The sequence below is a fragment of the Streptomyces mexicanus genome (assembly GCF_902506575.1).
Classification (GTDB): Bacteria; Actinomycetota; Actinomycetes; order Streptomycetales; family Streptomycetaceae; genus Streptomyces; species Streptomyces mexicanus.
The window spans coordinates 1,911,574-1,952,613 of the sequence record NZ_LR732544.1 but is presented as its reverse complement, the minus strand read 5'-3'; the positions used below and the strand labels follow the sequence as shown (position 1 = coordinate 1,952,613).

The window sequence follows — 41,040 nt, the reverse complement described above, 5'->3', positions numbered from 1 at the left end:
TTCCGGAAGATCGGGGGTGGGCCGGGGCTCAGCGGGTGAGCGGGCCGATGCGGTGGAGGACCTCGGGGTCGTGCGGGCCGTCCGGGAACTGCTCGGTCCCGAACAGGACCTCGCGCTCGACCGGGGCGCCGTGGCGGGCGGCGAAGGAGGCGAACAGCCGCTCGGAGGCGGTGTTGCCCGGGGTGACGGTGGTCTCCAGGGTGGTCAGCCCGCGCTCGGCGGCGACCCGGGCGGCCAGGGCGTCCAGCATGCGGGCGGCCAGACCACGGCCGCGGTGGGCGGCGTCGACCGCGACCTGCCAGACGAGGAGGGTGTGCGGGCGGTCGGGCCGCACGTAGCCGGTGACGAACCCGACGACCTCGCCGTCGGCGTCCCGGGCGACGGCGGAGGTCGCGGCGAAGTCGCGGCACCACAGCAGATAGCTGTACGAGGAGTTCACGTCCAGCGTTCCTGAGTCCTTCGCCAGCCGCCACAACGCGGCACCGTCGGCGGTGGTGGGGCGATCGATGGACACGGCATCCGGGATTTCCGAAAGGTCGGTTCGCAGGTCTGCTTGTGCGGCAGTCATGCGAATTGAACTTACCGAGCCGAATTCAAAAATGCATCGCCCTGAGGTCTTACATGGACCGGCATCATGTGTTATCGCGCGGGCGCGCGGTCGCGCGACGGGGTGGCGCGATGTGGGGGTTTGCCCGTTCATTACTGGACAAAAAGGTCGGCTTTGTGGAGTGCGTCACAGTGATGTAAGCCACTCGACTCGACCAGAATTACGTCTCCGGGCGTTCGCGAAATCTTTGCGTTTAGGGTCGGGAGAAGCGGGCAGAAGAAGACGGGAAGCTATCCGAATTGAATTCCCGGAATTGCCATGTTTTCACGTCCCGGCAACTCCGTCGACCTTCTCCGGGAGAATGTCGGCGGTTCCCTTGTGCCGGGCACGCCCCCCGCTCGCATGCACTCCGTACTCGCACCCCCCGCACCCTCCCCTCCGCCCCGCCCGCGGGCCGCCGGCCGTCCGTCCGCCGGCGGACCGCGGGCCGTCTGTCCGTCGGCGGACCGCGGGCCGTCTGTCCGTCGGCCGTCCGTCCGTCCGTCGGTCGGCCCCCTCCCGGCAGCGACAGGCCCCCGGGTGCCCATGGCTGCCCGGGGGCCGTTGACCTCACCTGCGCGAGCGGGCCGTTCGGCCCGCGGGCTACTGCCAGACCTCGGCGACGGCCCGGCGCGCGGCCTCCACGTCCGGCTTCGCGCCGCACTCGGCCAGGGCGGCGCCCAGCGCCACCAGGCTCGCCTCGACCGCCTCCCGGGTCGCGTCCGGACCGTAGTGGTTGACCCGGATCATCTCCTCGGCCAGCGCGCCGCCGCCCGCGGCCAGCGGAAGCGCGCCGTCGCCGGCCAGCGCACGGGCCACCAGGTCCGAGGCGGCGATGCCCTCGGGCGCGCGCAGCGTGGTCGCGACCGGGGCGGCCTCGGACGCCTGGCGCACGTACGGCTCCAGGCCACCGCCCAGCGCCCGCGCACCCGCCCGGGTCGCCGCCGCGGCGGCCCGGTGGCGGGCCATCACCGCGTCCAGGCCGTCCGCCTCGATCCGCTCCACGCACGCCTCCAGGGCGAGCATCTCCAGCTGGGCCGGCGCGTGCAGCAGCGCCCGGCGGCCGCCGTCGATCCAGCGCTCCTTCCAGTCCAGCAGGGACAGGTAGGAGCGGCGCGGCGCGTGCGGGTTGGCCGCCATCCGCTCCCAGGCGCGCTCGCTCACGGACACCGCCGACACCCCGGCCGGCCCGCCCATCGCCTTCTGCGCGCCGATCACGCACAGGTCCACGCCCCAGGCGTCCGGCAGCACCGGCTCCGCGCCGATCGCGGCCACCGAGTCCAGGTAGAACAGGGCGCCCTGCTCGCGCACCACCTCGCCGATCTCGGCGACCGGGTTGGTGTTGCCGGTCGCCGCCTCGGCGTGCACCAGCGAGACGAAGTCGATCTCCGGGTGCTCGGCGAAGGCCGCGCGGACCTGGTCGGCGGTGACCGCCGTGTGGTACGGCACCGACAGGTCGTACACCGTCGCGCCGCAGTCCCGCAGCCAGTTGCCGAACGTCTGCCCGTACGGGCCGGTGATCACGTTCAGCGCGGTCGTGCCCGGACCGGCCGCCGCGCGGATCGCGCCCTCCAGCGGCAGCAGCGCCTCACCCTGCATGATCACGACGTCCTGCTCGGTGGCGAGCAGCCGCGCCACCCGGTCCTCGATCGAGGCGAAGCGGGCGGCGCTCAGCGGGGCGAGGTCCAGGAACGGGTGCGTCACGGCGGTGCTCTCTTCTCGGTTCGGGCCGGCTCGGTTCGGATCGGCGCGAGGTCGACGGCATCGAGCGTAACCGGCGCCCCTGACGCCCCGTGCACCGGAGCCGGGCAGGCTCTGGCCGCACCGCGCCAGGGCTGTTTAGGGTGCGGTACATGAGCGATCACGCGGTGCTGCACGTGAAGGGGCGGGTGCTCACCGGCCCGAAGGACGACGCGGGCAGGGACGAGCTGTGGGTGGTCGGCGGCCGGATCACCTACGATCGCCCGGCCGCCGCCAGGGACGTGCGGACCGTCGAGGGCTGGGCGCTGCCCGGCCTGGTCGACGCGCACTGCCACGTCGGCCTGGACGCGCACGGCCCGGTCCCCGACGACGTCTCCGAGAAGCAGGCGCTGACCGAGCGCGAGGCCGGCGCCCTGCTGCTCCGCGACGCGGGCTCGCCCTCCGACACCCGCTGGATCGACGACCGCGACGACCTGCCCAAGATCATCCGGGCCGGCCGGCACATCGCCCGCCCCCGCCGCTACATCCGCAACTACGCCCACGAGATCGAGCCCGAGGACCTGGTCGCCCACGTCGCCCGGGAGGCGCGGCGCGGCGACGGCTGGGTCAAGCTGGTCGGCGACTGGATCGACCGGGATCTGGGCGACCTGTCGGCCTGCTGGCCGCGCGAGGCCGCCGAGGCGGCGATCGCCGAGGCCCACCGCCTCGGCGCCCGCGTCACCGCGCACTGTTTCGCCGAGGACTCCCTGCGCGACCTGGTCGAGGCGGGCATCGACTGCATCGAGCACGCCACCGGCCTGACCGAGGACCTGATCCCGCTGTTCGCCGAGCGCGGCGTCGCGATCGTCCCCACCCTCGTCAACATCGCCACCTTCCCCGACCTTGCGGCCGGCGGCGAGGCGAAGTACCCGCGCTGGTCGGCGCACATGCGCCGGCTGCACGAGCGCCGCTACGACACCGTCCGCGCCGCGCACGACGCCGGCATCCCGGTGTACGTCGGCACCGACGCCGGCGGCGGGCTCGCCCACGGCCTGGTCGCGGGCGAGGTCGCGGAGCTGGTCACGGCGGGCATCCCCCCGGTCGAGGCGCTCTCGGCCACCACCTGGGCGGCCCGCGCCTGGCTCGGCCGCCCCGGCCTGGACGAGGGCGCCCCGGCGGACCTCGTCGTCTACGAGGCGGACCCGCGCACGGACGTACGGGTCCTGGCGGGGCCGCGACGGGTGGTGCTGAACGGCCGGATCGTCGCGTAGCGGGCTCCGGTGGCCGCGCGCCCGGTCGCGTGCGCCGGTGCGGCCACCCGCGTGGGCTCCCTGCGGTGGCCCCTGCGGTCACCCGTCAGGGGCAACAGGAGGGACGGCTGGGAACACCCGTGCCGAAAGAATCGAAAACCAGCCCGGAAACCCCACGAAAGGGTGAAGTGACGCTGGATCGCTGACCGTTCACTCTCCGTGCGTAATCCTTGCGGGGTCCCGAGCACTCACCCCTGGGGGGTCCCACACCGTGAACGGTCATCATTTCCGCCTGCCCGCGCGCCGTTGCGCCACCGCCGCCGCGGCCACCGTCCTGGCCGCCGGCCCGGTGACGCTGGCCGGCGCGGGCTCCGCCCACGCGACCGCCGACCACGGCCGCGCGAGCGCCTCCGTCCTGCGCACCGGCCTCGACGTGTCCCTGCTCAACAAGACGGTGGACGTGCCGCTCGCCGTCTCCCTCAACGAGGTCCAAGCGCCGCGCAGCGCCGAACGGACGGCACTGACCGCCCGTCTCGACGGCGTCGACGGCGGCAAGCCGTTCAGCGTGCTGCGCGCGGACGTGGCCAAGTCGGTCGCGACGACGTCGGCGACCAAGGCCGAGGGCGGCGTCGACCTCGCCCACGCCCGCATCCACGTCCCCGGCCTGCCCCTGCTGTCCCTCATCGAGGTCGACCAGGTCACCTCCCGGGCGACCTGCGAGGCGGGCAGGACCCCGGTCGCGACGAGCAACGTCCTGGGCGCCGTGACCGTCCTCGGCAAGAAGGTGACACTCACCTCCGGCGGTACGACCGACGTCACCGTCCCCGGCGTCGGCGAGGTCCGCCTGGACCTCTCCCACCGCGAGACCACCTCCCGCACGGCCGCGGCGACGGCCCTGCGGCTGAAGGTCTCCGTCAACCCGCTGAAGCTGAACGTCGCCGAGGTCGAGGGCACCCTCACCCTCGCCGAGGCCACCTGCGAGTCCCCGACACCCCCGGCCGAGGCCGAACAACCCGCGGCCACCCCCACGCCCACTCCGGCCGCCGACGTCGAACCCCAGGGCGCCCGGGCCGACAAGCCCGACCTGGCGGAAACGGGCGGCAGCTCCACGACCCCGTACCTGGCGGCCGGTTCGGCCGTCCTGCTGGCGGCGGGCGGCGGCGCCTTCGCACTGGCCCGCAGGCGCAAGGGCTGACCGGCCCGAGGGGGGAGGGCGCCGCACGGCAGTGACGACGCGCGGCGCCCGCGCGGGCGCAGGCGCGACCAGCTATTGCCGAGTGGCTGAGATCCCCCGCGCACCGGACAAGTTCCGAGGGCTGGGATCGCAGCGCAACCAAGGGCGGTGCAGGCATGGTTGACGTCGCGTCAGGTTGTCTCTCGTGCCGAGACCAACGCCACCCTCAGCGCCTCCAGGAACCCGTCCACCGTCCTTTGGTCCCGCACCGCGATCCGCAGCCAGTTCGCGTCCAGGCCGGGGAACGTGTCCCCGCGCCGGACCGCGTAGCCCAGGTCGCGCAGGCGGTGGCGTACCGCCGCCCCGTCCGGGACGCGGGCCAGGACGAACGGGCCCTCGGGCGGTCCGGCCACCTGGATCCCGTGACCGGCCAGGCCCGCCGCCAGGTGGGCCCGGTCCGCCGTGATGCGTGCGGCCGCCTGCTCCGCCTCGGCCAGCGCGTGCGGGCTCACGCACGCTCGGGCCGCCGCCAGCGCCGGTGTGGACACCGGCCACAGCGGCTGGGCCCGCTCCAGGGCGGTGATGGTCTCCGGGGCGGACAGGACGTAGCCGATGCGCAGGCCGGCCAGGCCCCACGTCTTGGTCAGGCTGCGCAGCACCACCAGGCCGGGGAGGTCCGTCCGGCCGGCCAGGGCCTCCCGTTCGCCCGGGACCGCGTCCATGAAGGCCTCGTCGACCACCAGCGTCCGCCCCGGCCGGGCCAGGCGCGCGAGCGTCGCCGCCGGGTGCAGCACCGACGTCGGGTTCGTCGGATTGCCGATCACCACCAGGTCCGCGTCCTCGGGAACGGCCGCCGGGTCGAGGCGGAAGCCGTCCTCCGCGCGAAGCAGCACCCGGTCGACGGTGTGGCCCGCGTCCCGCAGTGCCGCCTCCGGCTCGGTGAACTGCGGGTGGACCACCACCGGCCGGCGTACCTTCAACGCCCGGGCGAGCAGCACGAACGCCTCCGCCGCGCCCGCCGTCAGCAGCACCCGCTCCACCGGCAGCCCGTGCCGCGCCGCCACCGCCGCCCGCGCGGCCCGCCCGTCCGGGTAGGCCGCGAGGGACGACAGGGAGGCCGCGATCTCCTCGCGCAGCCAGTCCGGAGGCGTGTGGGCGCGGACGTTGACGGCGAGGTCGACCAGCGCCGCCCCGTCGTCGCGCACCTCCGCGTCCCCGTGGTGACGCAGGTCAGGCCCGGTGTCCTCAGTGCGCATGGCTGTGCGAGTGCTCCCCGTGATGGTGGTGGCCGTGGCCGTGCCCGTGGTGGCCGTCGTCGTCCGGGTGGAAGTGCGGCTGCTGCGGCAGCCCCACCTTCTCCTCGAAGCCCGGCAGCGCGATCCGGTACACGCACGAGTCGCAGTTCATCCGCAGGTCGCCCTTCACCGCCTCCTCGTACCGCTCCAGCACCAGGTCCAGCAGCTCCGGCTCCGGGCCGATGACGTCCGCCGACCGCACCTCCAGGCCGGGGTGCGCGGCGGCCCACTCCTGGGTCTGCCGCCGCACCCGGTCCGGCAGGATGCCGGTGAAGAGGAAGTAGGGGAGCACGACGATCCGGCGGGCGCCCAGCCGCGCGCACCGCTCCAGGCCGCTGGGCACGTCCGGCGCCGCCAGCGACACGAACGCCGTCTCCACGCCCGCGTACCCGCGCCCCTCCCACAGCAGCCGGGCCGCCTTGAACACCTCCGCGTTGGCGTCGGGGTCGGTCGAGCCACGGCCGACCAGGAGCACGGTCACGTCGGAGCGGTCCTCGGCCGTACCCTCCAGCGCCTCCTCCAGCCTCCGCTCCAGCACCCGCAGCAGCGCGGGGTGGGGGCCCAGCGGACGGCCGTAGGTGTACGAGATCCCCGGGTGCCGCTCCTTCTCCCGGGCCAGCGCCGCCGGGATGTCGCCCTTGGCGTGCCCGGCGGACACCAGCATCAGCGGTACGGCCGCGAACCGGCGCACGCCCCGCTCCACCAGTTCGGTGACGGCCTCGCCCAGCGGCGGCGGGGACAGCTCGATGAAGCCGCCCGCGACGGCCAGATCCGGCCGGCGCTGCCCGAGCCGCCGCACGAAGTCGCGGAACGCCTCGGCTCCGGCGTCGTCCCGGGTGCCGTGGCCGGCGATGAGCAGGGCGGGCGGCGTCGGGGTGGTCACAGGGTCTCCTCGGAGGAATCGGACGGATCGAGCGAAGCGGGGTGGTACAGCAGGGCGTTCAGCGCGGCCGCGGCGACCGCCGAACCGCCCTTCTCGGACACGTTGCTCACGGCGGGCAGCCCGCTCGCGCGCAGCGCGGCCTTGGACTCGGCCGCCCCGACGAAACCGACGGGCAGACCGATGACGAGCGCGGGGGAGGCGTCCAGCGTCAGCAGTTCCTCCAGGGCGGTCGGCGCGCAGCCGATCACCCACAGCGCGCCGGGGCCGACCTGTTCGTAGGCGAGGCGGATCGCGTGCGCCGAGCGGGTCAGGCCCGGGCCGGACCGGGCGTCCTTCAGGCGGCACACCGTCTCGCGGCGCGTGATGCCGGCCGCGACCATCTCCACGTCCACGACGACCGGCGCCCCGGCGTGCAGCGCCGCGTGCGCCTCGACCAGGTCGTCCTCGTCCGTCACGAGGTCCTCGGCGTAGGCGAGGTCGGCGGAGGAGTGGATGACCCGCTCCACCACGGCCCGGGTCAGCGGCGGCAGATGCGAGGTGTCCAGGCGGGCGCGCAGCCGCCGGAAGGACTCCTGCTCGATGGGGTGGACGACGCGGTTCACTCGGCCTCCTTCGGACGTGTGTCCTGCCAGCGGTAGCCGCGCGGGGTGACCATGCGGCCGGCGATCTCACGGGTCGCGGTGTTGCCCACGGTCACGACCGTCATCATGTCGACCGTCGCCGGGTCGAGGTCCGCCAGCGTCGTGACGCGGCTCGACTCGTCGGGACGGGAGGCGTTGCGCACGACACCGACCGGCGTCGTCGGCGCGCGGTGCCCGGCGAGGATCGCCAGCGCCTTGGGCAGCTGCCAGTCGCGGCCCCGGGAGCGCGGGTTGTAGAAGGTGACGACGAGGTCCGCCTCGGCCGCCGCCCGCACCCGGCGTTCGATGACCTCCCAGGGGGTGTGCAGGTCGGACAGGCTGATCGACACGTGGTCGTGGCCCAGCGGCGCGCCGAGGATCGCCCCGGCCGCGAGGGCCGCCGTGATGCCGGGCACCCCGACCACGTCGATGTCGTCGGAGGCTTCGGCGAGCGCGGGGGAGGCCATGGCGTACACGCCCGCGTCGCCGCTGCCGATCAGGGCGACGGCGTGACCGCGCCGGGCCTCCGCGACCGCCGTGCGGGCCCGTTCCTCCTCCGCGCCGGGCCCCGACTCCAGCACCCGGGTGCCCGGCCGCAGCAGGTCGCGGATCTGGTCGACGTACTGGTCCAGGCCCACCAGGACGGAGGCCCGGCGCAGTTCGGCCTTCGCGCGCGGGGTCAGCAGGTCGCGGGCGCCGGGGCCCAGGCCGACCACCGCGAGCCGTCCGCGCGCGGGCCGCCGTACGACCGCGCAGGTGGCCATCGCCGGGCGGCCGTCCGCCCACCGCGACTTCCGCTTGGGCACGAGGAGTTCACCGCCGCCGGCCAGCGCGGCCGCCTCCGCGACCGACGGGGTGCCGACGGCGGCCAGCGGCGCACCGGAGGGGTTGGGCACCGCCACCGCGGCCAACTCCTGCGCGGGGTACGTCATCAGCGGCACGCCCAGGTGCTCGGCCGCCGCGACGACGCCGGGCTCGTCGGCCTTGGCGTCCACGGTGGCCAGCGCGGCCACCGACCGCGCGGACAGCCCCGCCTCCCGCAGCGCGTCCTCGACCAGGCCCAGCACCTCTTCCGCGGGCGCGCCCCGGGAGGCACCGACGCCGACGACCAGGGTCGGCGGACGCAGGACCACCTCGCGCTCGCCGGGCGCGACCGCCCGGTCCGTCACCCGGACGGTGTACGCCGCCGTCGTCCCGGGCGCCGCGACCGGCAGCGGCGGCAGCGGCCAGGCCACCTCGGCCGCGAGCGCCACCGGCTCCCCGTCCAGCAGGGCCCGCGACACCCCGGCCACGTCGCCCTCCACCGGCAGGTCGAGCGTGTCCAGGCCGGCCATGCCCACGGCGTCCGTCGCCGTCGTCACCACCGGCTCGGCGCCCAGCAGGTCGCCGACCTCGCGGGCGAGCGCGTTGGCGCCGCCGCCGTGCCCGCCGACCAGCGCCACCGCGTACCGGCCGGCCTCGTCCACGCACACCACCCCCGGGTCGGAGGTCTTGTCGCCCAGCAGCGGCGCGAGGAGCCGTACGGTCGCCCCCGTCGCCAGGAAGCACACCAGCTGTGCGCACTCGGCGAACGCGGCGCGCACCGCCTCGCCGACGGGCCCGTCGTACCCCCGGGTGCGGTCCGGCCACGCGGCCGCCACCCGGTCCCGCGCAGCCGCGCCCGCCGCGGTGGCGGAAATCAGGCCGATCACTGAACTACTCCTTCGCTGGACGCCGTGGGACGCTCGCCCCACAGCAGGAACACGGGATTGGTCGCCGCGAGCCGGGTCACGTCCCCCGGCAGCGGCGCAAGCCGGGAGGACTGCAGCAGCACCCCGTCGCAGGTGAGGCCGGCGCCGGTGAGCGCGGCCCGGGCCGCCGGCACCCGGTCGAGGGCGGCCAGGGCGACCACGACGGCGCGCCGGGCGCGCCGCGCGCACGCGGCGACCACGGCGGGCAGCTCCCGCCCCCCGCCGCCGACGAACACCGCGTCCGGGTCGTCGCGGAGACCGGACAGCGCCTCGGGGGCCGTGCCGTGCACCACGGCCACGTCCACGCCGTGCGCGGCCGCGTTGGCGCGCACGCGTTCGGCGCCGTCCGCGGTCTTCTCCACGGCCACCACGGCCGCACCCAGCCGGGCGCACTCCACAGCCACCGACCCCGACCCGGCGCCCACGTCCCAGACCAGGTCGCCCGGGCGCGGCCCCAGCCGGGCCAGGGCCAGTGCCCGCACCTCGAACTTGGTGATCATCGAGTCGCGGTGTGCGAAGGCGTCCTCCGGCAGCGCCCAGCCCGCGGGCCGCGGCGCGGCACCGGCCACCGTTCGCACGCCCCCCAGGGCCCGCGCCTCGTCCAGGCACAGCACCACGTTCACCGCCGTGCCCCAGTCGCGGGCGGCGGCCTCGGCGGGCGTGACCCGTTCGACGCGCTCGCGCCCCGGCTCGCCCAGCGCGCAGGCGACGACCAGCACCCGCTCGCCGCCGGCCGGCTCGGCCAGCGCGGCACCCAGCTCGGCCGGCCCGGCCCCCGGCCCGGTCAGCACGGCGACCTTCGGCCGGGCCCGGCACACGTTGACCGCCCACCGCAGCTCGCGCCCGTGTGCGCTGACCACGACCGCGTCGTCCCAGGGCAGCCCGATCCGGGCGAACGCGGCGGCCACGGAGGACACCCCCGGCCGCACGTCCAGCCGCTCGGGCCCGAACCGCTCGGCCAGCGCCCGCACGATCCCGAAGAACCCCGGATCCCCGGAGGCCAGCACCACCACGCGCCGCCCCCCGCCGAGGTACTCCTCGACGACGTCCAGGGCGGGCGCCAGCGGACCGAGCACCACCCGCTCGGCCCGCTCGGGCAGCGCGGCGGCCTGAAGGTGGCGCCGCCCGCCGACGACGAGGTCCGCGCCGCGCAGCACCTCGGCGTCGTAGGCCGCGCCCGTGCCCGCGCCGACGACCGTGATCTTCGCGGTCATGTGCGCGCGCCCCGGGAGCGCAGGGCCCTGCGGGCCTCGGGGTCGGCCTTGCGGTAGCCGTGGAAGTGGCCCGGGTGGTACAGGTGCGAGCGCGTGCCGTGCGCGTCGAGCGCCGGACCGACCAGGAAGAGGGTGTGCTTCCAGAGCTTGTGCTCCTTGACGGTCTCCTCCAGCGTGCCGATCGTGCACTTCACGATCAGCTCCTCCGGCCAGGTCGCCTGGTAGGCCACCACGACGGGCGTGGTGGTGGGGTAGCCGCCCTCCAGCAGCTCGCGCACCAGCTGGCCGCTGCGGGCCGCCGACAGGAAGATCGCCATGGTGGTGCCGTGCCGGGCGAACTCGCGGACCTCCTCGCCGGGCGGCATCGGCGTCTTGCCGCCGCCCAGCCGGGTCAGCACCACCGACTGCGCCACCTCGGGAATGGTCAGCTCGCGCTGCGCGAGCGCGGCCACCGCGGAGAACGACGACACCCCGGGCACGACCTCCGTGGCGATCCCGATGCGCGCGCACCGGTCCAGCTGCTCCTGCGTGCCGCCCCACAGTGCCGGGTCGCCGGAGTGGATGCGGGCCACCTTCAGGCCCTCGGCGTGGGCGCGCTCGTAGACGGCGACGACGTCCTCCAGGGACATGGTCGCCGAGTCCAGGACCTCCGCGTCCGCACGCGCGTGCGCGAGCACCTCCGCCTGGACCAGGCTGGCCGCCCAGATCACCACGTCGGCCTCGGCGATCGCGCGCGCGGCGCGGAACGTCAGCAGGTCGGCGGCGCCGGGGCCGGCACCGACGAAGGTCACCTTGCCGGTGGGGGCAACGGCCATGGGGTCGGATCCTCTCATCGGAATGTCAGGAAATGTCACGGTGTGCGGTGGGTGAGCGGGGGCCGGATGTGCGCGAGGAGGCGTTCATCGGATAGCAAGAGCACATGGCTGTCTTCGTCGCGCTCGGCGCGTTCCTGATGACGCTGGCCGGCGGCTGGACGGCACAGCGCGTGACCGACCGCCGCCATCTGGTCCTCGGACTGGCCGGCGGCCTGATGCTGGGCGTGGTCGGCCTGGACCTGCTGCCCGAGGCGCTGCACGCCGCCGGCCGGGAGGTCTTCGGCGTCCCCGCCGCCCTGCTGCTGTTCGTGGCCGGCTTCCTCCTGGCCCACCTGGTGGAACGCCTGCTCGCGGCCCGGCAGGCCGCGCACGGCGGCGACGAGCACGCCCACCACCGCGCCCCCGAGGTCGGCCTGACGGCGGCGGCCGCGATGGTCGGGCACAGCGCCATGGACGGCGTGGCGATGGGCGCCGCCTTCCAGGTGGGCGGCGGCATGGGCGCCGCCGTCGCGCTCGCGGTCATCGCCCACGACTTCGCGGACGGCTTCAACACCTTCACCCTCACCCGGCTGTACGGCAACGCGCGGCGCAAGGCCCTCGCGATGCTCGTCGCGGACGCCCTGGCCCCGGTGGTGGGCGCGGCCTCGACGTCGTTCGTGTCGATCCCGGAGTGGTTCCTCGGCGGCTATCTCGGCCTCTTCGGCGGCGCGCTGCTCTACCTGGCCGCGGCCGAGATCCTGCCCGAGGCCCACCACGAGCACCCCGCCCGCTCCACCGTGCTGTGCACGGTCGCCGGCGCCGCGTTCGTCTGGGTGGTGGTGGGCCTGGCGGCCTGAGCGCACCGGCCGGCCGGCGCGCGGGGCCCGCCGGCCCGCACACCGCTGACCGCGCGGGGCGCGGCTCACAGCTTCCCGCCCCGCCCGCCCTCGCGCCGGGCGGGCGCGATGAGCGTCGACAGATACGGCAGGGGAGCACCGTCCAGCTCCGCGGCCGGCCGGATCGACTCCTCCGGCAGCCCCAGCGCCGACCCCCACACGGCGTCGCCGAGCCGCCCGCTGTCCCGCAGCGCCTCGGCGACCTCGCGCGCCTGCCGCCCGAACTTGTAGGCGACGACCGTCCCCGGCCCGTTCAGCGCCTCCTTCAGCACGGCCGCACCGGCGGTCACCGGCACCAGCGTCAACGGCTCGGTGCCCTCGGTCAGCACCGCGCCCGAACGGGACGCCAGGTCCTGCATCGCGGTGATGCCGGGCACCGTCTCCACGACCGTGCCGGGCACCAGATCGGCGATCGTCTGCGCGAGGTAGGTGAACGTCGAGTACACGTTGGGGTCGCCGATCGTCGCGAACGCGACCGTGCCGTGCTCCCGCAGCAGCGCCGCGACCCGCTCGCCGGCCGCGTCCCAGGCCGCTTCCCGGCGCGAGCGGTCCGTGCGCTCGTTCAGCGCGAAGACGACCCGGACGACCTTCTGCGCCTCCACGTAGTGCAGCACCGTCGCCTCGGCCCGCCCCCGCTCCCCGGTGTCCATCACGGGCACCACGACGACAGCGGCGGCGCGCAGCGCGTTCACGCCCTTGACCGTCACCAGTTCCGGATCGCCCGGACCGACTCCGACCCCGATCAGCCTGCTGCTCATGACGTCCGGCACCTCTCCACGAACCGACGGGCGACACCGGGCTCGTACGCCCAGTGGGTGTGCAGATAACTCGCGTGCACACCGCCCTGTACAAACCCTTCGCCCCGCCCCGCGGGGGCGCGCAGCCCCCAGGCGGGAGCCGCCCCGGCGCCGGGCTCGACGACCGTGCGGTGGAACTCGTGCCCCCGCATCCGCGTCCCGGCGCCCGCGAGCACGCTGTCGGTGACGGCCACGGCGTCCCGGTAGCCGAGCGTGAGCCGTCCGGTCATCCGCGCGGTGGCGTCCAGCACCCCGCACATCGGCTCGCCGTCCAGCTCCCGGCACAGGTACAGCAGCCCGGCGCACTCGGCGGCGATCGGCGCACCGGAAAGAGCGAGGTCCGCGACCGCCTTGCGCACCGGCTCGTTCGCGGACAGCTCGGCGGCGTACACCTCCGGGAACCCGCCCCCGATGACCAGGCCACGGGTCCCCTCGGGCAACCCCTCGTCGTGGACCGGGTCGAAGGGGACGACGTCGGCACCGGCGGCGCACAGGAGTTCGGCGTGCTCGGCATAGGAGAAGGTGAACGCGGCCCCACCGGCGACGGCGACCACCGGACGCTCGGTCACCGGGGTCACGGGCGCCTCCCACGGCTCGTCCGTCAGCGCCCCGGCACCCCGGGCCAACGCCAGCAGCGCCGGCAGATCGCAGCCGTCGGCGACCTGCGCGCCCATCGCGGCCACGGCCTCGACCGCGGCGGAGTGCCGCTCCGCGACCGGCACCAGCCCCAGATGCCGCGCCGGGGTGTCCACCTGCGCGGTCCGCCGCAGCACGCCCAGCACCGGAACCCCCACGGACTGGAGCGCCTCGCGCAACAACTCCTCGTGCCGGTCCGAGGCGACCTTGTTCAGGATCACGCCCCCGATCCGCACCTCGGGGTCCCAGGTGACGAACCCGTGCACCAGCGCGGCCACCGACCGCGACTGCGAGGAGGCGTCGACCACCAGCACCACCGGCGCCCGCAGCAGCTTCGCCACGTGCGCGGTGGACGCCAGCTCGCCCTGGCCCGCCGCCCCGTCGTACAGGCCCATCACGCCCTCGACGACGGCGATGTCGCACCCGCGCGCCCCGTGCAGGAACAGCGGCGCGATCAGCTCCGGCCCGCACAGGTAGGCGTCCAGGTTGCGTCCCACGCGCCCGGTGGCGAGCGCGTGGTAGCCGGGGTCGATGTAGTCCGGGCCCACCTTGTGCGGGGACACGGCGAGCCCCCGCGCGGCGAACGCGGCCATCAGCCCCGTGGCGACGGTGGTCTTGCCGCTGCCGGACGACGGCGCGGCGACGACCAGCCGGGGAACGGAGGTCACCACTCGATGCCCTTCTGGCCCTTCTGCCCCACGTCCATGGGGTGCTTGACCTTGGACATGTCGGTGACGAGATCGGCGCAGTCCACCAGCTTCTGCGGCGCGTTACGCCCGGTGATCACCACGTGCTGGGTGCCCGGCCGGTCCCGCAGCACCTCGACGACCTCGTCGGTGTCCACCCACCCCCAGTGCATCGGGTAGGCGAACTCGTCCAGCACGTACAGCCGGTACGTCTCGGCCGCCAGGTCCCGCTTGACCTGCTCCCAGCCCTCGCGGGCCTTGGCCTCGTTGTCCATCTGGGCGTCGCGCTGCACCCAGGACCAGCCCTCGCCCATCTTGTGCCAGACGACGCTCCCGCCCTCGCCGGAGTCGCCGAGCACCCGCAGCGCCCGCTCCTCGCCGACCCGCCACTTGGCCGACTTGACGAACTGGAACACCCCGATCGGCCAGCCCTGGTTCCAGGCGCGCAGCGCCAGCCCGAAGGCGGCCGTCGACTTGCCCTTGCCGACACCCGTGTGCACGATCACCAGCGGCCGGTTGCGACGCTGACGGGTCGTCAGCCCGTCGTCCGGAACGACGCTCGGCTGTCCCTGCGGCATTACGCGGCCCTCCTGTCGCCCTGCACGTCCCTGACCAGCCCGGCGAGGGAGTCCGCCCGCAGCTCGTCGAGCGTGACGGCCGTACCGCCGAGCTCACCGGCCAGCTGCCCGGCCAGCCCCAGCCGCACCGGCCCCGCCTCGCAGTCCACGACCACCGAGGCGACACCGTCGGCCGCCAGCAGCCGCGCGGCCCGCCCGGCGAGCGCCACCGGCTCCGGGCCGCCCGTCGCCCGCCCGTCGGTCACCACCACGACCAGCGCCCGCCGCGCCGGATCCCGCAACCGCTCCACCCGCAGCACCTCGTGCGCCTTGAGCAGCCCGGCCGCCAGCGGCGTACGGCCGCCGGTCGGCAGCGACTCCAGGCGCGCGGCGGCGGCGTCCACGGAGGAGGTCGGCGGCAGCGCCACCTCGGCACCGGAGCCCCGGAAGGTCACCAGCCCCACCTTGTCCCGCCGCTGGTAGGCGTCCAGCAGCAGCGACAGCACGGCGCCCTTCACCGCGCTCATCCGCTGCCGCGCGGCCATCGACCCGGAGGCGTCCACCACGAACAGCACGAGATTGGATTCGTGGCCCTCTCGCACCGCCTGCCGCAGATCGTCCCGGCGGACCACCAGGCCCGGCCCGGACCGGCCCCGGGCCCGCTGGTGCGGGGCGGCGGCCTGCACGGTCGCCGCCAGATGCAGCTTGGTCAGCGCGCCCCGCGGCCGACGCGCCCCGGTGGTGCGCCCGTGCTCGGTGCGCGCCCGGGACCGCCGCCCGGCGGCGCCCTCGCCGATCCCGGGCACGCTCAGCACCTTGGCGCGAAACGGTTCGGCGGCGCGAACGGCGGACTGCTCCCGCGCGCCGGACGCCTGCGGCTCGCCGCCCTCACCGGCCTGCGGCTGCGCGGCGGTGCCGCCGTCGCCCTGCGGACCGTCCTCGGGCGCCGGCTGCCCACCGCCGCCACCGGGGCCATCGGGGCCGTCGGGGTCGGGATCATCGTCCGGGGACTCGCCGGAGAACTCCTCCAGCGTGCGGTCGAGCTTGTCCTCGTCGAGCCCGGGCGCGTCGAACGGATTGCGCCGCCGCCGGTGGGGAAGGGCCAGCAGCGCCGCCTGCCGCACGTCCTCGGCGAGCACGTCGGTCCGCCCGGCCCACGCGGCCAGCGCGGTCGCCGTGCGCGCCATCACGATGTCGGCGCGCATGCCGTCCACCTCGAAGGCGGCGCAGGTCGCGGCGATCTGCCGCAGCGCGGCGTCACCGAGCCGCACCTGCGGCAGCAGCTCGCGCGCCGCCACGATCCGCTGCCGCAGGGCGGCCTCCTCGCCGGCCCAGCGGGCGGCGAAGCCGGCCGGATCGTCGTCGTAGGCCAGGCGCCGCCGCACGACCTCCACCCGCTGGTCGGGCTCGCGCGAGGCGGCCACTTCGACGGTCAGCCCGAAACGGTCCAGGAGCTGCGGGCGCAGCTCGCCCTCCTCCGGATTCATGGTCCCCACCAACAGGAACCGTGCGGCATGCCGTACGGAGACACCCTCGCGCTCGACGTAGGAGGCGCCCATCGCGGCGGCGTCCAGCAGCAGGTCGACCAGGTGGTCGTGGAGGAGGTTGACCTCGTCCACGTAGAGGATGCCCCGGTGTGCGTCGGCGAGCAGGCCCGGCTCGAACGCCTTCACGCCCTCCGCCAGCGCCCGCTCGATGTCGAGCGCGCCGACCAGCCGGTCCTCGGAGGCGCCGACGGGCAGCTCGACCATGCGGGCGGGGCGCCGCGCGCCCGGCCCCGGCTCGTGCGGGCCGTCGGGGCAGGACGCGTCCGGCGCGGCCGGGTCGCAGGAGAACCGGCACCCGGGGACGACGTCCACTTCCGGCAGCAGCGCCGACAGGGCGCGCACGGCCGTGGACTTGGCCGTGCCCTTCTCGCCGCGCACCAGCACTCCGCCGACCGCCGGGGAGACGGCGTTCAGCAGCAGCGCGAGGCGCAGGTCGTCCTGCCCGACGACGGCCGTGAACGGAAAGGGGGTACTCACTTCTCGTCGCCCTCCAAGTCGCCTTCCAGCTCCAGATACGCGGCGCGCAGCCGCTCCAGGGTGTCCGCGTCCGGCTCCGCCCACAGCCCGCGGTCCGCGGCCTCCAGCAGCCGCTCGGTGATGCCCCGCAGCGCCCACGGGTTGGACTTCTTCATGAAGTCCCGGTTCTCGGCGTCGAAGACGTACTCGGCCGACAGCTTCTCGTACATCCAGTCGTCCACGACCCCTGCCGTGGCGTCGTACCCGAACAGGTAGTCCACGGTCGCCGCCATCTCGAAGGCGCCCTTGTAGCCGTGCCGCCGCATGGCCGCCATCCAGCGCGGGTTGACCACGCGGGCGCGGAAGACGCGGTGCGTCTCCTCGCCCAGCGTGCGGGTCCTCACCTGGTCCGGTACGGCGCTGTCGCCCACGTACGCCTCGGGGCTCGCCCCCGTCAGGTGCCGCACCATGGCGACCATGCCGCCGTGGTACTGGAAGTAGTCGTCGGCGTCCACCAGGTCGTGCTCACGGGTGTCGACGTTCTTCGCCGCCACCGCGATCCGCCGGAACGCCGTCTCCATGTCGCCGCGCGCCGCCCGCCCGTCGAGGCCGCGCCCGTAGGCGTAGCCACCCCAGACCGCGTACACCTCGGCGAGGTCGGCGTCGGAGCGCCAGTTGCGGGCGTCGATCAGCGGCAGCAGGCCCGCGCCGTACGCGCCCGGCTTGGAGCCGAAGATGCGCGCGGTGGCCCGGCGGCGGTCACCGTGCTCGGCGGTGTCCTCGTCCGCGTGCGCCTTCACGAAGTTCTGCTCGGCGGGCTCGTCCAGCTCCGCCACCGCCCGCACCGCGTCGTCGATCAGCCCGACCACGTGCGGGAACGCGTCCCGGAAGAAGCCGGAGATGCGCACCGTGACGTCGATGCGCGGCCGGCCCAGCTCCTTCAGCGGGACCACCTCGAAGCCGGTCACCCGGCGCGAGGCGTCGTCCCACACCGGGCGGCAGCCCAGCAGCGCCAGGATCTCGGCGATGTCGTCGCCCTGGGTGCGCATCGCGGAGGTGCCCCAGACCGTGAGGCCCACGGACCTCGGGTACGCGCCCGTGTCCTGCAGATAGCGCTGGACGAGGGAGTCCGCGAGCGACTGCCCGACCTCCCAGCTCAGCCGGGACGGAATGGCCTTGGGGTCGACGGAGTAGAAGTTCCGCCCGGTCGGCAGCACGTTGACCAGGCCCCGCGTCGGCGAACCGGACGGGCCGGCCGGGACGTAGCCGCCGTCCAGGGCGCGCAGGATGTGCCCGATCTCGTCCGTGGTGCGGGCGAGGCGCGGTACGACCTCGTCGCAGGCGAACTCCAACACGTCCACCGCGGACGGCAGTTCGTGGCCGAGCACCCGGGTCAGGACGCCCCGCACGGCCGTACGGTCCCAGCCGCGCTCCTCCATGCCCTGCGCGATCCGGCGGCACAGCTGCTCCAGCAGGTCTATCGCGTCGGAGGCGGTGCGGGCCGGCCCGTCCACCAGGTCCGTCAGCTCCACCGGCACCTTCACCGCGGCGCCCGGCTCGGCCAGCAGTTCCTTCTCCACCAGTCCGAAGTGGGCCGCCAGCGCCGCCCTGAGCCCGGGCAGCGCGTCCGCCTGCCCGCCCCACACCTGGGACGCCCGCAGGACCGCCAGCACCAGGTTCACCCGCGGCTCGCCGACCGGTCCGCCGCCCAGGATGTGCAGTCCGTCGCGGATCTGCACGTCCTTGATCTCGCACAGGTAGCCGTCGATGTGCATGACGAACTCGTCGAACGCGTCGTCGTCCGGCTGCTCGTCCACGTGCAGGTCGTGGTGGAGTTCGGCGGCCTTGACCAGGGTCCAGATCTGGGCGCGCACGGCCGGCGCCTTCGCCGGGTCCAGGTCGGAGACGAGGGCGTACTCGTCCAGCAGCTGCTCCAGCTTGGCCAGGTCGCCGTAGGTGTCGGCGCGGGCCATCGGCGGCACCAGGTGGTCGACGACCGTGGCGTGGCCGCGCCGCTTGGCCTGGGTGCCCTCACCGGGGTCGTTGACGATGAAGGGGTAGACGAGCGGCAGGTCGCCGAGGACGGCGTCCGGCGCGCAGCCGCGCGACAGTCCCAGCCCCTTGCCGGGGAGCCACTCCATGGTGCCGTGCTTGCCCATGTGGACGATCGCGTCCGCGCCGAAGCTGTTCTCCAGCCAGCGGTAGGCCGCCAGATAGTGGTGGGAGGGCGGCATGTCCGGGTCGTGGTAGATCGCGATCGGGTTCTCGCCGAAGCCGCGCGGCGGCTGGATCATCACCACGACGTTGCCGAACCGCAGCGACGCCAGCACGATGTCGTCGCCGTCGACGTACAGCGAGCCCGGCGGCTCGCCCCACGCCTCGGTCATCGCGTCCTTCAGCGCGGGGTCGAGCGTGTCGAACCAGGCCCGGTAGTCGGCCAGCGGCACCCGCGCGGGCGCGGCGGCCAGCTGTTCCTCCGTCAGCCACTCCACGTCGTGGCCGCCGGCCTCGATCAGGCGGTGGATCAGCTCGTCTCCGCCGGAGGGGTACTCGGTGAGGGAGTACCCGGCGTCCCGGAGCGCGTCGAGCACCCGCACCGCCGAGGCGGGCGTGTCCAGGCCGACCGCGTTGCCGACCCGGGAGTGCTTGGTCGGGTAGGCGGTGAAGACCAGCGCGATCTTCTTCTCGGCGTTCGGCTTGTGTTTGAGCCGGGCGTGCCGGACGGCGATCCCGGCGACCCGGGCGGCCCGCTCCGGGTCGGCGACGTACACGGGGACGTCGTCCGGTCCCTGCTCCTTGAAGGAGAACGGGACGGTGATCAGCCGCCCGTCGAACTCGGGGATCGCCACCTGCATCGCCGCGTCCATGGGGGAAAGGGCCGCGTCCGACTCCTCCCACGCCGTGCGCGAGGAGGTCAGGCAGAGCCCTTGCAGCACGGGGATGTCCAGGTCGGCGAGCGCGCCGATGTCCCAGGACTCCTCGTCGCCGCCCGCGGACGCCTGCGAGGCGTGCGTGCCGCCGGCCGCGAGCACGGTGGCGACCAGCGCGTCGGCCCGCCCGAGGATCTCGTACAGCCCGTCGTCCGCGCCGCGCAGCGAACCGCAGTACACCGGCAGCGCGTTGGCGCCCTGCGCCTCGATCGCCGCGCACAGGGTGTCCACGAAGGCGGTGTTGCCGCTCAGTTCGTGGGCGCGGTAGAAGAGCACGCCGACGGTGGGGCGGCCGTCGCGGATCTCGTGGGCGCCGTGCACGCCGTACTCCGGCATCGTGCGCGGCTCCGCGAAGCCCTCGCCGGTCAGCAGCACGGTGTCCGACAGGAACCGGGCGAGTTCGGCGAGGTTCTCCGGGCCGCCCTCCACCAGGTACTTCAGCGCCTCGGCCACGACACCGGCGGGCACGCTCGACTCGGCCATCAGCTCCGCGTCCGGCACGGCCTCGCCGCCCAGCAGCACGGTCGGGATCCCGGACGCCTTCAGCGCGGCCAGCCCGTCCTCCCAGGCGCGTTTGCCGCCCAGCAGCCGGACGACCGCGATGTCCGCGCCGTCCAGCAGGGCGGGCAGCTCCTGGCCGACGTCCACGCGCGTGGGGTTGCCGATGCGGTAGCCGGCGCCGGAGGCCCGGGCCGCCAGCAGATCCGTGTCGGCGGTCGACAACAACAACACTGTGCTCATGCGGGCGCTCCCGGGGGGATGAAAGGCAGTCCTTGCGGCGCGCCCGACTCGATGAGCCGCCAGAGCGCGTCGGTGTCCGCGTGCTGTTCGATCAGGTCGCCGAGCCGGTCGAGCTGCTCCTCGCGCAGCGCGGCGAAGGAGGTGTCGGGCGCGGGCACGAAACGGCGGCCCGCGGCGGCCGCCACCTCGCGCAGGAAGGCCCGCCGGAAACCGTCCGACTCCAGCGAGCCGTGCCAGTGGGTGCCCCAGGTCGCGCCCACGCGGCAGCCGTCCAGGAAGGGCTCGTCACCGCCTCGGACGTCGGCGATCCCGTGGTGGATCTCGTAGCCCTCGACCCGCTCGCCGTAGGCCTCGCCGACGGGCCGGGTGAGGGTCTTCTCGCGCGCGAACCGCACCCGCACGGGCAGGACGCCCAGTCCCTCGACGTGCCCGGCGCGGCTTTCCACCTCGTCCTCGATGTGCTCGCCGAGCAGCTGGAAACCGCCGCAGATGCCGAGGACCGGACGCCGCTGGGCGGCTCTTCGCACGAGCGCGTCCGCCAGGCCGCGCTCGCGCAGCCACCGCAGGGCGCGGACCGTGCCCCGGGTGCCGGGGACGACGACGAGGTCGGCGTCCGCCAGTTCCTCCGGGCGGTCCACGAACCGCACCACGACACCCGGTTCGGCCGCCAGCGCGTCCACGTCGGTGAAGTTGGACATCAGCGGGATCGCGCACACGGCGACCCGCAGCACGTCCTCGCCGACCGGGGGAGCGACGGTCGACTCGCGCACGGCGCCCCGCAGCGACACCCTCAGCCCGTCCTCCTCGTCGATGCCGAGGCCGTGCCGGAACGGCAGCACGCCGTAGCTGGGCCGGCCGGTGAGGTCGCGCAGCATGTCCAGGCCGGGCTCCAGCAGCGACACGTCCCCGCGGAACTTGTTGACGAGGAACCCCGCCACCAGCTCCTGGTCCTCACGCGAGAGCAGCGCGACGGTGCCGAAGAAGGACGCGAAGACGCCGCCGCGGTCGATGTCGCCGACGACGAGCACGGGCAGCTTCGCGGCGCGGGCGATGCCCATGTTCACGATGTCGGTGCGGCGCAGGTTGATCTCCGCCGGGCTGCCCGCCCCCTCGCAGATCACCGCGTCGTACGTGCTCCGCAGCTCGGCCAGGCAGTCCAGGACGGTGCCCAGGAGCCGCTGCTGCCGGCCGCCGTGGTAGCCGCGGGCGCTCAGCTCGCCCACCGGCTTGCCCAGCAGCACCACCTGGCTGCTCTGCTCGCCGCCGGGCTTGAGCAGCACCGGGTTCATCAGCGCGGTCGGCTCGATCCGGCACGCCTGGGCCTGCATGGCCTGGGCGCGTCCGATCTCGGCGCCCTCGCGGGTGACGAAGGAGTTCAGGGACATGTTCTGCGCCTTGAACGGCGCCACTTTGACGCCCTGGCGCACCAGCCACCGGCAGATGCCGGCCGTCACGACGCTCTTCCCGGCGTCGGAGGTGGTGCCGGCGACGAGCAGGCCCGCGCTCATGACGTACGTCCCTTCGTCCGGCGGATGCTGAGGAGGGCGCGGCGGCCGCCGAGAGCCGCGCGGCGGGTGCCGGCGGCCGTACGCCGACTGCCCGGGGCCGGGCGGGAGTTGCCCGGGGTGGTGCGGGTGTCGCGCGGGGTCGGGCGGAGGTCGCGCAGGAGCCCCGCGGTGGCGCAGGTGGCGAGCGCGAGCCAACTCACGCGCCGGGAGAGCCGTACGGCCCGTTCGATGTCCGATACCCGTACGGCGCGCCCGGCGGGGTTGAGCACCGGCCGGTGTTCCACGCGCCCCCCGTACGACAACGTGCCGCCCAGCCGCACCCCGAGCGCCCCCGCGAACGAGGCTTCGACCGGACCGGCGTTGGGGCTCGGATGCTTCGCGGCGTCGGCCCGCCAGGCCCGGACGGCCCCGCGCGGATCACCGCCGGCCACGGCGGCGAGGACGGCGGTCAGCCGCGCCCCCGGCCATCCGGCCACGTCGTCGAGCCGGGCCGAGGCCCAGCCGTAGCGGCGGTAGCGCGGCGAGCGGTGACCGACCATGGCGTCCAGGGTGTTGACGGCCCGGAACCCGACGAGCCCCGGCACGCCCACGACCGCGCCCCACACCAGGGCGCCCACCACCGCGTCGGAGGTGTTCTCGGCGACCGACTCCACGACGGCCCGGGCGATCCCGTCGGCGTCCAGGGCCTGCGGGGCGCGCCCGCACAGGGGCGGCAGCCGCGCCCGGGCGGCCTCGACGTCACCGGCCTCCAACGCCCGCCCCACGGCGCGGGCTTCGCGCGCGAGGGAGGGGCCGCCGACCCCGGCCCAGGTGGCCGCGCCGGTCAGCAGGACCGTGGCGACGGGGGAGGGCCGGACGGCGCGCGCGGCGACGGCTCCCAGCGCTACGGCGCCACCGGCGCACAGCGCGGTGTGCAGCGCCCCCCACCCGCGGTGGTCCCGCCACAGCACACGTTCCACGGCGCCGGCGGCCCGCCCGAACACGGCGACCGGATGCCCGCGGCGGGGATCACCGAGGAGCAGGTCACCGAGGAGGCCGGCGGGGGCGCCGGACGCGGAGACGCGATCGGCACCCATGGGCTCAGCCGGGCGCGGGGGCGGGCAGAGAGGCGCTGATGAGCCGGGGTCGGCAGCCGCGCAGGGCGATATGTCCTCACTCAGGGTGTCCACGCCCTGGTTCGACGAGACCGGCGGTGAGAGTTCCTGGCTCCCGGGGAGGTTCCCCGGTCACAGCGGCGGGACCGCGCCGGATTCGCACCGGGCTTCCTCTCGTGCCGCCGTAACTGGCCCCGGCAGTCCACCACGCCCCGCGAGAGGCCGTCAACTTCGCTTTGACCTGCGACGCACTGGTGTGCTGAGGCCCACACCGGTGACACTGGGTCAGTGGCTTGAAACGGCTTCTTTTGGCCTCTTCCCGAGCGGGGAAGCTGGGAAGACTCCCGGCATGGACACCCGTGGTGGTGCTTGGGGCAGGGCTCGGGGCAGGAGGAGGTGGGCGTTGGCAGGCAGGGAGCCGTCGGGGCGCGTCTGGGTCAGGAGCAGCTACTCCGGTGAGGCGGGCAACTGCGTCGAGGTGGCCTTCGGCAGCGGAGGCGACCGCGCGCTCGTGCGCGACTCGAAGCGGCCGTCCGGGGCGGAACGTGACGCAGTGCTCGCTTTCCGTCGCCAGGCGTGGTGTGGTTTTCTGGCAGGGCTCGGGGACCCGGGAGCGGGCTGCTCATGAGCGGCCCGGGGGGACGGGACTTGCTCTTTTACGCGTATGACGGTTGCGACGACCCGCTCCGACGAGGCAAAACCACTTTGGGCGTGACGCGAGAGACACGCCAGCATCACGTGCCGGGGCACGTGCGGGGGGGTGCGGGTGGGCGGGGCCTCGGCGGCCGGACCGCTGGCCCTGTTCTCCTCGGTCAGCGGCGTCCTCGCGGTCGGACTGGGGGCGCTGGCCGGGCTCCTGGTGCCGGGCGGCGCGCCGCGCGGGATCGTCTGGCTGCTGGTGACGGCGCTCGTCGCCGTGGCGGCCGGATTGTGGTGGGGGCTCACACCGGTCACGGAGCGGCTCCGGATCCTGAACCGCGCCCTTGCGGCGGTTCAGTCCCGGAGCGCTCCGCGTCGTTGACCTCACCGCCTGGTGAGCGGCCCGAGCGCCGGCGCAGCACCGTGCCCACTTTGGCGCCCAGGGCCGTCAGGAGCGCCGCGGCGACCGTGCCGGCGACGGTCGTGGTCAGCGGTGTGGCCGCGCCGCCCGGGACGCTCGGGGCGACCCGGGTGGCCAGGGCGACGCTGAGCAGCAGGATGCTGCTGCAGGCCGTGCCCAGCAGCAGCCGGGCGGACAACAGGCGGATCTCCAGCCAGTTCCGGGCCCTCTCCAGTTGGATGAGCCGGTCCGTGAGCGGCTGTTCCTGGATGGCCTTGTCCTTGAGCATGGTGTCGTCCAGGGAGAGAGGGCGGTCCTCCTCGGTGCCCCCAGCGCGCAGCCGCTGCCACCACGCCCCTATTCCGAAGACCGCCATGGGCCCTCCCCCGTTCCCCGCCCGGGTCGTCCCGCCCCGGGATCAGCCGTTGTCCAGACTCTCCCTGACCGTGGCGAGCAGCTCACTCATCCGGTCGCCCTCGTACGCGATGGCGCTGATCTCCTCGAAGCACTCCTGATAGCTGGCCATCAGGTCCAGATCGTCACGGCTCGACAGACCGCCTCCGGGGCCTTCGAGGTAGAGCAGGTCGTCGTCGTCCTTGAAGCCGAGCAGGATGAACGGCGTGGTGACGCTGTAGTGCGCTCCGGCGGAGAAGGGCAGCAGCCGCAGGGTGACCCGCGGGTGCTGCGCCAGCTCCTGGATGTGGTCGAGCTGACGGCGCATCACCGAGGCCCCGCCGATCTCCCGTCGGACGGACGCCTCGTCCAGCACGATGTCGATCTCCGGGCCGTCGTCCCCGTCGAAGAACCGCTCCTGACGGGTCAGGCGCAGATCCACCTGCTGGCGCAGCCGCGTCTCGGGCGTCATGGCCGACAGCAGCGCGGTGGCGTAGTCGGCCGTCTGCACCAAGCCCGGCAGGATGACCGGGTTGTACATGCGGATGACGTCCGCCGATCCCTCGTACCCCAGGTACAGCGCGTACTGGGGCGAGACGACGTCGCTGTACTGCGCCCACCACGACTGTCCCTTCGAGCCGCGGGCCGCGTCCTCCAGCTCCGCGACCAGCTGCGGGTCCGCGACCTCGTACAACTGCAGCAGCGCCCGCAGGTCCGTCACGCCGAGGCTGACCGTGCCGGCCTCGATTCTGATCAGTTTGGAGAGCGACCATTCGAGGGCCTTCGCGGCGTCCCGCTGGGTCATCCCGGCGTTCTCGCGGGCCTTGCGCAGTTCGATTCGCAGCCTGCGTCGGTTGAGGCTCGGATCGATGTCTCTTGGCATGGCGCTCCCTGCCACATGTCGGCGTTGACTTGTCAGGCTGCCACCATCTCGGAAAGTACTTACCCATAAGAGTAGGTGACTTCGCCCACAGCGGCCAGCCCTCGTCAGTATGACATGTGTCGTTTCGGCGAGGTACGTCGGACCGGTCGAACAAGGAAAAACCCCCGTAAGAGGCACGTAGTGCCCCACGGGGGTTGATACAGGAGTGAGCGGAGCGGCCCTGAGGGGCCGAAGAGCCTTGTGCGCTCAGCCCAGGATGAGGGAAATTCCGTAGGCGACGGCTGCCGCGCAGAGCGCAAAGCACGCATACGCCCCGGCCGTGGCGGCGACGGCCGACTCTCCGCGGGTTGACGCGGCCTCGCGCCGGGACAGGCCCGCGATGCCGAGGGTGAACAGGACCACCAGTCCCACGGTGACCACGAGGCTGACGCCGAACACGGAGCCGAGGGCTGCCCAGTCGATCTTCATGCCGTAACTGCTTTCCTGTGACCGGCGCGGTGACCGGTGCGCTGGGGAGGGGTGTCAGACGGTCGCGGCCGGCGGGGTCGCCGCGGGCGCGGGGGAGGCCGCAGGCGCGGTCGTGGCGGCCGCGGCGGGGGCGACGGCCGCGGGGGCCGTGGCGGCCGCGTGGGCCGCGCGGTCGGACGCCGTCGGCTGGGCGGGGATCGTCGCCGTGAGGCTCTCCGGGATCGGGGCGGCGGCGACGGTTTCGGCCACCGGGGCCGCGGGAGAGCCGGCGGCGTCCTCGGCCGGGGCCGGCTGACCGGCGGCGGGCGGCGCCACCGCGGCCAGGGCCTGGGTCACCACGCCGGCCGGCTCCTCGGCCGCCTGAGCCGTCTCGTTGACGTTGGTGTGGTCCACGACCTGGCGGCGGGAGACCAGCCAGATCGCGGCGCTCGCGGCCACCAGGAACACGGCGACGAGCGCGGTGCCCCAGTCGCCGAGCCCGGTCACGGCCTCCGCGCCCGCGCCGACCAGCGCCGCGGCCGGCAGCGTGAGCACCCAGGCGACGGTCATGCGGCCCGCGGTGGACCAGCGGACGACGCCGCCCTTGCGGCCCAGTCCCGCGCCCATCACCGAGCCGGAGACCACGTGCGTGGTGGAGAGCGAGAAGCCCAGGTGGGAGGAGGCGAGGATGGCGGTGGCCGCGCTGGTCTGGGCGGCGAAGCCCTGCTGCGGCTGCAGGTCGGTCAGGCCCTTGCCCATGGTGCGGATGATGCGCCAGCCGCCGATGTAGGTGCCGAGCGCGATCGCCAGGCCGGCGGAGAGGATCACCCAGGTGGGAGGGTTGGAGCCGGGGGCCAGGGCGCCGCCGGCGATCAGGGCCAGGGTGATGACGCCCATCGTCTTCTGCGCGTCGTTGGTGCCGTGGGCCAGCGAGACCAGGCCGGCGGAGGCGATCTGCCCGGCGCGGTGGCCCTTCTCGGCCGCCTTGCCGTGCGCGTTCCCGCCCTGGGCGCCGATCGTGTACGACAGCCGGGTCGCGACCATCGCCGCGACGCCCGCGACGACCGGGGCGGCCACCGCCGGGATCACGACCTTGGTGATCAGGGCGTCCCCGTGCACCGCGCCGAAGCCGGCGGAGGCGACGGTGGCGCCGACCAGGCCGCCCATCAGGGCGTGCGAGGAACTGGAGGGGAGCCCGACCAGCCAGGTCAGCAGGTTCCAGAGGATCGCCCCGACCAGGGCGGCGAAAATGACCTCGGGACGAATGCCGGACTCGTCGACGAGACCCTTGGAGATCGTGTTGGCGACCTCCACGGAGAGAAAGGCGCCCACGAGGTTGAGCGCGGCGGACATGGCCACCGCGACCTTGGGCTTGAGCGCGCCGGTGGAGATGGTGGTGGCCATCGCGTTGGCGGTGTCGTGGAAACCGTTCGTGAAATCGAACGCGAGTGCGGTGATCACCACAATCGCGAGGATCAGCGAGAAGCCTTCCATTTACCCAGGCAATCGTTCGAGCGTCATTGGCTGGTCGAACGTAGGTAACCAGGGTGAACGGAAGATGAACTGGGACGGTCGCGGCGGTGTCCGGTTCCGTCGCCCCGGGTTCCGGTTCGGTCGCCGCCGGTTCCGGTTCCGTCGCCCTGGGTGCCGGTTCCGTTGCCTCGGGTCCGGTTCGGTCCGCCGTCGCGGATTCCCCCGGGTCTGGCGTCACGGGCTCTCCTCCGGTTCGCCGTCGCGGGTTCCCTCCGGCCTGGCGTCGCGGGTTCCCTCGGGTCCGCCGTCGCGGGTGCCGGTTCGGTCCGCCGCCGCACCGCTGGCAGGATCGCCGCATGACTGAGCAGCGGTGGGGCGACGGACACGGGACGGGTCTGCGGGACGCGGGGGAGCAGGAGGCCCACGCCTGGCGGGAACTGGTGGCCACGGCGCGGCGCACCGTGGCGGACGGCCTGGTCGTCGGCACCTCGGGCAACGTGTCGGTGCGCGTGGGCGACACCGTGCTGGTCACACCGTCCGGCGTGCCCTACGACCGGCTCACGCCGGACGACATCACCGGGGTGGGCCTCGACGGCCGGCAGGTGCTCGGCACGCTCGTCCCCACCAGCGAGCTGCCCATGCACCTGGCGGTCTACCGCACCACCGACGCCGGCGCCGTCGTCCACACCCACGCCGTGCACGCCACGGCCGTCTCCACGCTCGTGCCCGAGCTGCCCCTCGTCCACTACATGGCCGGCGCGCTCGGCGGCCCGGTGCGCGTCGCCCCGTACGCGACCTACGGCACCGAGGAACTGGCCGGGAACATGCTGCGCGCCCTGGCCGGCCGCTCCGGCTGCCTCCTGCAGAACCACGGCACGATCACCTACGGCGCCACCCTGGACCAGGCGTTCGACCGCACGGCCCAACTGGAGTGGATGTGCCGGCTGTGGCTGACCGCCTCGTCCGTGCCCGGCCTGACCCCCTCCCTGCTCTCGCCCGAGCAGCTCGCCGAGGCGCAGGAACGGCTGCGCGGCTACGGGCAGCGGCGGTGACGGACCCGGCCGGGCAGGGATGAAGACCGCCGTTCCTGGAACTCGCAGGAACATGTCACCCCGACCCCTTCTCCCGCTGGCCGGTGGGGCGGTCCGCCCGGACACTGGTCCCGTGCGCACAGTCAAAGCGATGTCCGCGGCCGTCACCGCGGCCCTGGCGGCCGGCGCGGCGAGCGTCGCCGCCGGCCGGCTCGCCAGCGACGCCGCGCTCAAGGCGCCCGCGGGCCGCCCCCTGCCCACCGAACCCCGGCTCACCGTGCACAGCACGGCCGCCGGGCAGATCACCCTCACCCGGGACCTGGCCTCCCTGCGCCCCGGCACCTACGGCCTGGCCGGCGACGGCTCCCACGCGGTCGTCGGCCCCGTCCTGCCCGACGCCCCGCACCTGCCCGACACCGTCGTACGCCGCCTGGAACGCGTCACGCACGGCCTGCTGCACCCCCGCGACAAGGTCTGGCTCACCCCCAACCTGTACGTCGGCAACCCCCGCACCGCCCTCGGCCTGCACCACCGGGACATCGAGGTGCCGGGCGAACTGGGCCCCCTGCCCGCCTGGTACCTGCCGGAGGTCCGCGCGACCTGGGTGATCACGGTGCACGGGCTGGGCACCACCCGGGAACTGCCCCTGAACGTCATGGGCTTCCTGCACCACCGGCACTTCCCGGTCCTGGACGTCACCTACCGCGGCGACCCCGGCGCTCCCCGCTCCCCGGACGGCCTGAACCACCTGGGCCGGACCGAGTGGCGGGACCTGGACGCCGCGCTGCGCCACGCCGTGGAGCAGGGCGCGGAACGGGTCGTCCTGTACGGCTGGTCCGTCGGGGCGACCATGGCGCTGCAGACGGCCCTCCACTCGGACCTGCGCGACCGCGTCTCCGGGCTGATCCTGGACTCGCCGGTGCTCGACTGGGAGGCGACGCTGAGGGCCCTGGCCAAGGCACGGCACACGCCCGGCCCCCTGCTGCCGCTCGCCGTGCGCGCCGCCCAGGGGCGTACGGGCCTGTACAGCGACCGGCTCGCCGAGATCGCCGACCCCGCGGGGCTCACGATGCCGACGCTGATCTTCCACGGACCCGGCGACGAGGTGGCCCCCTGGCGGTTCTCCCGCCGCCTCGCCGAGCGCCGCCCCAACCTGATCGCCCTGCACACCGTGCCCGACGCGCCCCACAGCGCCATGTGGAACGCCGACCCCAAGTCCTACGAAGAAGCGCTGCGCCGCTTCCTCACCCCCTTGATGTGACGGACCCGCCCGCGGACGGCGGGCGGGTCGCCACAACGGTGGGCGGATTCCGCTTACGGCCGCGGGGACAGGGCCGGCGCGACCCCGCGGGGCCGGCGCGAGAACCCTGCGGGAGCCGCACCGGCCGCACGCCGGCCGCACGGCGACCGCGTGCCGAGCCGGTGCCGGCCCGCAGCCGGACCCCCGGTTCCGGCCCTCCGCGCGGCCTCCTGCGTTGGCCTTGTCCTCGCCCGTCGTGACATTCCGTTTGGGTTTTCGGAGCGTCAACAGGAAGACTGCACCCGTGACGTCCCGTACCCCACGCGACTCCAGGCTTCGACTCGTCCGCCCGCGACCCCTGGCCGCCGCCCCCCGAGCCGTGAACCAGCGGCGCCCGCGCCGCACCGCGCCACGCCCGCCGGAGGGCACCCCCGCACCGGCGGAGCTGGCCCGTATGGCGCGCGCCGGCCTGGCCGGGGCCGTCCGCGTCGCCCGCTGGGCCGACGCCTCCCTCGGACCCGGCCGAGCCGGGGCGACCGCCGACGGCAAGGCCACCCTGTCCGAGCGGACCGCCGCACGGGCGGCCCGCGAACTGGGGCTGACCGTGGCGCAGGTCCGCGCCGACTGGGACACCGCCCGCCTCGCGGGCCTCGTCGAGGTGCACGGCGACAGCGCGCGCCCCGGCTGGCGACTGCGCGCCTGGGACCGCGACGACAGCGCGGTGCTGCGCGGCTGGGTCGCGCTGTTCGACGCCTGGTCGCTCGCCTGCCCGGAGCCCGAGGGCCACGAGCCCGCCGCCGTCGCCGAGGTCGTCTCGGCCATGCCGCAGGTGCTCTCCTTCCTCCAGCTCTCCGCCGGCCCGGTCCCCGTCGACCAACTCCTCGACCTCCTGAGGCAACGCGTCACCGAACTGCGCACGGAACGCTGCGAGGTCCCCTACGACCCCGCCTCCGGCCCCGCGCCCGCCCGCACTCCGGGCACCGGCACCGGCCCGCATCTCGCGCCCGGCCCCGAACGCCTCCACGCCGCCGTAGCCGCCGCGCCCGGCACCGGGCGGCCCGGAACCGCCGTGACGGACCCGGGCGCCCCCCAGGAGGCCGAAGCACCGGCCGTGGCGTCCCCGGGCGAGCGCCTCGCGGCCACGGGCCTGCCCTCGGCCGCCGGCAGCCGGCCGGGCGAGCCTGCCGCGGGCGGTCCCGTCGAGGAGGCCGCGCTGGTGCCGCTGCTCGACTGGGCACTGGGCGCCCTCGCCTCCGTCGGGGCGCTCACCTACGGCGACGGGCAGGCCACCCTCACCCCGCTCGGCAACTGGGCGGTGTGGGTCAAGCTGGAGCAGATCTGCGTCGCCGCCCAGAGCCCGGCCGGGAACATCGAGCAGTCGGCCGAGGACATGCTGCGCGGCTGCGCCCAGCTGCGCCCCAACGCGGCCCGCGCCGAGTACCGCGCCTGGCTCGCCGCCCGCCCCGTGGGCAGCGCCGTCACCGAACTGCTCGCCGCCGCCCGCGGCGACGACGCGCTGCTGCGCGGGCTCGCCTTCGAGGCGCTGCGCGTGGTCGGCGCACCCGCCGAGCCCGACGTACGGGCCGTGCTCGACGAACCCGCCCTGAGGCCCTACGCCCTGCTGTGGCTGGCGGAGCACGACGGCATCGACCCGGAGGACGCCCACGAGGTCCTCACCCGCGAGGAGGCGACGTGGCTGTGGGTGGACACCGCCGCGGCCGTCGCCGACCACGGGGAGGCCGCGATGCTCGTCCGGCACCTGGAGGCCGCCGCACAGCCCACGGCGCCCGCGCTGCTCGACGAGGTGCGGGCCGTGGGGCATCCCCGCACCGTGCAGGTGCTGGTCGCGCTCGCCGCCGCGCACCCCGACCCCGCCCTGGCCAAGGCCGTCCGCCGGGCGGCGTTCCAGGTCCACACCGGCGGGAGCTAGGCGGGAGCCGGCCCTCCGGCGCGGAGCCGGCCATCCCGTGCGCAGCCGGTCCTGGCCGGTCCTCTCGCGCGGAGTCGGCCGGTCCCTGCGTGGTCGCGTCGGCGCACGGCCCGCAAGGGTCTAGCCCTCCGTGCGCGGGGCGTAGGTGCCGAAGCTCCAGATGTTGCCCTCGGCGTCCCGGGCCAGGTAGTCCCGGGAGCCGTGGTCCTGGTCCGTCGGCGGCATCAGGATCTCCACGCCGTGGTCCACCGCGCGCTGGTAGTGGCCGTCCACGTCGTCCACGACGACGTACACCCCCGCCGGGCCGGCGCCGCGCATCGCCTCGTCGAAGCGGCCGCCGCGGCCGCGGGAGCCGAGCATCACCACGCCGTTGCCGAACGCCAGCTCGGCGTGGTGCACGAGGCCGTCCTCGCCCTCGTACACCGCCAGTTCCGTGAACCCGAAGGCCTCGGTGAGCTGTTCCACCGCCGCTTTCGCGTCCGCGTACAGCAGTGTGGGACAGATACCCGGGCGCCCGTCGATCACGTCCGCCATGCCGATCACTCCCTTGTGAGCCGGTGGTCGTCGTCTGCTGTGGTGCTGTGCTGCGCTGTGCTGCTCTGTCGTTGTGCTGCTCTGTCGCTCTGGCGCAGGAACACGCCGGAACGTCCGGACCGCTCCGGAATTCCCGATGTGCGCCCAGTCTGGCACCGGCCACTGACAACGCCCCTCGACCCGGCCGTCCGGCCACCCGGCAGCCCCTCGACCCGGCCGGCGGCCGTGCGGTGCCGCGCCCCGCGGCCCACCGCTCAGCACGGTCCGGCCGTCCGCACCCGGAAAAAGCGCTTGCACACCCCCGTTAGACTGTTCCGCATGGCCATTCTCCTCGCGCATTAGACGGCGGGATCCACCTCAGCCGACCGTCCCGCCTCCTTCACCCGCCCTGGAGTCTGTCCGTGATCTCCGCTTCCGGCATCGAGCTGCGCGCCGGTGCCCGCATCCTCATCGAGAACGCCACCTTCCGCGTCGCCAAGGGCGACCGCATCGGCCTGGTCGGGCGCAACGGTGCCGGCAAGACCACCCTGACCAAGGTCCTGGCCGGCGAGGGCATCCCCGCCGCAGGCACCGTCACCCGCTCCGGCGAGGTCGGCTACCTCCCGCAGGACCCGCGCACCGGCGACCTCGACGTGCTCGCCCGTGACCGCATCCTCTCCGCGCGGGGCCTGGACGTGCTGATCCGCAAGATGCGCGAGAACGAGCAGCGCATCGCCACCGGCAAGGGCACCACCCGGGAGAAGGCCCTCAAGCAGTACGAGCGCCAGGAGACGGAGTTCCTCACCAAGGGCGGGTACGCCGCCGAGGCCGAGGCCGCCACCATCGCCGCCGCGCTCAACCTGCCCGACCGCGTGCTCGGCCAGCCCCTGCACACGCTCTCCGGCGGTCAGCGCCGCCGTATCGAGCTGGCCCGCATCCTGTTCTCCGACGCGGACACCCTGCTGCTGGACGAGCCGACCAACCACCTCGACGCCGACTCGATCCTCTGGCTGCGCGACTACCTGAAGACCTACCGCGGCGGCTTCATCGTCATCAGCCACGACGTCGACCTGGTGGAGACGGTCGTCAACAAGGTGTTCTACCTGGATGCCAACCGCGCCACCATCGACATCTACAACATGGGCTGGAAGCTCTACCAGCAGCAGCGCGAGGCCGACGAGAAGCGCCGCAAGCGCGAGCGCGCCAACGCCGAGAAGAAGGCCGCCGCGCTGAACGCGCAGGCCGACAAGATGCGCGCCAAGGCCACCAAGACGGTCGCCGCGCAGAACATGGCGCGGCGCGCGGAGAAGCTGCTCTCGGGCCTGGAGGAGGTCCGCCAGCAGGACAAGGTGGCCAAGCTGCGCTTCCCCGAGCCGGCGCCCTGCGGCAAGACCCCGCTGATGGCCGAGGGCCTGTCGAAGTCGTACGGCTCCCTGGAGATCTTCACCGACGTCGACCTGGCCATCGACAAGGGCTCACGGGTCGTCATCCTCGGGCTCAACGGTGCGGGCAAGACCACCCTGCTGCGCCTGCTCGCGGGCGTCGAACAGCCCGACACCGGCGCGGTCGTCCCCGGTCACGGCCTCAAGCTCGGCTACTACGCCCAGGAGCACGAGACCCTCGACCCGGACCGCACGGTCCTGGAGAACATGCGCTCGGCCGCCCCCGACATGGACCTCGTGGAGGTCCGCAAGGTGCTCGGCTCGTTCCTGTTCTCCGGCGACGACGTCGACAAGCCGGCCGGGGTCCTCTCCGGCGGCGAGAAGCCCCGCCTCGCCCTGGCGACCCTCGTGGTCTCCTCCGCGAACGTCCTGCTGCTCGACGAGCCCACCAACAACCTCGACCCCGCCAGCCGCGAGGAGATCCTCGGCGCGCTGCGCACCTACAAGGGCGCGGTCGTGCTGGTCACGCACGACGAGGGCGCGGTGGAGGCGCTGCAGCCGGAGCGGATCATTCTGCTGCCCGACGGCGTCGAGGACCTGTGGGGTTCCGACTACGCCGACCTCGTCGCCCTCGCCTGACCGGGCCGGACGGGGCGCCCGGGCCCGACCGGGCGGAGACGACGTCCCGGCCTGACCGGGCCAGGGCCGCGCCCCCGCCCGATCGGGCAGGAAAAGCGGCGCCCGGGCCCGGGCGACCGGCCCCGATCAAGGGCGTATGGATCATTCGGCCTATTCCCGGTCCGTCATCTGTGTGAGATCTCCTCATCGCCCGGTGTGTCATGCACCGAGTGCGCGGCCGAACCCTTATCTGCCAAGGGTTCGGCCCGCCGCGCCGCTGACCTGGCACTTCCCGGAACAACCCGTTCGGCGGTATGGGCGACGCCCGGTGGAATGCTCGATTCCGCTTGTGGGGATGTGCTCCTGTCGTCACAACCCTGTCTCACGGACCTTGCCGAATGGGTGGCCATCGGGCCCCGGAGGGGTGATCATGAGGGGACCAGAGCGCACTTCCCATGAGGAGGCACGGGTGGCCGAGACTCTGAAGAAGGGCAGCCGGGTGACCGGCGCCGCGCGCGACAAGCTCGCGGCAGACCTGAAGAAGAAGTACGACGCCGGTGCGAGCATTCGGGCGTTGGCCGAGGAAACCGGCCGCTCGTATGGCTTCGTGCACCGCATGCTCAGCGAGTCGGGTGTCACGCTCCGTGGGCGTGGCGGGGCAACGCGGGGCAAGAAGGCCCAGCAGGCCTGACCCCGGGCGGCCCATCGGCTTCGGTGGTGACCACCCGGTCGGCCTTCCCCGGGCTCCTGCGGGGGCCGGGGGATCCCTGGAGCGGCCGGGTGGTTACTGTGCAGTCGCTTACGGCTGCCCGCGCAGGGCAGCCACGTCGACCGCACCCATCGGAGGCGCACCATGGCTTCGCCCGAGCACGACCTCGATCCGGTACGTGAGGGACGCGACCCGGTAGACGACATTCCCCACATCCTCGACAAGGACGGCGTACGGCTCACCGTCGACGACGCGGTCGCGACGGTGACGCTGACCAACCCCGCCAAGCGCAACGCGCAGAGCCCCGCCCTGTGGCGGGCGCTCACCGAGGCGGGACGGCTGCTGCCGGGCTCCGTCCGCGTCGTGCTGCTGCGCGCTGAGGGCAAGTCCTTCTCCGCCGGCCTCGACCGGCAGGCATTCACGCCGGAGGGGTTCGACGGCGAGCCGTCGTTCCTCGACCTGGCGCGCGGCAGCGACGCCGAGCTGGACGCGACCATCGCCGGCTACCAGGAGGCCTTCACCTGGTGGCGGCGCAGGGATCTCGTGTCCATCGCCGCTGTGCAGGGACATGCCATCGGGGCGGGCTTCCAGCTCGCGCTCGCCTGTGACCTGCGCGTCGTCGCCGACGACGTGCAGTTCGCGATGCGCGAGACCAGCCTCGGGCTGGTGCCCGACCTGGCCGGCACCCACCCGCTGGTGGGGCTGGTCGGCTACGGCCGTGCGCTGGAGATGTGCCTGACCGGCCGGTTCGTGACCGCCGAGGAGGCGGTGAACACCGGGCTGGCGAACCTCGCCGTGCCCCGCGACCAGCTGGACGCGGCAGCGCACGACCTCGCCTCGGCGATCCTGGCCGCGCCCCGCGACGCCGTGATCGAGACCAAGGCGCTGCTCCAGGGCGTCCAGGACCGCACCTACGACGAACAGCGCGCCGCCGAACGGCAGTCCCAGTCCCGCCGCCTGCGCGACCTGGCGGGCCTCGGGGACTGAGCGGGCGCGGTGGGCGTGGGTGCGCGCAGTGTGCGGTACGGGGCGCGTGGGCGCGCGGAATCGGGGGCGCACTCTCCCCAGGGGCGCACCCCGGCCGCGCACGCGCGGTGCGCCTGGGTGTCTGACACGCGCACCGGCGCCTGCTCGCGCCGTGCCCGGTCGGACATGCGCCCGCGCGTCATTCGCGCCGCGCCCGGTCTGCCTCCGACCGCGCCTTTCCGCGCGCCGCGGCCGGGTATGCCTCCGCCCGCGCCTCTTCGCGCGCCGCAGGCGTGCAGTGCGCCCCGGAGCCGTGCTGCGCGCGCCGGTCCCTGGCGGTGGCCAGTGGCTAGAACCCGTGGCGGAAGCCGCCGTCCACCGGGAGCATGATGCCCGTCAGGTAGGACGCCGCGGGGGAGAGCAGGAACGCCGCCGTGCGGCCGAACTCCTGCGGGGTGCCGTAGCGGCGCAGCGGAATGCGGGACTCGCCGGCGGCGCGCGTCGCCTCCGGGTCGGCCGACAGGGCGTCCAGCTCGCGCACCCGGTCGGTGTCGATGCGGGCCGGCAGCAGCCCCACGACCCGGATGCCGCGCGGCCCCAGTTCGTCCGCGAGGGACTTGGCGAACCCGGCAAGTCCCGGGCGCAGCCCGTTGGAGATGGTCAGGCCGGGGATCGGCTCGTGCACCGAGCCGGACAGCACGAAGCCGATGACGCCGCCCGGCTCCAGCTCCGCGGCCGCCGTGCGGGCCAGCCGCACCGCGCCCAGGAACACCGACTCGAACGCCGCCCGCCACTGGTCGTCGGTGTTGTCCGCGACGAAGCCCGGCGGCGGCCCGCCGACGCTGATGAGGATGCCGTGGAAGCCGCCGAAGTGCTCCCGCGCGGTCGCGACGAGCCGTTCCGGAGCCTCGGCGTCGCCGTTGTCCACGGCCACCCCGACGGCGTTCGGGCCCAGCTCGGCCGCCGCGTCGACGGCCCGCTTCTCCTCGCGCCCGGTGACGACCACCTTGGCCCCGTCGGCGACCAGTTCGCGCGCGGCGGCGTTGCCCAGCCCGCGCGTCGCGCCGGTGACGACGTACACCCGGTCCTTCAGTCCAAGATCCATGGTCCCTATCCTGCCCGGTCGTCTCCGTACAGGGCGAGCGCGGTGTTCACCAGGCCGATGTGGCTGAACGCCTGCGGGAAGTTGCCCAGCTGCCGTCCGGCGGCGGGGTCGCCGTCCACCCGGTACTCCTCCGCCAGCAGCCCGACGTCGTTGGCCAGGCCCACCAGCCGGTCGAACAGCTCCCGGGCCTCCTCGGTCCGGCCGGTCAGGTGCAGCGCGTCCGCGAGCCAGAACGAGCACACCAGGAAGGCGCCCTCACCGCCGGGCAGCCCGTCGACGGACGAGGTGTCGCTGCTGTAGCGGCGCAGCAGCCCGCCGCCCTCGCCCAGCTCCGCCCGGACCGCGTCGACGGTGCCGGTCACCCGCGGATCGTCCGGCGGCAGGAAACCCACCCGCGGGATCAGCAGCAGGGCGGCGTCCAGTTCCCGCGAGCCGTAGGACTGGGTGAAGGTGTTGCGCTCGGGGTCGTAGCCCTTCTCGCACACCTCGCGGTGCACTTCCTCGCGCAGGGCCCGCCAGCCCTGCGGGTCGCCGCGCAGCGACGGGTCCGCCTCCAGGGTGCGCACCGCGCGGTCGGCGGCCACCCACACCATCACCTTGGAGTGCACGAAGTGCCGCCGGCCGCCGCGCACCTCCCACAGGCCCTCGTCGGGCCGGCGCCAGGAGCGTTGCAGGAAGTCCAGCAGCGCGCGCTGCATCGCCCACATGTGCGGTTTGGAGGGCAGGCCGGAGCGGCGGGCCAGGTACAGCGAGTCCAGCACCTCGCCGTACACGTCGAGCTGGAGCTGCTGCACGGCGTCGTTGCCGATGCGGACGGGCGCCGAGCCGGCGAAGCCGGACAGCCACGGCAGCTCGTACTCCGGCAGCCGGCGTTCGCCCGCCAGGCCGTACATGATCTGCAGGTCGGCCGGGTTGCCGGCGACCGCGCGCAGCAGCCAGTCGCGCCACGCCTCGGCCTCGTCCTGGTAGCCGGCCGACAGCAGGGCGCCCAGGGTGAGCGTGGAGTCGCGCAGCCAGCAGTAGCGGTAGTCCCAGTTGCGCACCCCGCCCGGTTCCTCGGGCAGGGAGGTGGTGGGGGCGGCGACGATGCCGCCGGTGGGGGCGTAGGTGAGCGCCTTGAGGGTGATCAGGGAGCGGACCGCGGCGTCGCGGGGCGGGCCGGTGTAGCGGCGGCGGGCGGCCCAGGCCCGCCAGTCCGCGACACTGTGCTCCAGCGCCTGGTACGGGTCGATCAGCGGCGGGCGCGGGTCGTGCGAGGGGTGCCAGGTCAGCACGAACGCCACCTTCTCGCCCGGGCCCACGGCGAACTGCGCGTGGGTGCGCAGCCGCTCGCCCCAGGTGCGCACCGGGGGCTCGCTGCGCAGCCACACCGAGTCCGGTCCGGCGACGGCGACCCGGTGCCCGTCGGAGCGGCGCATCCACGGCACGATCGATCCGTAGTCGAACCGCAGCCGCAGCGTGCTGCGCACGGTCACCCGGCCGCTCAGGCCCTCCACGATCCGCACCAGGTCGGGCGCGCGGTCGCGCTGCGGCATCAGGTCGGTGACCCGGACGGACCCCTCGGGCGTGTCCCACTCGGTGTCCAGGACGAGGGTGTCCGGACGGTAGGAGCGACGGGTGCAGGGGCGGCCCTCGGCGCCCTCCGGGGCGATGCGCCAGTGGCCGTTCTCCTCGTCGCCGAGCAGCCGTGCGAAACAGGCGCCGGAGTCGAAGCGGGGCAGGCACAGCCAGTCGATCGAGCCGTCCCTGCCGACCAGGGCGGCGGTCTGCTCGTCACCGATGAGCGCGTAGTCCTCGATCCGCTGATGCACGGATGTCCGGTTTCCCGGCGGCGGGCGGCGGCAATCAGGACACGCCCGCACAGGGCCTACACCGCGGCGGGCTCGCCCTCCTGCTCGGCCGCCTTCTCCTGCTCCGCCGTCGCCCGCTCACGCAGTTCACGGCGGGCCAGGATCAGCCAGCCGACGGGGACGCAGGCCGCGAACAGCCACCACTGGACGGCGTACGGCAGGTTGATGTCGTCCACGCCGATCCAGCTGCTGTCCTCCTTGGGGGAGGGCAGCAGCTGGGGGCTGCCGTTCTTCGGCGCGGGGGAGAGCAGCTCGACGTAGCCGCCGAGCACGTCCTTGGCGGAGGTGTCGCCGGAGTCCCGCAGCAGCGCGCCGACCTGCTTGCTGTTGATCAACATGATCTGCCGGTCCGGCAGACCCTTGACGTTCTTGATACCGCTGGCGGCCGTCGTCTCGTCCTGCATCAGCCGGCCGGTGAGCGTGATCTCACCCGCGGCGGGGGCGGGGATCTTCGGGAACGCGGTCTGCGAGGCGGGCGCCGGGATCCAGCCCCGGTTGACCAGCAGCGTCCTGCCGTCGTCGAGGACGAACGGGGTCACGACGTGGTAGCCGACCTGGTCGTCGGCGTTGGTGCGCCGGCGCACCACCAGCTCGTGGTCCGTGTCGAAGTGGCCCTTGGCGGTCACCCGGCGGTACAGGTCGTCGTGCGCGACCGCGCCGCCGACGGAGGTGAGCGTCTCGACCGGAACCGGCTTCGCGGCGAGCGAGGCGGTGATCACCTTGTTCAGCGCCTGCCGGTGGTCGTGCCGATGCAACTGCCAGAAACCCAGCCAGATCATCGTCGGGATCAACGCGATCGCGACGATGGTGATGATCACCCACTGGCGGGTCAACAGGAAGCGGTACACCCCACGACGGTACCTCCTGCCCGTGGGGTGTTTTCGGTAGGGGTGTCCCTCAGACACGGTCGACGATGCCGACCCTCCCCTCCGCGCGGGCGCAGTGCCCGCCGCAGTACCAGTGGCCGTCGGCCTCGACGCCCTGTCCGATGATCTGCACACGACAGTGCTCACAGATCGGCGCCATGCGGTGGATCGCGCAGGCGAAGCAGTCGAAGACGTGCACCGCGCCCTGGGCGTGCACCTCGAAGGTCATACCGTAGTCATTGCCGCATACTTCGCATCTCGCCATGCGCCACAGCGTGGGCCGCTCCCGCCGCCCGGGCGAGCGGGCGCCGGGCGAGTCGCACGGCAATCACCCGTACGCCCGTCAGCGGCTCGCCCGCCCCGACGCGGCGCTCACTGCTCGCCGTCCGCCGGCTCCACGTCGCGCAGCAGCTGCCCGAACGCCGCCTCGTCCACCACCGGTGTGCCGTACTGGCGGGCCTTCACCGCCTTCGTGGTGCCCGAGTCCGGGTCATTGGTCACCAGCAGGCTGGTCAGCCTCGACAGGCTGGTCGCGACGTGCAGCCCGGCCTCCGTCGCCCGGTCCTCCAGCAGCTCCCGCTCCACGGAGGTGTCACCGGAGAACGCCACCCGCATGCCCTGCTTGAGGCGTTTGCCCTCTTCGTACCGTCCCGGGTTGGGATAGGGGCAGGCGGGCCGCTTGCGGGACGGGCGCCACCCGCTCTGCCGGTAGCCGCCGTATCCGCCCGACTGCTGCCGGGGCACCGGCCGGTCCGACCACTCCGTCAGCGGCCGGCACTCCAGCAGCGGCAGCCGGACGCCGCCGGCCGCCGCGGCCCGCAGGCTCGGCCGGAACGCCTCCGCCAGCACCCGCGCATCGTCCAGCGCGTGGTGCGCGCGCCGCTGGACGACGCCGAAGTGCGCCGCCAGCGACTCCAGCTTGTGGTTGGGCAGCGGCAGGCCCAGCTCCTTGGCGGGCGCGATCGTGCACAGCCGCTGGCGCACCGGGGCCTCACGCCGGGCGCGCGCGTACTCCCGGGCGATCATCTGCCAGTCGAACACCGCGTTGTGCGCGACGAGTACCCGCCCGGCCAGCCGCGAGGCGAACTCGTCGGCGATGTCCGCGAAGAGCGGCGCCCCTTCGAGCAGTTCGCTCGTCAGCCCGTGGATCCACACCGGGCCCGGGTCGCGCTCGGGGTTGACCAGCGTGTACCAGTGGTCCTCGATCTCGCCGCGCGCGTCCAGCCGGTAGACCGCCGCGGAGATGATGCGGTCGTCGCGGGCCAGGCCGGTGGTCTCCACGTCAACGACCGCGTATCCCTGCGGATACGCGGCCGGCCACGGTGTGGGGGAGGGGCCTGCGAGCGTGCGGTCATCGAGCATGGTCACTGAGGATACGGGCCCCTACTGACAGCCCGGCCCTTGAGGGGGCCGGCCCCGGGGCGTGGCGCGTGCCCGTGCGGCGGCTCGGCGTGGCAGTGCAAATCGGGCGAAAGGGCGCCGGAGTTCGCGGGTGAGAGGCGGGGCCGTCCCGTCCTCGCC

35 protein-coding genes and 1 riboswitch are annotated in these 41,040 nt (G+C 74.3%); of the genes, 10 read left to right on the top strand and 25 right to left on the bottom strand.

All coding sequences use genetic code 11. The features are described 5' to 3' along the window. Window positions 1–28: 28 nt before the first annotated feature. Window positions 29–568, bottom strand: a complete 540-nt coding sequence (gene ectA, locus GV126_RS08765) for a diaminobutyrate acetyltransferase (RefSeq protein ID WP_159664211.1) — start codon at window positions 566–568, stop codon at window positions 29–31. 621 nt (window positions 569–1,189) lie between these two features. Then, complete coding sequence (locus tag GV126_RS08760) at window positions 1,190–2,290, bottom strand: pyridoxal-phosphate-dependent aminotransferase family protein (protein WP_159664209.1); 1,101 nt, start codon at window positions 2,288–2,290, stop codon at window positions 1,190–1,192. 149 nt (window positions 2,291–2,439) lie between these two features. Here GV126_RS08760 and GV126_RS08755 point away from each other — a divergent pair, with 149 nt between their 5' ends. Continuing rightward, window positions 2,440–3,537: an amidohydrolase family protein gene (locus GV126_RS08755; RefSeq protein WP_159664207.1), complete on the top strand. Its 1,098-nt coding sequence runs from the start codon at window positions 2,440–2,442 to the stop codon at window positions 3,535–3,537. Between the two features lie 250 nt (window positions 3,538–3,787). Further along, window positions 3,788–4,711, top strand: coding sequence for an SCO1860 family LAETG-anchored protein (locus GV126_RS08750; RefSeq protein ID WP_159664205.1), 924 nt, complete (start codon window positions 3,788–3,790; stop codon window positions 4,709–4,711). 170 nt (window positions 4,712–4,881) lie between these two features. On the opposite strand, the gene cobC is transcribed toward GV126_RS08750, so the two are convergent. From cobC to cobM, 6 genes are read right to left on the bottom strand one after another with little or no spacing between them, the layout of a single operon-like run. Beyond that, window positions 4,882–5,946, bottom strand: coding sequence for an Rv2231c family histidinol phosphate aminotransferase CobC (gene cobC, locus GV126_RS08745; protein ID WP_159664203.1), 1,065 nt, complete (start codon window positions 5,944–5,946; stop codon window positions 4,882–4,884). Further along, window positions 5,936–6,868 (bottom strand): sirohydrochlorin chelatase, encoded by a 933-nt coding sequence (locus tag GV126_RS08740; protein ID WP_159664201.1) that lies wholly within the window; start codon window positions 6,866–6,868, stop codon window positions 5,936–5,938. Before GV126_RS08740 ends, cobC begins: the two co-directional genes overlap by 11 nt. Further along, entirely contained in the window at window positions 6,865–7,470 is a 606-nt protein-coding gene (locus tag GV126_RS08735) for a precorrin-8X methylmutase (RefSeq protein ID WP_159664199.1), read from the bottom strand. The genes GV126_RS08740 and GV126_RS08735 overlap by 4 nt, the downstream gene beginning before the upstream one ends. Further along, on the bottom strand, window positions 7,467–9,179 hold the full coding sequence (gene cobJ / locus GV126_RS08730) for a precorrin-3B C(17)-methyltransferase (RefSeq protein ID WP_159664197.1): 1,713 nt from the start codon (window positions 9,177–9,179) through the stop codon (window positions 7,467–7,469). Before cobJ ends, GV126_RS08735 begins: the two co-directional genes overlap by 4 nt. Then, window positions 9,176–10,432 (bottom strand): precorrin-6y C5,15-methyltransferase (decarboxylating) subunit CbiE, encoded by a 1,257-nt coding sequence (cbiE, locus tag GV126_RS08725; protein WP_159664195.1) that lies wholly within the window; start codon window positions 10,430–10,432, stop codon window positions 9,176–9,178. Before cbiE ends, cobJ begins: the two co-directional genes overlap by 4 nt. After that, window positions 10,429–11,247: a precorrin-4 C(11)-methyltransferase gene (gene cobM / locus GV126_RS08720; RefSeq protein WP_159664193.1), complete on the bottom strand. Its 819-nt coding sequence runs from the start codon at window positions 11,245–11,247 to the stop codon at window positions 10,429–10,431. The genes cbiE and cobM overlap by 4 nt, the downstream gene beginning before the upstream one ends. A 104-nt stretch (window positions 11,248–11,351) precedes the next feature. Between cobM and GV126_RS08715 the strand changes: the two genes are divergently transcribed. After that, window positions 11,352–12,083, top strand: coding sequence for a ZIP family metal transporter (locus GV126_RS08715; RefSeq protein WP_159664191.1), 732 nt, complete (start codon window positions 11,352–11,354; stop codon window positions 12,081–12,083). A gap of 65 nt (window positions 12,084–12,148) precedes the next feature. Here the strand turns inward: GV126_RS08715 and cobI are convergent, their stop codons facing one another. Genes cobI through GV126_RS08680 form a run of 7 tightly spaced genes read right to left on the bottom strand, consistent with a single transcriptional unit; the run spans window position 12,149 to window position 23,056 of the window. Continuing rightward, window positions 12,149–12,880, bottom strand: coding sequence for a precorrin-2 C(20)-methyltransferase (gene cobI, locus GV126_RS08710; protein WP_159664189.1), 732 nt, complete (start codon window positions 12,878–12,880; stop codon window positions 12,149–12,151). Continuing rightward, window positions 12,877–14,226, bottom strand: coding sequence for a cobyrinic acid a,c-diamide synthase CobB (locus GV126_RS08705; RefSeq protein WP_159664187.1), 1,350 nt, complete (start codon window positions 14,224–14,226; stop codon window positions 12,877–12,879). The genes cobI and GV126_RS08705 overlap by 4 nt, the downstream gene beginning before the upstream one ends. Next, complete coding sequence (gene cobO, locus GV126_RS08700) at window positions 14,220–14,819, bottom strand: cob(I)yrinic acid a,c-diamide adenosyltransferase (protein ID WP_159664185.1); 600 nt, start codon at window positions 14,817–14,819, stop codon at window positions 14,220–14,222. The genes GV126_RS08705 and cobO overlap by 7 nt, the downstream gene beginning before the upstream one ends. Beyond that, complete coding sequence (locus tag GV126_RS08695; protein WP_159664183.1) at window positions 14,819–16,822, bottom strand: putative cobaltochelatase; 2,004 nt, start codon at window positions 16,820–16,822, stop codon at window positions 14,819–14,821. Before GV126_RS08695 ends, cobO begins: the two co-directional genes overlap by 1 nt. Then, entirely contained in the window at window positions 16,819–20,472 is a 3,654-nt protein-coding gene (gene cobN, locus GV126_RS08690) for a cobaltochelatase subunit CobN (protein ID WP_159664181.1), read from the bottom strand. The genes GV126_RS08695 and cobN overlap by 4 nt, the downstream gene beginning before the upstream one ends. Then, window positions 20,469–21,980, bottom strand: coding sequence for a cobyric acid synthase (locus GV126_RS08685; RefSeq protein WP_159664179.1), 1,512 nt, complete (start codon window positions 21,978–21,980; stop codon window positions 20,469–20,471). Before GV126_RS08685 ends, cobN begins: the two co-directional genes overlap by 4 nt. Next, window positions 21,977–23,056, bottom strand: a complete 1,080-nt coding sequence (locus tag GV126_RS08680) for a cobalamin biosynthesis protein (protein WP_159664177.1) — start codon at window positions 23,054–23,056, stop codon at window positions 21,977–21,979. The genes GV126_RS08685 and GV126_RS08680 overlap by 4 nt, the downstream gene beginning before the upstream one ends. A 98-nt stretch (window positions 23,057–23,154) precedes the next feature. Then, a riboswitch (cobalamin riboswitch) is annotated at window positions 23,155–23,296 on the bottom strand. A 127-nt stretch (window positions 23,297–23,423) separates the two neighbouring features. Between GV126_RS08680 and GV126_RS08675 the strand changes: the two genes are divergently transcribed. Further along, complete coding sequence (locus tag GV126_RS08675) at window positions 23,424–23,702, top strand: DUF397 domain-containing protein (protein ID WP_201299817.1); 279 nt, start codon at window positions 23,424–23,426, stop codon at window positions 23,700–23,702. 322 nt (window positions 23,703–24,024) lie between these two features. On the opposite strand, the gene GV126_RS08670 is transcribed toward GV126_RS08675, so the two are convergent. From GV126_RS08670 to GV126_RS08655, 4 genes are all read right to left on the bottom strand, one after another. Next, complete coding sequence (locus GV126_RS08670; protein WP_159664173.1) at window positions 24,025–24,489, bottom strand: hypothetical protein; 465 nt, start codon at window positions 24,487–24,489, stop codon at window positions 24,025–24,027. Window positions 24,490–24,531: 42 nt separating this feature from the next. Then, window positions 24,532–25,389, bottom strand: a complete 858-nt coding sequence (locus GV126_RS08665) for a helix-turn-helix domain-containing protein (RefSeq protein ID WP_159664171.1) — start codon at window positions 25,387–25,389, stop codon at window positions 24,532–24,534. A gap of 246 nt (window positions 25,390–25,635) precedes the next feature. Continuing rightward, on the bottom strand, window positions 25,636–25,857 hold the full coding sequence (locus tag GV126_RS08660) for a hypothetical protein (RefSeq protein ID WP_028422726.1): 222 nt from the start codon (window positions 25,855–25,857) through the stop codon (window positions 25,636–25,638). A 54-nt stretch (window positions 25,858–25,911) separates the two neighbouring features. Next, window positions 25,912–27,330, bottom strand: a complete 1,419-nt coding sequence (locus tag GV126_RS08655; RefSeq protein ID WP_159664169.1) for an inorganic phosphate transporter — start codon at window positions 27,328–27,330, stop codon at window positions 25,912–25,914. Window positions 27,331–27,665: 335 nt separating this feature from the next. Here GV126_RS08655 and GV126_RS08650 point away from each other — a divergent pair, with 335 nt between their 5' ends. The 3 genes from GV126_RS08650 (at window position 27,666) to GV126_RS08640 (ending at window position 31,510) form a co-directional block, all read left to right on the top strand. Continuing rightward, complete coding sequence (locus GV126_RS08650; RefSeq protein ID WP_159664167.1) at window positions 27,666–28,361, top strand: class II aldolase/adducin family protein; 696 nt, start codon at window positions 27,666–27,668, stop codon at window positions 28,359–28,361. A gap of 112 nt (window positions 28,362–28,473) precedes the next feature. Next, the gene (locus GV126_RS08645) at window positions 28,474–29,601 is read left to right on the top strand and encodes an alpha/beta hydrolase (RefSeq protein WP_159664165.1); all 1,128 of its coding nucleotides are present in this window, start codon (window positions 28,474–28,476) and stop codon (window positions 29,599–29,601) included. 433 nt (window positions 29,602–30,034) lie between these two features. Then, the gene (locus tag GV126_RS08640; RefSeq protein WP_236569926.1) at window positions 30,035–31,510 is read left to right on the top strand and encodes a hypothetical protein; all 1,476 of its coding nucleotides are present in this window, start codon (window positions 30,035–30,037) and stop codon (window positions 31,508–31,510) included. Between the two features lie 120 nt (window positions 31,511–31,630). Here the strand turns inward: GV126_RS08640 and GV126_RS08635 are convergent, their stop codons facing one another. Beyond that, window positions 31,631–32,044, bottom strand: coding sequence for a VOC family protein (locus GV126_RS08635; RefSeq protein WP_159664161.1), 414 nt, complete (start codon window positions 32,042–32,044; stop codon window positions 31,631–31,633). Window positions 32,045–32,445: 401 nt separating this feature from the next. Here GV126_RS08635 and abc-f point away from each other — a divergent pair, with 401 nt between their 5' ends. From abc-f to GV126_RS08620, 3 genes are all read left to right on the top strand, one after another. Continuing rightward, entirely contained in the window at window positions 32,446–34,044 is a 1,599-nt protein-coding gene (abc-f, locus tag GV126_RS08630; RefSeq protein WP_159664159.1) for a ribosomal protection-like ABC-F family protein, read from the top strand. A 448-nt stretch (window positions 34,045–34,492) separates the two neighbouring features. Then, window positions 34,493–34,714 carry a helix-turn-helix domain-containing protein gene (locus GV126_RS08625; RefSeq protein ID WP_028422733.1) on the top strand — a complete coding sequence of 74 codons (222 nt, stop codon included), beginning with the start codon at window positions 34,493–34,495 and terminating at the stop codon, window positions 34,712–34,714. Between the two features lie 162 nt (window positions 34,715–34,876). Further along, window positions 34,877–35,719, top strand: a complete 843-nt coding sequence (locus GV126_RS08620; protein ID WP_159664156.1) for an enoyl-CoA hydratase/isomerase family protein — start codon at window positions 34,877–34,879, stop codon at window positions 35,717–35,719. Between the two features lie 328 nt (window positions 35,720–36,047). Here GV126_RS08620 and GV126_RS08615 read toward each other — a convergent pair whose 3' ends face one another. From GV126_RS08615 to GV126_RS08595, 5 genes are all read right to left on the bottom strand, one after another. Beyond that, window positions 36,048–36,803, bottom strand: a complete 756-nt coding sequence (locus GV126_RS08615; RefSeq protein ID WP_159664154.1) for an SDR family oxidoreductase — start codon at window positions 36,801–36,803, stop codon at window positions 36,048–36,050. Window positions 36,804–36,808: 5 nt separating this feature from the next. Continuing rightward, on the bottom strand, window positions 36,809–38,614 hold the full coding sequence (locus GV126_RS08610) for a glycoside hydrolase family 15 protein (protein ID WP_159664152.1): 1,806 nt from the start codon (window positions 38,612–38,614) through the stop codon (window positions 36,809–36,811). A 56-nt stretch (window positions 38,615–38,670) separates the two neighbouring features. Then, window positions 38,671–39,501, bottom strand: a complete 831-nt coding sequence (locus GV126_RS08605) for an SURF1 family cytochrome oxidase biogenesis protein (protein ID WP_159664150.1) — start codon at window positions 39,499–39,501, stop codon at window positions 38,671–38,673. 49 nt (window positions 39,502–39,550) lie between these two features. Continuing rightward, window positions 39,551–39,784, bottom strand: coding sequence for a metallothionein (locus GV126_RS08600; protein ID WP_159664148.1), 234 nt, complete (start codon window positions 39,782–39,784; stop codon window positions 39,551–39,553). A 107-nt stretch (window positions 39,785–39,891) separates the two neighbouring features. Further along, entirely contained in the window at window positions 39,892–40,881 is a 990-nt protein-coding gene (locus GV126_RS08595) for a DEDDh family exonuclease (RefSeq protein ID WP_159664146.1), read from the bottom strand. Window positions 40,882–41,040 lie beyond the last annotated feature (159 nt).

What these genes read in the sequence shown, in the direction of transcription:
- GV126_RS08600 (WP_159664148.1), bottom strand. Translation starts at nt 39,784, where the DNA reads ATGGCGAGATGCGAAGTATGCGGCAATGACTACGGTATGACCTTCGAG.
- GV126_RS08650 (WP_159664167.1), top strand. Translation starts at nt 27,666, where the DNA reads ATGACTGAGCAGCGGTGGGGCGACGGACACGGGACGGGTCTGCGGGAC.
- GV126_RS08595 (WP_159664146.1), bottom strand. Translation starts at nt 40,881, where the DNA reads ATGCTCGATGACCGCACGCTCGCAGGCCCCTCCCCCACACCGTGGCCG.
- cobC (WP_159664203.1), bottom strand. Translation starts at nt 5,946, where the DNA reads ATGCGCACTGAGGACACCGGGCCTGACCTGCGTCACCACGGGGACGCG.
- GV126_RS08615 (WP_159664154.1), bottom strand. Translation starts at nt 36,803, where the DNA reads ATGGATCTTGGACTGAAGGACCGGGTGTACGTCGTCACCGGCGCGACG.
- GV126_RS08620 (WP_159664156.1), top strand. Translation starts at nt 34,877, where the DNA reads ATGGCTTCGCCCGAGCACGACCTCGATCCGGTACGTGAGGGACGCGAC.
- ectA (WP_159664211.1), bottom strand. Translation starts at nt 568, where the DNA reads ATGACTGCCGCACAAGCAGACCTGCGAACCGACCTTTCGGAAATCCCG.
- GV126_RS08655 (WP_159664169.1), bottom strand. Translation starts at nt 27,330, where the DNA reads ATGGAAGGCTTCTCGCTGATCCTCGCGATTGTGGTGATCACCGCACTC.
- cobN (WP_159664181.1), bottom strand. Translation starts at nt 20,472, where the DNA reads ATGAGCACAGTGTTGTTGTTGTCGACCGCCGACACGGATCTGCTGGCG.
- GV126_RS08635 (WP_159664161.1), bottom strand. Translation starts at nt 32,044, where the DNA reads ATGGCGGACGTGATCGACGGGCGCCCGGGTATCTGTCCCACACTGCTG.
- GV126_RS08640 (WP_236569926.1), top strand. Translation starts at nt 30,035, where the DNA reads ATGGCGCGCGCCGGCCTGGCCGGGGCCGTCCGCGTCGCCCGCTGGGCC.
- GV126_RS08670 (WP_159664173.1), bottom strand. Translation starts at nt 24,489, where the DNA reads ATGGCGGTCTTCGGAATAGGGGCGTGGTGGCAGCGGCTGCGCGCTGGG.
- cobI (WP_159664189.1), bottom strand. Translation starts at nt 12,880, where the DNA reads ATGAGCAGCAGGCTGATCGGGGTCGGAGTCGGTCCGGGCGATCCGGAA.
- GV126_RS08680 (WP_159664177.1), bottom strand. Translation starts at nt 23,056, where the DNA reads ATGGGTGCCGATCGCGTCTCCGCGTCCGGCGCCCCCGCCGGCCTCCTC.
- cobO (WP_159664185.1), bottom strand. Translation starts at nt 14,819, where the DNA reads ATGCCGCAGGGACAGCCGAGCGTCGTTCCGGACGACGGGCTGACGACC.
- GV126_RS08755 (WP_159664207.1), top strand. Translation starts at nt 2,440, where the DNA reads ATGAGCGATCACGCGGTGCTGCACGTGAAGGGGCGGGTGCTCACCGGC.
- GV126_RS08665 (WP_159664171.1), bottom strand. Translation starts at nt 25,389, where the DNA reads ATGCCAAGAGACATCGATCCGAGCCTCAACCGACGCAGGCTGCGAATC.
- GV126_RS08715 (WP_159664191.1), top strand. Translation starts at nt 11,352, where the DNA reads ATGGCTGTCTTCGTCGCGCTCGGCGCGTTCCTGATGACGCTGGCCGGC.
- cobM (WP_159664193.1), bottom strand. Translation starts at nt 11,247, where the DNA reads ATGGCCGTTGCCCCCACCGGCAAGGTGACCTTCGTCGGTGCCGGCCCC.
- GV126_RS08685 (WP_159664179.1), bottom strand. Translation starts at nt 21,980, where the DNA reads ATGAGCGCGGGCCTGCTCGTCGCCGGCACCACCTCCGACGCCGGGAAG.
- GV126_RS08660 (WP_028422726.1), bottom strand. Translation starts at nt 25,857, where the DNA reads ATGAAGATCGACTGGGCAGCCCTCGGCTCCGTGTTCGGCGTCAGCCTC.
- cbiE (WP_159664195.1), bottom strand. Translation starts at nt 10,432, where the DNA reads ATGACCGCGAAGATCACGGTCGTCGGCGCGGGCACGGGCGCGGCCTAC.
- GV126_RS08675 (WP_201299817.1), top strand. Translation starts at nt 23,424, where the DNA reads ATGGACACCCGTGGTGGTGCTTGGGGCAGGGCTCGGGGCAGGAGGAGG.